The sequence below is a fragment of the Nocardiopsis synnemataformans genome, assembly GCF_965343085.1.
In the GTDB taxonomy this organism is placed as follows: domain Bacteria; phylum Actinomycetota; class Actinomycetes; order Streptosporangiales; family Streptosporangiaceae; genus Nocardiopsis; species Nocardiopsis alborubida.
The window spans coordinates 1-56,641 of the sequence record NZ_CBDRFA010000017.1 but is presented as its reverse complement, the minus strand read 5'-3'; the positions used below and the strand labels follow the sequence as shown (position 1 = coordinate 56,641).

General features: G+C 71.2%; 51 protein-coding genes (1 of these 51 cut by a window edge). 21 read left to right on the top strand and 30 right to left on the bottom strand.

The features are described from left to right. The 5 genes from ACSIH6_RS12330 to ACSIH6_RS12310 all read left to right on the top strand — a co-directional run. Positions 1-3,023, top strand: the 3' portion of a protein-coding gene (locus ACSIH6_RS12330; protein ID WP_435108390.1) for a serine/threonine-protein kinase. The gene continues 1,624 nt to the left of window position 1, outside the view; 3,023 of the gene's 4,647 nt are visible here — the last part of the coding sequence; its start codon lies beyond the left edge, outside the window; it ends in the stop codon at positions 3,021-3,023. Between the two features lie 132 nt (positions 3,024-3,155). Next, positions 3,156-3,947, top strand: a complete 792-nt coding sequence (locus ACSIH6_RS12325) for an SDR family NAD(P)-dependent oxidoreductase (RefSeq protein ID WP_435108389.1) — start codon at positions 3,156-3,158, stop codon at positions 3,945-3,947. A 306-nt stretch (positions 3,948-4,253) separates the two neighbouring features. After that, entirely contained in the window at positions 4,254-5,222 is a 969-nt protein-coding gene (locus tag ACSIH6_RS12320; RefSeq protein WP_435108388.1) for an NAD(P)-dependent alcohol dehydrogenase, read from the top strand. Between the two features lie 338 nt (positions 5,223-5,560). Next, a complete protein-coding gene (locus ACSIH6_RS12315) occupies positions 5,561-6,763 on the top strand; it encodes an AI-2E family transporter (protein ID WP_435108443.1) in 1,203 nt (400 codons plus the stop codon). Between the two features lie 173 nt (positions 6,764-6,936). Then, positions 6,937-7,383 carry a DUF6653 family protein gene (locus ACSIH6_RS12310; protein ID WP_435108387.1) on the top strand — a complete coding sequence of 149 codons (447 nt, stop codon included), beginning with the start codon at positions 6,937-6,939 and terminating at the stop codon, positions 7,381-7,383. Between the two features lie 20 nt (positions 7,384-7,403). On the opposite strand, the gene ACSIH6_RS12305 is transcribed toward ACSIH6_RS12310, so the two are convergent. The 4 genes from ACSIH6_RS12305 to ACSIH6_RS12290 all read right to left on the bottom strand — a co-directional run bounded on the left by ACSIH6_RS12305 (position 7,404) and on the right by ACSIH6_RS12290 (position 10,482). After that, complete coding sequence (locus tag ACSIH6_RS12305) at positions 7,404-8,336, bottom strand: hypothetical protein (RefSeq protein ID WP_435108386.1); 933 nt, start codon at positions 8,334-8,336, stop codon at positions 7,404-7,406. A gap of 20 nt (positions 8,337-8,356) precedes the next feature. Further along, positions 8,357-9,049: a hypothetical protein gene (locus tag ACSIH6_RS12300; RefSeq protein WP_435108385.1), complete on the bottom strand. Its 693-nt coding sequence runs from the start codon at positions 9,047-9,049 to the stop codon at positions 8,357-8,359. Then, the gene (locus ACSIH6_RS12295; RefSeq protein WP_435108384.1) at positions 9,042-9,620 is read right to left on the bottom strand and encodes an IS607 family transposase; all 579 of its coding nucleotides are present in this window, start codon (positions 9,618-9,620) and stop codon (positions 9,042-9,044) included. Before ACSIH6_RS12295 ends, ACSIH6_RS12300 begins: the two co-directional genes overlap by 8 nt. 169 nt (positions 9,621-9,789) lie before the next feature. Next, complete coding sequence (locus ACSIH6_RS12290) at positions 9,790-10,482, bottom strand: FG-GAP repeat domain-containing protein (protein WP_435108383.1); 693 nt, start codon at positions 10,480-10,482, stop codon at positions 9,790-9,792. 147 nt (positions 10,483-10,629) lie between these two features. On the opposite strand from ACSIH6_RS12290, the gene ACSIH6_RS12285 reads away from it, so the two are divergent. From ACSIH6_RS12285 to ACSIH6_RS12270, 4 genes are all read left to right on the top strand, one after another. Then, positions 10,630-11,517 (top strand): isocitrate lyase/PEP mutase family protein, encoded by an 888-nt coding sequence (locus tag ACSIH6_RS12285; RefSeq protein ID WP_435108382.1) that lies wholly within the window; start codon positions 10,630-10,632, stop codon positions 11,515-11,517. Between the two features lie 317 nt (positions 11,518-11,834). Beyond that, positions 11,835-13,487, top strand: coding sequence for an alpha/beta fold hydrolase (locus tag ACSIH6_RS12280; RefSeq protein WP_435108381.1), 1,653 nt, complete (start codon positions 11,835-11,837; stop codon positions 13,485-13,487). Between the two features lie 555 nt (positions 13,488-14,042). Further along, complete coding sequence (locus tag ACSIH6_RS12275; RefSeq protein ID WP_435108380.1) at positions 14,043-14,474, top strand: Rrf2 family transcriptional regulator; 432 nt, start codon at positions 14,043-14,045, stop codon at positions 14,472-14,474. Positions 14,475-14,579: 105 nt separating this feature from the next. Further along, complete coding sequence (locus ACSIH6_RS12270; protein WP_435108379.1) at positions 14,580-14,996, top strand: nuclear transport factor 2 family protein; 417 nt, start codon at positions 14,580-14,582, stop codon at positions 14,994-14,996. A 55-nt stretch (positions 14,997-15,051) separates the two neighbouring features. On the opposite strand, the gene ACSIH6_RS12265 is transcribed toward ACSIH6_RS12270, so the two are convergent. From ACSIH6_RS12265 to ACSIH6_RS12230, 8 genes are all read right to left on the bottom strand, one after another. After that, positions 15,052-15,795 (bottom strand): GIDE domain-containing protein, encoded by a 744-nt coding sequence (locus ACSIH6_RS12265; protein ID WP_435108378.1) that lies wholly within the window; start codon positions 15,793-15,795, stop codon positions 15,052-15,054. A gap of 57 nt (positions 15,796-15,852) precedes the next feature. After that, positions 15,853-16,218 (bottom strand): monovalent cation/H(+) antiporter subunit G, encoded by a 366-nt coding sequence (mnhG, locus tag ACSIH6_RS12260; RefSeq protein ID WP_435108377.1) that lies wholly within the window; start codon positions 16,216-16,218, stop codon positions 15,853-15,855. After that, entirely contained in the window at positions 16,215-16,472 is a 258-nt protein-coding gene (locus tag ACSIH6_RS12255) for an MrpF/PhaF family protein (protein WP_435108376.1), read from the bottom strand. Before ACSIH6_RS12255 ends, mnhG begins: the two co-directional genes overlap by 4 nt. Continuing rightward, positions 16,472-16,846, bottom strand: coding sequence for a Na+/H+ antiporter subunit E (locus tag ACSIH6_RS12250; protein ID WP_435108375.1), 375 nt, complete (start codon positions 16,844-16,846; stop codon positions 16,472-16,474). The genes ACSIH6_RS12255 and ACSIH6_RS12250 overlap by 1 nt, the downstream gene beginning before the upstream one ends. Further along, positions 16,843-18,360: a monovalent cation/H+ antiporter subunit D family protein gene (locus ACSIH6_RS12245; protein ID WP_435108374.1), complete on the bottom strand. Its 1,518-nt coding sequence runs from the start codon at positions 18,358-18,360 to the stop codon at positions 16,843-16,845. The genes ACSIH6_RS12250 and ACSIH6_RS12245 overlap by 4 nt, the downstream gene beginning before the upstream one ends. Continuing rightward, a complete protein-coding gene (locus tag ACSIH6_RS12240) occupies positions 18,357-18,665 on the bottom strand; it encodes a sodium:proton antiporter (RefSeq protein WP_435108373.1) in 309 nt (102 codons plus the stop codon). The genes ACSIH6_RS12245 and ACSIH6_RS12240 overlap by 4 nt, the downstream gene beginning before the upstream one ends. Next, a complete protein-coding gene (locus ACSIH6_RS12235; RefSeq protein ID WP_435108442.1) occupies positions 18,662-21,481 on the bottom strand; it encodes a DUF4040 family protein in 2,820 nt (939 codons plus the stop codon). Before ACSIH6_RS12235 ends, ACSIH6_RS12240 begins: the two co-directional genes overlap by 4 nt. A 295-nt stretch (positions 21,482-21,776) precedes the next feature. Beyond that, complete coding sequence (locus ACSIH6_RS12230; RefSeq protein ID WP_435108372.1) at positions 21,777-22,010, bottom strand: hypothetical protein; 234 nt, start codon at positions 22,008-22,010, stop codon at positions 21,777-21,779. A 354-nt stretch (positions 22,011-22,364) separates the two neighbouring features. Here ACSIH6_RS12230 and ACSIH6_RS12225 point away from each other — a divergent pair, with 354 nt between their 5' ends. Then, positions 22,365-24,185 carry an outer membrane protein assembly factor BamB family protein gene (locus ACSIH6_RS12225; protein WP_435108371.1) on the top strand — a complete coding sequence of 607 codons (1,821 nt, stop codon included), beginning with the start codon at positions 22,365-22,367 and terminating at the stop codon, positions 24,183-24,185. 114 nt (positions 24,186-24,299) lie between these two features. On the opposite strand, the gene ACSIH6_RS12220 is transcribed toward ACSIH6_RS12225, so the two are convergent. After that, positions 24,300-26,423 carry an SMI1/KNR4 family protein gene (locus ACSIH6_RS12220; protein WP_435108370.1) on the bottom strand — a complete coding sequence of 708 codons (2,124 nt, stop codon included), beginning with the start codon at positions 26,421-26,423 and terminating at the stop codon, positions 24,300-24,302. A gap of 300 nt (positions 26,424-26,723) precedes the next feature. On the opposite strand from ACSIH6_RS12220, the gene ACSIH6_RS12215 reads away from it, so the two are divergent. Further along, positions 26,724-27,203 carry an NUDIX domain-containing protein gene (locus tag ACSIH6_RS12215; protein WP_435108369.1) on the top strand — a complete coding sequence of 160 codons (480 nt, stop codon included), beginning with the start codon at positions 26,724-26,726 and terminating at the stop codon, positions 27,201-27,203. A 299-nt stretch (positions 27,204-27,502) separates the two neighbouring features. Here ACSIH6_RS12215 and ACSIH6_RS12210 read toward each other — a convergent pair whose 3' ends face one another. The 5 genes from ACSIH6_RS12210 to ACSIH6_RS12190 form a co-directional block, all read right to left on the bottom strand. Further along, on the bottom strand, positions 27,503-28,330 hold the full coding sequence (locus ACSIH6_RS12210) for an ABC transporter ATP-binding protein (protein WP_435108368.1): 828 nt from the start codon (positions 28,328-28,330) through the stop codon (positions 27,503-27,505). Beyond that, complete coding sequence (locus ACSIH6_RS12205) at positions 28,327-29,475, bottom strand: FecCD family ABC transporter permease (RefSeq protein WP_435108367.1); 1,149 nt, start codon at positions 29,473-29,475, stop codon at positions 28,327-28,329. Before ACSIH6_RS12205 ends, ACSIH6_RS12210 begins: the two co-directional genes overlap by 4 nt. Further along, entirely contained in the window at positions 29,472-30,263 is a 792-nt protein-coding gene (locus tag ACSIH6_RS12200) for a class I SAM-dependent methyltransferase (protein ID WP_435108366.1), read from the bottom strand. Before ACSIH6_RS12200 ends, ACSIH6_RS12205 begins: the two co-directional genes overlap by 4 nt. Next, entirely contained in the window at positions 30,263-31,267 is a 1,005-nt protein-coding gene (locus ACSIH6_RS12195; RefSeq protein ID WP_435108365.1) for an ABC transporter substrate-binding protein, read from the bottom strand. The genes ACSIH6_RS12200 and ACSIH6_RS12195 overlap by 1 nt, the downstream gene beginning before the upstream one ends. A 196-nt stretch (positions 31,268-31,463) precedes the next feature. After that, positions 31,464-32,114: a class I SAM-dependent methyltransferase gene (locus ACSIH6_RS12190; RefSeq protein ID WP_435108364.1), complete on the bottom strand. Its 651-nt coding sequence runs from the start codon at positions 32,112-32,114 to the stop codon at positions 31,464-31,466. Positions 32,115-32,255: 141 nt separating this feature from the next. On the opposite strand from ACSIH6_RS12190, the gene ACSIH6_RS12185 reads away from it, so the two are divergent. Then, entirely contained in the window at positions 32,256-33,173 is a 918-nt protein-coding gene (locus ACSIH6_RS12185) for a methyltransferase domain-containing protein (RefSeq protein WP_435108363.1), read from the top strand. Between the two features lie 192 nt (positions 33,174-33,365). On the opposite strand, the gene ACSIH6_RS12180 is transcribed toward ACSIH6_RS12185, so the two are convergent. From ACSIH6_RS12180 to ACSIH6_RS12155, 6 genes are read right to left on the bottom strand one after another with little or no spacing between them, the layout of a single operon-like run. After that, the gene (locus ACSIH6_RS12180; protein ID WP_435108362.1) at positions 33,366-34,289 is read right to left on the bottom strand and encodes an anchored repeat-type ABC transporter permease subunit; all 924 of its coding nucleotides are present in this window, start codon (positions 34,287-34,289) and stop codon (positions 33,366-33,368) included. Then, a complete protein-coding gene (locus tag ACSIH6_RS12175; RefSeq protein ID WP_435108361.1) occupies positions 34,286-35,038 on the bottom strand; it encodes an anchored repeat-type ABC transporter ATP-binding subunit in 753 nt (250 codons plus the stop codon). The genes ACSIH6_RS12180 and ACSIH6_RS12175 overlap by 4 nt, the downstream gene beginning before the upstream one ends. Beyond that, complete coding sequence (locus tag ACSIH6_RS12170; protein WP_435108360.1) at positions 35,035-35,928, bottom strand: TIGR03773 family transporter-associated surface protein; 894 nt, start codon at positions 35,926-35,928, stop codon at positions 35,035-35,037. Before ACSIH6_RS12170 ends, ACSIH6_RS12175 begins: the two co-directional genes overlap by 4 nt. Positions 35,929-35,954: 26 nt before the next feature. Further along, positions 35,955-37,499, bottom strand: a complete 1,545-nt coding sequence (locus ACSIH6_RS12165) for an anchored repeat ABC transporter, substrate-binding protein (protein WP_435108359.1) — start codon at positions 37,497-37,499, stop codon at positions 35,955-35,957. 17 nt (positions 37,500-37,516) lie between these two features. Then, positions 37,517-39,250 carry a choice-of-anchor M domain-containing protein gene (locus ACSIH6_RS12160; protein WP_435108358.1) on the bottom strand — a complete coding sequence of 578 codons (1,734 nt, stop codon included), beginning with the start codon at positions 39,248-39,250 and terminating at the stop codon, positions 37,517-37,519. 3 nt (positions 39,251-39,253) lie between these two features. Continuing rightward, positions 39,254-40,930 (bottom strand): choice-of-anchor M domain-containing protein, encoded by a 1,677-nt coding sequence (locus ACSIH6_RS12155; RefSeq protein WP_435108357.1) that lies wholly within the window; start codon positions 40,928-40,930, stop codon positions 39,254-39,256. Between the two features lie 279 nt (positions 40,931-41,209). Between ACSIH6_RS12155 and ACSIH6_RS12150 the strand changes: the two genes are divergently transcribed. The 6 genes from ACSIH6_RS12150 (at position 41,210) to ACSIH6_RS12125 (ending at position 50,645) form a co-directional block, all read left to right on the top strand. Beyond that, the gene (locus tag ACSIH6_RS12150; RefSeq protein WP_435108356.1) at positions 41,210-42,265 is read left to right on the top strand and encodes a GTP-binding protein; all 1,056 of its coding nucleotides are present in this window, start codon (positions 41,210-41,212) and stop codon (positions 42,263-42,265) included. Between the two features lie 65 nt (positions 42,266-42,330). Beyond that, the gene (locus ACSIH6_RS12145) at positions 42,331-43,071 is read left to right on the top strand and encodes a class I SAM-dependent methyltransferase (RefSeq protein ID WP_435108355.1); all 741 of its coding nucleotides are present in this window, start codon (positions 42,331-42,333) and stop codon (positions 43,069-43,071) included. 4 nt (positions 43,072-43,075) lie between these two features. Beyond that, positions 43,076-44,287, top strand: coding sequence for a GTP-binding protein (locus ACSIH6_RS12140; RefSeq protein ID WP_435108354.1), 1,212 nt, complete (start codon positions 43,076-43,078; stop codon positions 44,285-44,287). 93 nt (positions 44,288-44,380) lie between these two features. Further along, the gene (locus ACSIH6_RS12135; RefSeq protein WP_435108353.1) at positions 44,381-45,679 is read left to right on the top strand and encodes an MFS transporter; all 1,299 of its coding nucleotides are present in this window, start codon (positions 44,381-44,383) and stop codon (positions 45,677-45,679) included. A 437-nt stretch (positions 45,680-46,116) separates the two neighbouring features. Further along, entirely contained in the window at positions 46,117-46,764 is a 648-nt protein-coding gene (locus ACSIH6_RS12130; protein ID WP_435108352.1) for a TIGR03769 domain-containing protein, read from the top strand. 119 nt (positions 46,765-46,883) lie between these two features. Next, positions 46,884-50,645, top strand: coding sequence for a choice-of-anchor M domain-containing protein (locus tag ACSIH6_RS12125; protein WP_435108351.1), 3,762 nt, complete (start codon positions 46,884-46,886; stop codon positions 50,643-50,645). A 480-nt stretch (positions 50,646-51,125) separates the two neighbouring features. Here the strand turns inward: ACSIH6_RS12125 and ACSIH6_RS12120 are convergent, their stop codons facing one another. From ACSIH6_RS12120 to ACSIH6_RS12105, 4 genes are all read right to left on the bottom strand, one after another. Further along, positions 51,126-52,934: a zinc ribbon domain-containing protein gene (locus ACSIH6_RS12120; protein ID WP_435108350.1), complete on the bottom strand. Its 1,809-nt coding sequence runs from the start codon at positions 52,932-52,934 to the stop codon at positions 51,126-51,128. Between the two features lie 21 nt (positions 52,935-52,955). Then, positions 52,956-53,090, bottom strand: coding sequence for a hypothetical protein (locus ACSIH6_RS12115; RefSeq protein WP_435108349.1), 135 nt, complete (start codon positions 53,088-53,090; stop codon positions 52,956-52,958). Next, complete coding sequence (locus ACSIH6_RS12110; RefSeq protein ID WP_435108441.1) at positions 53,087-53,698, bottom strand: IS607 family transposase; 612 nt, start codon at positions 53,696-53,698, stop codon at positions 53,087-53,089. Before ACSIH6_RS12110 ends, ACSIH6_RS12115 begins: the two co-directional genes overlap by 4 nt. Before the next feature lie 62 nt (positions 53,699-53,760). Further along, positions 53,761-54,678, bottom strand: coding sequence for an ADP-ribosylglycohydrolase family protein (locus tag ACSIH6_RS12105; protein WP_435108348.1), 918 nt, complete (start codon positions 54,676-54,678; stop codon positions 53,761-53,763). 210 nt (positions 54,679-54,888) lie between these two features. Here ACSIH6_RS12105 and ACSIH6_RS12100 point away from each other — a divergent pair, with 210 nt between their 5' ends. After that, positions 54,889-55,092, top strand: coding sequence for a DUF2795 domain-containing protein (locus ACSIH6_RS12100; RefSeq protein WP_435108347.1), 204 nt, complete (start codon positions 54,889-54,891; stop codon positions 55,090-55,092). A 94-nt stretch (positions 55,093-55,186) separates the two neighbouring features. Here the strand turns inward: ACSIH6_RS12100 and ACSIH6_RS12095 are convergent, their stop codons facing one another. After that, positions 55,187-55,429, bottom strand: a complete 243-nt coding sequence (locus ACSIH6_RS12095; protein WP_435108346.1) for a hypothetical protein — start codon at positions 55,427-55,429, stop codon at positions 55,187-55,189. A gap of 145 nt (positions 55,430-55,574) precedes the next feature. Then, entirely contained in the window at positions 55,575-55,943 is a 369-nt protein-coding gene (locus ACSIH6_RS12090) for a hypothetical protein (RefSeq protein WP_435108345.1), read from the bottom strand. Positions 55,944-56,048: 105 nt separating this feature from the next. Here ACSIH6_RS12090 and ACSIH6_RS12085 point away from each other — a divergent pair, with 105 nt between their 5' ends. Both ACSIH6_RS12085 and ACSIH6_RS12080 read left to right on the top strand, forming a co-directional pair. Continuing rightward, the gene (locus tag ACSIH6_RS12085; RefSeq protein WP_435108440.1) at positions 56,049-56,456 is read left to right on the top strand and encodes a MerR family transcriptional regulator; all 408 of its coding nucleotides are present in this window, start codon (positions 56,049-56,051) and stop codon (positions 56,454-56,456) included. 23 nt (positions 56,457-56,479) lie between these two features. Next, on the top strand, positions 56,480-56,641 hold a 162-nt coding region (locus ACSIH6_RS12080), incomplete at its 3' end, for a GTP-binding protein (RefSeq protein ID WP_435108439.1).

Sequence of the window (56,641 nt, the reverse complement as noted above, 5' to 3'; positions counted from 1 at the left end):
ACTGCTACGATCTCGGCCTCGTCCTGGCCTCTCCGGACGGGGGCCGCTACGACCAGGGCGGCGTCCTGCGCCCCGGAGACCGCAGAGGCGTCACACAGGTCGACGACCACCTGACCGACGGCACACGCGTCTGGTCGAACACCCACAAGGGCGACAGGGGTTTTCCCGAGGTGGACCCGGCCACCGGCGTCAGGGGAAGTCTCACGTGCCCTGACTTCCTCACCCCGGATCCCCGGCTCGGTTACGCCGACTATCTGGACGCACGCCTGCACCTGGTCGGCCTGCCGGAGGGGGTGAACGGCTCCCCGCTGGGTTCGGCGGACGGGCTCGCGGGCTTCCGCGTCGTCTGGACCGGCCCCGGCGCGGAGGGGGACCTGCAAGCCCAGCGGGCGCTGGAGGGCACGGACGGACGGCGCGCGCCGTTCCCCCCGCCCCTCGACCTCACGTACTGGGGTGTGCTGCGCATGCCCGGCGGCACCACCGAAGGGCTGCTGGCCTACCGCTGGAAGGCGGGCCACACGGTGATCCAGTGCCGAGACGCCAACGACCACTCCCTGCTCTGGGAGACCTGGGCCTACCCGAAGGCCCGGCTGGGGAACCACGAGCACAACGGCCTGCTCCCCCTGGTGCCGCCGCCCGCCTTCTGGCACTTCCTGTCCCCGCGCGACCCGGCCGCCTCCCGTGCCCTGCGCGGGGTGGACGACGCCACCGCACGGCAGCTCATCGAGGCGGCCCTGCACGCACCCGGCGCCGAGGCCCCCTCGTCCCCCGAGGCCCTGCTCGCCTCCTCGGTCCGGAACTCGCCCGCCCGTGCGGCCGCCGTGCGCGAGGCCCTGTCCCGCCTGCTGCCCGAGATCACCGACGAGGCACTGGTCGACGGCACGGGCGGTGTGGTGTGGGCCGTGCTGTGGGCCGCCGAACTCCGCCTGCGCCGCGAGGAGATGTCCCGGCGCACCGCGCTCGTGCGCGCCGACACGCTGCTGGGTCCCGTCGCCGAGGCCACCGACGCGGACCTGGAGAAGGCGCTGGCGGGACTGTTCGACTCCCCGGAGACGGCGTTCCACTCCTCCTCCCGTGACCTCGCGGCCACGGTCACCGCCCTGACCGCCGACGGCGCGCGGCTGCGCGGCCGCACCGACGAACACACCCGGAGACTGAGCCCGCCCGGGGCACCCGCGCGCTGGGACTCCCTGCTCGGCCGCACCGACGCGGTCCTGTGGCGCCTGGCCACCGGCGGCGCGAACCCCCGCGAGCACGGGGCCCTGGTGGCGCTGCTGCGCGTCTGGGCCGAGCAGCCCTTCGCCGAACGGGGGACGGCGTGGGTGCGTGGCCTGGCCACCGGTGCCTCGCTCGCGCCCCTACTGGCCGCCGGACGGGCCGTCATCGTCGAACCGCCCTCCCCCCTGCTGCGCAGGCACGGCAGGAACGCGCGGCACTGGTCGGGCCGCTACCTGCCGGACCGGCGCTATGTCTACGTGCGCGCGGAGTCGGCCCCAGTGCCGGAGGGAGCCGAGGAGCAGGCCCCGGTGCGGACCGAACGCGACGAGGCCGCGCGGCTGCGCCGCTTCCTGGAACTCCTCGACCAGCGGGGCCCCGTGGTGTTCGGCCCCGAGGCGGTCGCGGCCTTCCGCGCGACCACACGGGTCGCGAAGGCCACCGCCGGGTTCGTCCTGTCCGGGGAGTTCGGCCGACCCAGAGCCGCACCGGAGAAGGGCGCCCGCGCGGAGTACCAGAGGACGGGCGCGAGGCTGAGCACCGCGGAACGCCGCGGGATGTTCCTGGCGGCCGTGCCCGACGACCCGGCCGACCTGTGGGAGCCCGGCGGCACCGTCGCCGCGGCCGAGCGCATGGCCCGGGTGTGGGTCGAGATCCTCGGGGCCCAGCCGACCAGGGCCGAACTGGCCGCCGCGAAGGCCGAGGCCGAGGTGCCGGACCTGTTCGCGGCGGACCTGGCCATGGCCCCCTTCTGGACCGGCCTGCTCGCCGCCCCCTCCGGGGACGGCCACGCCGCCGTCGACCAGCCCCGCCACCTGGTCCAGAACGCCTGGGGAAGCCTGGAGGTCCGCTTCGGGGACACCGGGGAGAGGGTCAACGGTGTCGGCGCCCACGCCCTGCCCTTCCGCGACCCGGCCACCGTGCTCTCCTGGGCCGCGCTCCAGCTGCCGGTGGGCCATCCCGCCGCCGCGGGAGCGACGCAGCTGCACGCACGCCTCTCGGCGGGGCTGCACCACCCCGGGTCGTACGTTCCGTTGTCCTCCGTCGTGCCCGCCCCGGCGGTCCGTGCGTGGGCGGAGCGGCCCGAGGCCGTCCCCGTCCGGGTCGGGTCGGAGGGCACCCTCGAACCCGGCTCCGGTGCGTGGCCGGTGCACAGCGACGGCGTTGTCGCCCTCCACGAGCCCAAGAAGGACTACCCGGTCGCACCCGTGCTGCTGACCGCGAAGCTGTCCGACCCCGATGCCGTCGGGCGAACGGTGGAGGCACTGGCCGGACTGGGCCTGGACGGCACCGCCCTGGAGGTCCGCAGGGCGGCGGCGCTGTACGGCGGACTGGCCCGCATGGCCGCGCGGACGTGCGACACCCCGGTCCCGGCGGGCGGTTTCGAGGCCGACCCGCGCCTGAGCGTCCCGGACCTGGTGGAGGAGGTCGCGGGCAAGCTGGACGTGGACGCCGACGCGGCGGCGCTGTACCTGCAACTGCTCACCCTGTCCCGGCCCACCGACCGCAACGTGCGCCGGTGGAACGGTTGGGCGCCCGCGCACCACAAGAGGACCACCGCCCGCCTCCTGGAAACCGGCGCGGTCGAGCAGGGCAGGCGTTCACGGGCCGGGCGGACGCTCTTCGTTCCCGGCGACTGGACCGAGCTCAGGGCCCCGCACCTGCCCCTGGAGACGGCCAAGCTCGCCTCCCACCTGGTACGGGCCAGGATCGACAAGCGGATCGAGGGGCCCCTCACCGGGGTGTGGCCCGTGGCGCCCCCGCACGAGATGTTCGCCCAGGCCTGGAGGGAGCGCGGCCTGGCGTGAGGGCGGATCCGCGCGCGTTCGCCGAGAGGAGACGGGGGACGCGCGCGGACCGTGGCGCCCGGGGCCACGAGCCGTCGGCCTCACGGCGCCGGAACCCTCGGCACGGCCGGGCGACGGATTAGAGTGCCCTGCATGCCATCAGATGACCTCTCCCAGCCAGGCCGCCGCGACCCGCGGGAGGGCGGGGCGAGCCGCGCCGTCCTGGTCACCGGTGCCGCCCGGGGCATCGGCCGGGCCGTGGCCACCGCGTTCGCGGAACTGGGCGACCGGGTCGCCGTGCACTACGCGACCCGCCGCGCCGAGGCCGAGGCCACCCTGGCCGGGCTCCCCGGTGAGGGGCACGTCCTCCTCCGGGCCGACATCGCCGATCCCGACGCGGCCGCCGACCTGGTCGGGCGGGCGACCACCCATCTGGGCGGACTCGACGTCCTGGTCAACAACGCCGCGGTCAACACCGCCCACCCCCTCGCCACGACCTCCTACGAGCAGTGGCAGCGGGCATGGCGGGCCACCATGGACGTGAACGTGTTCGGCGCAGCCAACACCAGCTACCTGGCCGCCCGGCACATGATCGACCACGGGGTGCGCGGCCGCATCGTCAACGTCGGATCGCGGGGCGCCTACCGGGGCGAGCCCGACCACCCGGCCTACGGCGCGAGCAAGGCCGCCCTGCACTCCCTGGGTCAGTCGCTGGCCGTCGCCCTGGCCCCGCACGGCATCGCCGTCGCCTCCGTGGCGCCCGGGTTCGTGGACACCGAGCGCGTGGCCGAACGCCTCACCGACCGGGTGCGCGCCGACAGCCCCTTCGGCCGCGTGGCCGCACCCGAGGAGGTCGCCGCCGCCGTGCGCTACCTCGCCTCGCCCGAGGCCGTGTGGTCCTCCGGCGCCGTCCTGGACGTCAACGGCGCCTCGTACCTGCGCTGACCGGCGCGGTTCGGGGCGCGCCGCGCCTCGCGGGATCCGCTGACACGGGCGCCCGTCCGAACGGCCCGCGGTCGGCGGTCGGCGGTCGGCGGTCGGCGGTCGGCCAACGGATTTCGCGAAACCCCTGGCCGGGAAGCAGAACTTGTGCCAGTTCGGAGGGTCGATCCGAGAGGAACCAGCGGCACTGTCTCTCACATCGGCCATAAGTGGAGGGTGGCGTCCGTTTACGGCGTAGCGTGCACGAGGAGGAGCCCGCACGGACCCGACGTGCGGCGGCTGACGAAGGGGACCACGACAGTGAGTCAGATGCGCGCGGCGCTGTACGACCGGTACGGCGGCCCGGAGGTGCTCTACGAGGGCACGGTCGCCAAGCCCGGCACCGGCCCGGGGGAGGTGCTGGTGCGCGTGCACGCCGCCAGCGTCAACGGCGGCGAGCTGCTGGGCCGTGCGGGCGGGGTGCGCCTGGTGACGGGGCTGGTCGAGAGGGGCTTTCCGAAGCGGACCGGGCTCGACTTCGCGGGCGAGGTGGTCGAGACGGGGGCCGACGTCTCGGCGTTCGCGCCGGGGGACCGGGTGTGGGGCGGGCTGCCCCGGACGTTCGGCAGCGCGGCCGAGTTCGTGGCCGTCGCGCCCCGGCAGCTGTCCCTCGCACCGGCCGGTACCGACCTGGTCGAGGCCGCGGCCCTGCCCGGAGTCGGCACGACGGCCGTCACCGCGCTGCGGGACAAGGCCCGCCTCGCCCCGGGCGAGCGGTTGCTGGTGCGGGGCGCGAGCGGCGGGGTGGGCAGCGTCGCCGTCCAGCTCGGCCGGGCCTACGGCGCCCACGTCACCGCGCTGGCCGGGGCCAGGCACCTCGACTTCGTGCGGGAGCTGGGCGCCGACGAGGCCTTCGACTACGCCAGCACCGGTGCCGCCGACCTGCCGCCGTTCGACGTCGTCCTGGACACGGTGGGAACCGGGATGCCCGCCTACCGCGGGCGGCTGACCGGGAACGGGCGCATGGTCACCATCACCTTCGACACGGAGCGCATGCTCGCGTCGCTCTCCCACATCGTCGCCTCGGCCGTCTTCGGTCCGCGCCGCATCCGCGCGTTCAGCGGCAACCCCGGGCACGAGCTCTTCGCCGAGCTGACCCGCCTGACCGAGTCCGGAGCCATCCGCCCCGTCGTGGACAGGATCCTGCCCCTGGCCGAGATCGCCGAGGCCCATCGGGCGCTGGAGGCCGGCGGGATCCGGGGCAAGGTGGTGGTGCGCGTGGTCGAACCGGAGGCCTGAGGCGAACGGCCGCGACCGGTTCCGGCGTCCGGAGCGTGCCTCCCGCGAAGGCGGGCGGCACGCTCCCCCCTGTCAGCGCCGGACCACAGCGGCGCCGGACGTCACCGGGGACGGTGTGGCGGTGGCGGTGGCGGTGGCGGTGGCGGTGGCGGTGGCGATGGCGGTGGCGGTGGCGGTGGGACGGTCGGGCGGCCGAGAGGCGCTATCGTCCGGTGGGGCTGGAATCGTCCCGGCACGCCGCGGGAGTCCCGTCCCGCGGCCGCACACAGTGAGGAAGAACCGGCTTGCACACGAGCACCAGACCACCCGGGTCCGCGCGTCCCGACCGCGGCGGCGGCATGCCGCGCTGGCTCCCCCGGGCCATGCTGCTGGCCCTGTGGATGGTCACCGCGTTCGGTCTCGCCCTGTGGCTGTTCGTCCGGTTGCAGAGCCTCCTCATGCTGCTGCTGATCTCGCTGTTCCTCGCGCTGGCGCTGGAGCCCGCGGTCAACTGGCTTCACCGGCACCGCTGGCCGCGCGGGCCCGCCACCGGACTGGTGATGCTCCTGGTACTGGCGCTGACCGTGGTGTTCTTCAGCCTGCTCGGGTCGATGCTGGTCGGCCAGGTCCTGGCCTTCGTCTCCGAGGTGCCCGCGATGGTCCGCGCCGCGCTGGACTGGGTCAACACCACGTTCGACACCTCCTACTCCCCCACCACCCTGCTCAACGAGATCTCCAGCGTCAGCGGGCTGGTCGAGCAGTACGCCTCCGGCATCGCCAACAACGTCTGGGGCGCCGGGACGACCGTCCTGGCGCTGCTGTTCAACGCGCTGACGATCGGGCTCTTCACCTTCTACCTGTGCGCCGACGGCCCGCGCTTCCGCCGCGTGATCTGCTCGGTCCTGCCGCCGCGCACCCAGCGTGAGGTGCTGCGGGCCTGGGAGATCGCGATCACCAAGACGGGCGGTTTCCTCTACTCGCGGGCGCTGCTGGCCCTGGTCTGCGCGGGCGCGCACTACGTGGTGCTGGTGGCGCTGGACATCCCCTTCGCGTTCGCCCTGGCGCTGTGGGTGGGTGTGCTCTCGCAGTTCATCCCCACGGTGGGCACCTACATCGGCGGGGTCGTCCCCGTGCTCGTGGCGCTGGTGGAGGGCCTCTGGCCCGCCGTGTGGGTGCTGGTGTTCATCGTCGTCTACCAGCAGTTCGAGAACTACCTGCTCCAGCCGCGCATCACCGCCAAGACCCTGGACATGCACCCCGCGGTGGCCTTCGGCTCGGTCCTTGCGGGCGTGGCCATCCTGGGGGCGCCCGGCGCGCTGCTCGCGCTGCCGATGGGCGCGAGCATGCAGGCGTTCCTGGGGACCTACATCCGGCGCTACGAGGTCGCCGAGCACCCCCTGCTCTCCGACGCCGAGGAGGACGGGAAGGAAGAGAAACCGGACCCGGCGCCGGCGGCCTCGGCCCCGTCCCCGGCGTCCGACGGGGACGGGGACGGCAGAGCCGGGGCCGAGCGGAAGACCGGGCCCGGCCCGCAAAAGCACGACGAACAGCAGGAGCCGTGAGGGGCGGCCCCGCCACGCACTGCGCCGTCCCCCGCCCGCGCAGGAGGTCCCGGGCGGACGAAGGCGGCGGACTCATTATCCGCCCGCACGGGCAGACGTAGGCTCGGGCCGACAAGCCGATGAGTCCGGTCGGCGTCCGTGACGTCATGACCCCCGTGGATCGGAGACCGCCCGTGGCAGCCACCTCCCCCAGCACCTTCGCGCGGACACGCCGCGCCGGATTCGCCCGCCACTCCAACCCGTGGAGCGCGTGGACCCGGTGGGCCACCACACCCTTGGTCTTCCTGCCCGTATGGACGCGCGACTGGCGACATGCCGTCGCGGTCGGCGCGTGGATGGCGCTCAACCCCGTGATCTTCCCCAAGCCCGCCGACGACGACAACTGGGCCACTCGGGCCATCCTGGGCGAGGAGCGGTGGATCACCGAACGCCCGCGCGACGCCGCGATGGCGGTGCAGGTCGTGGTCTCCCTGGCCGGGTGCGTGGCCGTCGTGTCCGCCCACCGGCGGAAGGCCGTGCCGACGGCCGCCGCCACGGCGACCATGATGGCGCTGACCATGGTCTACTGGGAGCAGATGGCCCGCTACCACGACCGCCACCAACAGGCGGACCGAAGGTAGAGGGTCGGTTCCAACCGTTCCTAAGCAGTGTCCAGGAGTGACATCTGATGCCACGTCCCGGACCTGCGCGCATCCCGAACGGTGTTGGATGCGCTGGGATCCCGCGTTCTCTGTTCCCCGACCCGGGCACGCGCATCTTGTGCACGCTCCGTGACCAGTGGGCGGTTTCCCTCACGCCCCCGCACACCACGACGGGCCTGGATGGTCCGATGCCCACGACGATCACTCCGGTCGTCGTGGGGCGGTGCCGTCCGTCGCCGGATCGAGTGCCCAAGGGCGCGCCTGCCAATCGCGACCGAGGCCGCGTCATGGCGAGTCATCTTGCGTCTGTTGCTGGTGAGGGGTTCACGCCAGTGCTGGTCGCCCCACATCGACGTGTACGCCGCGTCAACGGCCACGATGACCAGACCCCGCTCGGCGGCCATCGACACCAGACGGGCCTTGAGCTTGCCGGTCGGGATGCCCGAGATGAGCTGCCGGAACCGCTTCCTGCGGCCGTGCTTCTCACGAGTCTTCTCCGCGGCGAAATCGAGGTCCTCGATACCGACCGCTTTGACACCGCGGCTCTTGGTCCAGTGCAACAACTGGCTGATGGCGTGCCGGATCTGGGCATCGCGGTGGTTGGCCGATCCGGACAGGTCGTAGAAGAAGCGCTGCGGGTCGCCGACCGGGTTGCCGTCGATGTCGAGCTGGTAGGCGGCGAAGTGATCGGCGTTGGTGTCCACACCGACCACGCCCTGAGAGCGGGCAGCCTCCAACGGAAGAGTCTTGACGACGGGCCTGGTCCAAGACGCCGTCACGTACCAGCGCCCCCGCTCCACGTCCAGGTGAACACGGTAAGCAACAGCCCGGTTCTGCTCGACGCGGTCGCGCCACTCAGAGCCCCGGTGAGCGAACGCGACGCGGGATGCGAGCACGTACCGGCCGTTGCGGGTGTTGGCCAGGTACGCCATCGGGGCCGGGAGTTTGATGCTCACCTCGCCGTCCGGGGTGAGGCGGATCGTCTCGTTCCGAAGCGTTTGCCCGACTCGCCGTCAGCGCAGAGGAACCAGCGCTGGGCCTCCCACCGCTGGCGCCACGCTGCTTGGGTGAGCTGAGCCGCTTCGAGGTTGTGACGACTCTTGAGCAGGCGTCGGCCACCGCGCACCACGCGTACCCGGCCGCTCTCCCAGTCGTGGCGGGCGACGTCGAGCCGGTGCTCCAGCGCGGCCAGGCGGCGGGACTTGTGGAACCACTCGCTCGTGGATCGGTATCCGCCGGGGGCGCGCTTGGTGCCCTTCTCCCCAAGCGGCTGCGAGAGCCGGTGTCGCAGGGTGCGCACACCTGTTTCGAGGTTCTTTATATGCGCCATGAGAGAGCGCCGCGCCAGCCCGTACTGGTCGTGGGTGGCCTTGGTCATCGTTCCGGCGATCCGGGAGGAGGACTGCTCGGTCAGCTCCCGTTTACGGGCCGCCCAGGCGTCGTTGTCGTGATCCTTTCCGGCCTCGCAGCGGGCTTTGAGGTCGCGGGATGCGAGGCGGCCTTGGTGTTCGCCGATCAGGCGCAACATCCTCTCGTCATCGGGCGTGAGGTGCTTGAGACGGTCGCGTATGGCCACCCCGGATGGTCCGAGCGCGACGAACGGCTCTTCGATGACGCGGAGCTGCTTCTTCTTGGGCTCACTCATCGGCGGCAGCCGCCTCAAGCGCCTTGTGCGCACGGTTCTTCGCCGAGCGGCGGCCGTACAGGCGGGCGCAGAACGAGGTCAAAACCTCCACCATGTCGCGCACCAGGTCGTCTTCGGCTTCGCCCTCATCAAGGACAACGAGCCGACGACCGGTCCCAGCCAGAGCGGCCTCAACGAGTTCGACGTTCATGCGGCCGAGGCGGTCCTTGTGCTCCACCACCACGGTCCGCACCCTCGGATCGGCCAGTAGCCGACGCGCCTTCGTGCGGGAGCCGTTCATGCCCGAGCCGATCTCCGACTCCACACGCACCACCTTGTGCCCGGCCTTGGCCGCCCACGCCGACAGGCGGGCGGTCTGGCGCTCCAGGTCGGCCCTTTGGTCGCGGGAGGAAACACGGGCGTACAAGCCCACGTCTGCGGTCGCCGGGGGTGAGGTGTTCGCGTCGATGTTCACCAGGATCGTGCGCGGCCCCACCCGTTCCGCGGGGACCGGCAACGTGCCCTCACGGAACCAGCGGTACGCCGTACGCGGGGCGATTCCCTGTGCGCGTGCCCACTGCGTCAGGTTCATACACCAGATCATACAGAACTCATGATACCTAAAGGACACTCATGGACACTTGCTTGAAAGCAGTTCCTTACCCCCTTCTCACGGTGCCGAAGAGCCCCGGCGAGCGGCTGCGCGCCTGCACCTGCGGGGCGCTCCCCTGCCGCTTACCCGGTCTCCGGCGCGGAGGGGATCACACGCCGCACGTCGGGTAGAAGCCCTCCAGGCCGAGTGGCGGTGGGAGGTTGCCCTCCGGCTCTGAGTCCGCTACGTCCACGTAATAGTGCTCGACCTGGGGGGACAGCCCCTCTCCCCGCCCGCCCTGGTGCCCCTGCACCACGTAGCTCCCGTCCCCGTCGTACTGGTAGAACGCCAGGTCGGGACGGTCGTTGCCGTCGTAGTCCACCACGCGCAGAGCCGTCACCTGCTCCTCGGGGAATCCGTGTGTCTCCTGGCCCCTGCCCCGTTCGGAGATGGGGCCCGTCCGCAGTTCGTTCACCGCTGAGGGGACCGGGTCGTCGCCTCCGATCCTTTCGGACGCTGTGATCACCAGGTCGAGCCACCCGTCACCGTCGAAGTCGGCCACCGCCGCGCGGACGTGGTCCTCGTCCCGGTCCATGAAGCCGACCAGGTCGCGGGGGGTACGCGGTTCCCCGAACCCGGATTCCTCCCCGAAGGCGATGCGCAGCTCGTCGCCGGTGCCCCCGGTGCCGGTGACGGCGTCGGGGTACTCGTCGTCGTTCACGTGGGCGACGAGACGGCCCGGCGGGTCGAAGCAGGGTTCGGGCCCCGGCGCTCCGACCGGCGCTCCGGATGCGCATCCGCTGAGCACGAGGCCCAGGCCGACGGCCGCCCCTGCTCCCCGGTACCGTCCGACTGCTCCCATGCTCACCACGCTTTCTCTCCGGCAGGGGTGTCGCGCCGTGCCGGGGTCGGTCGGCCGGTCAGCGTAGCATCTCCGGGAAAGCGCATTCCCCGCGGCGGGTCCGACGCTTCGACGGTGACCGAAACGACGCGGACGTAGCGTCGCCGTATGGATCCCCAAGCAGTACGCGCCACCGGACACGCCACCCCCGACCACCTCCCTCCCCGCCCCGGCACCGCACCCTCCACGGGGCAGGAGAGCCCCGGCGGGCGACTGCGCGCCCTGCACCTGCGGGGCACTCCCCTGCTGCTGCCCAACGCCTGGGACCACGCGTCGGCCGCCGCCCTGGCCGCCGCGGGGTTCCGCGCCGTGGGGACCACCAGTCTGGGTGTCGCCGCGGCGGCCGGGCTGCCCGACGCCCGGGGGCTCGCGCGCGAGGAGACGCTACGGCTCGCCCGCGGGCTGTCCCGGCTGGAGGTGCCGGTCAGCGTGGACGTCGAGGGCGGCTTCGGCGCGTCACCGGCACGGGTCGCCGCGCTGGCCGCCGAACTGGAGCGGATGGGGATCGCCGGGATCAACCTGGAGGACGGCCTTCCGGACGGCGGGCTCGCCGACACCGGGCACCAGCGGGCGGTGATCCGCGCGGTCAAGGAGGCGGCGCCGACGCTGTTCCTCAACGCACGCACCGACACCCACTGGCTGCCCGGACACACGGAACAGACCGCCGACCGGACCGCCGCCTACGAGGAGGCCGGTGCCGACGGGGTGTTCGTGCCCGGCCTGCGCGACGAGGAGGAGATCGCCGCCCTGGCCGCCGCCCTGCACGTCCCGCTCAACATCCTCCACTCCCCCGGCGGCCCGTCACTGCGGGTCCTCACCGTGCTGGGTGTGCGGCGCGTGAGCTGCGGCTCCCTGCTCTTCCGCGCCGCCCTGCACGGGGCCCTCGCCGCGGCCGAGGCGGTGGCGTCGGGCCTTCCCCTCCCCGAGGGCGTACCGGACTACGGGGCGGCCCAGGCTCTCGCGCAGCGGTTCGCCCGGCGTTCCGCGGACGGCTGAGCCGGAGACGGCCGCTGAGCCAGAGCTTGCCGCCGCCGGCGGGACGCCCCGACCGCTGGCACGTTCTGCGACTGTGGAAGGCCGTGGCCACAGGCGGCGGGCTCAGTGGTCACCGGTGTCCGGCAACCGCTCGAAGCGGCCCGCGGGGTGCGGGCGCCGCGCAGGACCGGGCAGGTGGCCGTTTCCGGTCAGCACGGGTGATTCATGACCTTTGCCCGTGTCGTCGGCCACGGCGCGGCGCGTACGGTGGCCGGGCCGATGCACGCCCCGGCGTCGCCCCCGCGGCCCCGGCCGGAGAAGCAAAGGAACAACCCCCCGTGCGCACAGCACCCGTCCTCACCACCGCGGGCACCCTGGTGCTCGCCCTGGCGGCATCCCTGGCGGTGACCGCCCCGGCCGCCGCCGACGACCCCCTCCGGGCGTTCCACGAGCAGGAGGTCGTCTGGGCCCCCTGCGAGGAGCACCTCCTGCGCGACGTGGAGTGCGCCTGGATCGACGTCCCCCTGGACTACACCGCCCCCGGCGGCGAGCGCGCCTCCATCGCCATCAGCCGCAACCGCGCCTCGGACCCCGAGCGGCGCCGCGGCATCCTGCTCACCAACCCCGGCGGCCCCGGCGGCACGGGCCGCCAGATGGCCGTCGGCGACCGCCCCGACCACGGCTTCTCCTCCCTGGGAGCCCAACGCGTCGCCGAGGTCTACGACGTGATCGGGATGGACCCGCGCGGCAGCGGCGCCTCCACCCCCTACCTGGACTGCGGCACGGACTACCCGGTCGCGGTCCCCCGGCCCACCGACGAGGCGCTCTCCGCCCACACCCGTGCGGTGATCGCCGCCCAGCGGGCCTGCGAGAGCGCCCACGGCGACCTGATCCCGCACATGACCACCGCGAACACCGCCCGGGACATGGACGTGATCCGCGCCGCCCTGGGCGAGGACGAGATCTCCTACCTCGGCCGCTCCTACGGCACCTACCTCGGCGCCGTGTACGGCAGCCTGTTCCCCGAACGCCTGGACCGCAGCGTCCTGGACTCTGCCGTCACGCCCGAGGGCATGTGGCGCGAGGTCTTCACCCTGCAGAGCGAGGGGTACCGGGCCAACCTCGAGCGCTACACCGCCTGGGTGGCCGAGCACGACGACGTCTACGGCCTGGGGACCACCCCCGAGGAGGTGCTGGCCGTCTTCGAGCGGACCCGCGCACGGCTGGTGGAGCACCCCCGCTACGACCAGTGGCCGGGCGAGCCGGAACCGTGGATCTACACGGCGGACTACTTCGACGAGGACGTCGGCCATGCGGCGCGCTTCCAGAACCAGTGGAGCGACTGGACCACCAGTCTCTGGTACATCGTCAACGACCTGCCCTACCCCGATGTCGAGTTACCCGAGGAGCCCGAGTGGCCAGAGGAGCCCGAGGAGCCCGAGTGGCCTGACCCCGGGATCGAGTACGACAACGTCTCCCTGATGATGGCGGTGCTCTGCGAGGCCGAGTGGCCCACGCGCCTGTCGGACTACTACGCCGGTGTCCGGGAGGTCCGTGAGCGCAGCCCGTACGGCGTCGGGGCGATCTGGCACGTACCCCAGCCCTGCACCTTCGCCTCGCACACACCCGCTCCGCTGGTGGAACTGGAGCGCGACGGCTACCCGCGCGGCCTGGTCATCGGGGCCGAGTACGACGCCAACACCGTCTACGAGGGGGCCGAGCTCATGGCCGACAGGCTGGACAACGCCCTCGTCACCGTCGCTGACGAGGGGGACCACACCTTCTACGGGCGCGAGGGGATGGACTGCGTGACGGCGGCGGTGGACGCCTACCTGGTGGACGGCGCCCCGCCCCGGGACACCCTGTGCGCCGGGCGCCCCCGCTCCGAGGACCCTCTCGGTCCGGAGGAGATGGGGGGAGCAGCGGCCCGGGTCCCGGACGTCGGACCGTACCATGACCAGCTGTGGGCCGGTCCCCTCACCGGGGACTAGTGCGAACGGGGACACGGCCGCGGGGGCGGTGCGGGGACTTTTCGACGGGTGTCCGCGTCCGGCCCGGGGAGTTCGGAACCGCGCTGCGGACCCCGGCCCGCGAACGTGGTCCAACGGGAGTTCCCGCTTCGCCCCCGCGATTCCCGTGCTGCTCTGTTTGCCTGGGCCCATGCCTGGACTCTCCCGCGATCTGCTGTCGAAACTGGCCGGCCGGATGAGATGCCGGGACGAACCACACCAGATCGCCAGACCACTCCGAACGGCCGGTTTGGCATACCCCTGACCTGTAAGAACGCAGCGCGTCGTTGGATTTTCCACGCATGTTACCGGGATACCGCCTCGCCGCCGCTGCGGTCGGCGGCCGCAGCGGCGTGCTCGACGGCATGGGGCAGGAATGCGGCCGGGAGCCCCTCCCGCCGTGGGCGAAGAAGACCAGGTACACACGCCAAACAGGCTGACGGAGCCGGTCCGGCCAGCCCCGCGGGACTTGCCGCATGCAGATGTAACTACTACTGTTACGACTAGAACCGAGGGGCGAGGGAGGCGGAGTCCGACGTGAGCGCCAACAGCAGACTGACCATCGCGGCGCACGTCCTGACATGGATCGGGCTGTACCAGCGGCGCGGCCACGAGGTCGCCACCTCCGAGCAGATCGCGACGAGCGTCAACACCAACCCGGTGGTGATCCGCCGCCTGCTGGCCGAGCTGCGCAAGGCCGGTCTGGCCGATTCACGGCGGGGGGCGGGGGCGGGCTGGATGCTCGCGCGGGACCTGGCGGCGATCACCCTGCTCGACGTCTACCAGGCGATCGAACCGGGACCGGTCTTCGCCCTGCACCGCGCGCCACCGGACCCCGGGTGCGTCGTGGGCCACGGCATCGGACCGGCGATGACCGCCGTGTACGACGACGTGGAGACCGCCCTGCGCAGGGAGCTGGCCAGGACCACGCTGGAGGACGTGCTGCGGGACGTCTTGAAAACCGCCTGACCCCGGACCGTCGACTTCCCCCGATCGAGGGGGATCGCATCCCGTGCTCAACGATGTAACCAAAAAGGTTACATCACACGGACGAAAAGACTAAGGACAAGAACGATGGCAGCAGACACCCAGACCTCGCGGACCGTGGCCGAGAAGTTCGTGGAGCGCCTCGGCAGGCAGGACCCCGACGGCATCCAGGAACTGTTCGCCGAGGAGATCGACTGGTACGTCCCCGGCAGTGACGCGCTGTCCTGGACCGGGCGCCGTACCCGCCGGGAGGAGGTCGCGCCGTACTTCACCACGATGTGGCCGCACTTCGCGCACGGCAGGAGCAAGGTCGTGCTGGAGCGCGTCATCGTCGACGGTGGTGACGTCGTACTACTGGCGGTCTGGACGCACACCGTCGTGGCCACCGGGAAGGAGTTCACCACACCGGCGGCCATGCACCTGAGGGTCGAGGACGACCGGATCGTCCGCATGCACCTGCACGAGGACACGCTGACCGTCGAGAAGGCGTTCGACGCCGACTGAGTGGAGAGTGCTCAGGGGCTGACCATGGCCACCTCCGGGAATCTGGTGTGAGCCGTCAGAAGAGCCACAGGGTGACCGCGAGCGACCCGAGGAAGACGACACCGGCGAGGACCTGCTTCGTCCAGTGGGCGTCGTACAACTGTGGGGCGGTGCGTGTCGAGAGCAGCAGGTACCCGTCGGAGGAACTCGCGATGAGGGTGTCCTCGTTCCACTCGTACGCGGTCCCGTTGACCAGCAGACGGGTCCCGGGCGCGACGGCCCACTCCCGGTAGGAGCGTCCGGTGCTCGAATGCGCGTGCTCGGGTTCGAGTTCCCGTCTCGTCTCCGTCCTGCCGAAGGCGCCCTCCGCCAGGGGGTCGACCACGAAGGAGTCATGGGTGAGGGCGATCTTGTCCGTAACGGCTCCACGGGGGTAGCACCACGCGCTCCCCGTCCTGTCCTCGAGCAGGAAGGGCGCCTCGCTCTGCTCCGCGTGGACCAGGGTCGTGCGAAGGCGTTCGTGATGGGAGCCCTCACCCGGGCGGTAGTCCCACACCTCGGTCCGGTACCACACGCACCTGGTCCTGGAGTAGGGGGCGACCAGTGGTCCCGAGGACCCCGGTACGGCGTTCCCGTCGACCAGGACCGAGGTACCGGAGCGGGGCAGGTCCCGCAGCGGAGGTGTCCGGGCGCCGCGTATCCTCCGGAACCGTGCGCGCGTGCGCAGCACCCGGGAGAGCAGGAGGGCGCTGAGCACGGTGGCCAGCAGGGCCAGGAGCTGGAACGCGGTCCGCGATCCACCGACGAACATGTCATCCATAGTCGCCACCTCTCCGTGCCGGTGGCCGTGGTGACAGACCACCGGCACGAAGCATGATCAGCCTTCCTCCGAGCGGTCCGTGTCCGAGCGGTTCGTGTCTGCCTCGGCGAGGGCGTCGTGCCGGGTGGCGGGGGAAAGGGGTGTTCCCGCCAGGTACCCCGCCCGAGCCAGGGCGTTGCCGCCGACCGCCGCGGTGGCCAGTTGCACGAGCAGCGCCAGGCCGATCTTGAGCGCGTTCTCCACCGAGGGGAACCACAGCAGCAGACCGAGCAGGAGCAGGGCCGTCCCCAGCCCGGCCGAGACCGACACCCCGTGCAGGCGGGCGTAGAAGTCGCGCAGACGCACGAGGCCGAGGGCTCCCATCGCGAACACGGACGCTCCGGCGATCACGCAGGCCACAGCGAGCATCTCGAGCGGGGTCATCGTTTGCCTCCGGAGATCAGTCGGGCCAGGGACAGGGCGGAGAGGAAGCCCACGAGAGCGCACACGAGGACGATGTCGACCACCAGGGCGGAGTCGACGCGAAGGCCGAGGACGACCACGAGGCCGACGAAGCCGAAGAGGACCACGTCGGCCCCGGCCGCTCTGTCCCCCCGGGAGGGGCCCGCGAGGATGCGGTAGGTGGCCAGGGCCATGGACGCCCCGAGCAGCAGCAGTGCGATGTCGACGGGGTTCATCAGGTGTCCTCCCCGCGGGGCGTGGCCTTCGCCCGTCCCGTGCGTGTCAGGCTCAACAGGTAGTCCTCCATCTGGTGGATGTCGTCGAGGAAGGCCTGCTCGTCAGCGGTGTACATGCCGTGCACCCACAGGGCGGGCGGGTTGGTGCGGGTGGCCACGGTCACCGTTCCGGGGGTCAGGGAGACCATGTTGGCGACGGCCGTGATCTCCAGGTCGGTGCGACAGCGCAACGGGACCTCGATCAGGGCGGGCACGGACGCGCTGCCCGGGGTGAGGATGTCCCAGGCGACCCGAAGCGTGGAGGTCACCACCCGGGAGCCGTAGAAGAACGGGAACCACGCGATCCGCAGGGTCCTGCGCAGGAAAGGGGTCATCGGTTCGTCACCGCCTCGACGTAGGTGGAGGTGTCCAGCAGATGGGCCGCGGCCTGGGCGCTCAGGTCGAGCAGGACCTGGGCGCCCAGGCCGACGCACAGGGTGACGCCGGTCAACGCCACCGCGGGCAGCACCAGGCCCGCCCGGATCCTCGTGGCGGCCGGGGCCGCGGTGACCGTCACGCCCCCGTCCGTCGGCCGCCCGCCCTCGGGTTCACGGCCGGATCCCGGTTCGGGGCTCCAGAACACCGAGCCCCAGATCTTGAGCATCGACATCAGGGTGATGAGACTGACGGTGACGGCGATCGCGGCGACCACCCACTGGCCATCGTCGAAGGCGGCGGCGACCAGGGTGAGCTTGGCGACGAACCCGGAGAAGGGCGGCAGTCCGGCCAGGGACAGGGCCGCGCCCAGGAAGGCCAGCGCCAGCAGCGGTTCCCGGCGGGCCAGGCCTCCCAGCCGGTCGAGTCTGCCGGTGCCGTGGACGTGCTCGATCGCACCGGTGGACAGGAACAGGGACGCCTTCACCACCATGTGGTGGACGAGGTAGAAGATCCCCGCCATCAGTCCCAGTTCGGTGAACAGGGCCACGCCGAGGAGGATGTAACCGATCTGGCTGACCATGTGGAAGACCAGGATCGAGCGGGTGGTGTCCTCACCCACCGCGCCCAGGACCCCGATCAGCATGGTCGCGCCGAACAGCACCAGGCCCACCCACAGCAGCGAGGACTCACCACCGAAGACCACCGCGTAGAGGCGGTAGATCGCGTAGATGGCGACCTTGGTGTGCAGGCCGGAGAACAGGGCGGTCACCGCCGGGGAGGGCGCGGTGTAGGTGCGCGCTAGCCAGCCGTGCACCGGCACGACGGCGGCCTTGACCGACATCGCCAGCAGCACCACGCCCATGGCGACCGCGACCACGGGCGACTCCTGGGCGGCGCCCGCGAGTTCGCCGAGCTGCACGGTTCCGGCGGCGCCGTAGACCAGGGCGACACCGGCCAGGAACACGGTCGAGGTCAGCAGGTTGACCGCGACGTAGGTCCGTCCGCCCCGCAGGCCCCGCAGGGTCCCGGCGATGGCCATCAGCCCGTAGGAGGGCAGCAGCATCACCTCGACGAACACGAAGAGGTTGAACAGGTCGCCCGTGAGCAGCGCCCCGTACACCCCGGCGGACAACACCAGCACCAAGGACGGGAAGAAGCGCCGACCGGCCTCGCCGGTGGCCACGGCGAAGGCCGAGCAGACCAGCACCAACAGGGCGGTGGTGGTGAGCATCAGCGCGCTGAAGGTGTCGGCGACGAAGGGGATGGACACCCCGGCGGGCCACAGACCCACCTGGTGGGCGTACACCTGTCCCTCCCGGGTGCACCAGAGCAGCGCGACACCGGCGGCGAGCGCGAAGGCGCTGGTTCCCAGGAACAGGGTGCGGGCCACCGGACGCGCGAGCGGCAGGACCAGCAGCGCGGCGCCCAGGAGGGGAACCGCGACCAGCACGGGCAGGAGAACGGGGATCATGAGGCGTCCTCGGTGTCGTCGCTCTCACCGGTCGCGGCGAGGGCGAGCATGTAGATGGTGATGGAGAAGGCGATGACGATCGCCGTGAGCACGAACGCCTGGGGCAGGGGGTCGGCCATGGCGGCGCCGGTGTTCCGCCCCAGCAGGGGTTCGCCCCGGCGGAAGGCGCCGCCCGCCGACATCAGCAGGAGGTTGACCCCGTGGCTGAGCAGGACGAAGCCCAGGACGACGCGGACCATGCCGCGTTGCAGGATCAGGTAGACGGCTCCGGCGACCAGGACGCCGATCGTGATGGCCAGGGTCATCGGGTACCTCCGGTGGCCGGACCGTGCTGGACGGGGTCGGGTGTGTGGTGCGCGTCGGGCTCCGGGGGGCTCTTAGGGCCGGTCCGGGGCAGCCCCAGCTGGTTGAGCGCGGTCAGCAGTACGCCGACCACGGTCAGGTAGACGCCCACGTCGAAGACGAGCGCGCTGGTGAAGTGGTAGTAACCGCCCCAGGGCAGGGGGATCTCGGCGTGCAGGGGCCGCAGGAAGGACCCGTCGGCGTAGCCGAGCAGCCCGGTGACCGCGGCGATGAGGACGCCCGCGGCGATGAAGGCCGGGTAGGCCAGGCGGATGCGGGCCGCCGAGGCGCTGGGCGCGGTCAGGTAGGCCAGGGCGAAGGCCGAACCGCCGACCAGTCCGGCGATGAAACCTCCGCCCGGGGCGTTGTGGCCCCGCACCAGGAGGTAGAGCGACCACAGCACCAGCAGCGGGATCAGCCAGCGCGCCACGGTGCGCATGATCACGGTGTTGTCGTCGGCGTCCCAGAGCGGGTTGGTCCTGGCCACGTGGGAGGGGACTTCGCCGGTCGCGATGAGACCGGACGATCGCAGGACGGCGATGATGATCAGGCCGGCCACTCCCAGGACGGTGAGTTCGCCCAGTGTGTCCAGGGCCCGGTAGTCGACCAGGATCGTGTTGACCACGTTGGTGCCGCCGGTGTCCTCGGGCGCGTGGGAGAGCAGGTAGTCGCTGACCCCGGAGAGCTCCCTGCGGCCGGTGAGCAGGTAGGCGCCCAGACCCGCCACGGCTCCCGCGGCCAGGGCGATCACCGCGGTGAGGGCGGTGCGTGAACGGCGGACCCGGTGGAACTCGCGGGGGAGCCGGCGCAGCACCAGCACCGCCACGACCACCGTCAGGGTCTCCACCAGCAACTGGGTCAGCGCCACGTCGATGGCGCCGAGGAAGACGAACCACAGCGCGGTGGTGAACCCGGCGACCCCGACCAGGGCCAGGGCGGCCATCCGCGAGCGGGTCACCACCGCGGTGAGCACCGCGACCGCCACCAACGCCACCAGGAGCCAGTCCAACGCGCGTGAGGTGGGTGCGGGCGGCAGCCCGTAGTCCAGTCCGAGAGCGGAGACCACGGCGGCGAGCGCGATGAGCATGACGAACGGCACGGCCAGGTGGCGGGTGGGTGCGTCGGTGCGGGTCAGGTCGCCCACGCGTGTGCCCAGGGTGATGACTGCCGCGTGCACGCGTTCGAAGACGTCTGTGCCCTGGACGGGGAGGAACCGGTGCCCGGCGAGTCTCTCCCCGCAGCGGGAGGCCCATGTCAGGAGGGCGCCGAGGAACAGGGCTGCGGCCGACATCCCCAGGGCGGGGTTGAGTCCGTGCCACAACGCCAGATGGGAGTCCGCGGGAGCGAGGGCCGCGTCGCCGGCCGCCCAGGAGACGGCCGGGTTCAGCGCCGTGGCTCCCAGCCCCAGGGCCAGGCCCGCGGCCGCGGTGATCACGGGGGCGGACAACAGGAGCGCGCCCGCTTCCCGAGGCGGTTCCCGGTCGGGACGGCGCCTGCTGCTCCCGCCGAAGGCCATGTACACGAAGCGGAAGGCGTAGGCGAAGGTCAACGACGCCGCGGCGACCGCGACGGCCCCGGCGACCGGACCGCTCCAGGCGGGCCCCGGTGCCTGCGTCAACGCTTCGAAGAGGTTCTCCTTGCTGACGAATCCCAGCAGAGGGGGAACCCCGGCCATGGACAGCGCGGCGAGCGCGCTCACCGTCGCGGTGACGGGCATCGTCCGGCGCAGACCACCCAGTTCACGCAGGTCCCGCGTTCCCGTTTGGTGGTCGATCACGCCCACCGACATGAACAGCGCCGACTTGAACAGGGCGTGGGCCACGGTGTGCACGGCGGCGGCGATGAGCGCCTGCGGGGTTCCCACACCGATGACGGCGATGAGGAAGCCGAGCTGGCTGACCGTGGAGTAGGCGGTGAGTTCCTTCAGGTCGTGCCGTTGCAGGGCCAGCACGGCGCCGATCACGGCGGTGGTCAGACCGACGACGATCAGGGTGGTACCCCACAGCGGCGTGTCGGTGAAGGCCGGGGAGAAGCGCATCGCCAGGTAGACGCCGGCCTTGACCATCGCCGCCGCGTGCAGGTAGGCGCTCACCGGGGTGCTCGCGGCCATGGCGTCGGGCAGCCAGTAGTGGAAGGGGAACTGGGCCGACTTGGTGAACACCGCGATGACGACCAGCACCGCCACGGTGCTGGTGAAGGCGGTGTCCTGGGTCCAGGACAGGTCGCCCAGGATCACGCTGAGGCGGGTGGTCCCGGTGCGCACCCACAGCAGCACCACCGCGGTCAGCAGTGCCAGGCCGCCCATGGCGGTGAGCAGGAACGTGCGCACCGCTGGTCGTGAGGCGCCCGGTCCGGACAGGCCGATCAGGTAGAAGGAGCAGATCGTGGTCAGTTCCCAGAAGACGAAGAGCAGGACCACGTCGTCGGCCAGGACCAGACCGGTCATGGACAGGGCGAAGGCGCTCATCAGGACGTAGAAGCCGGTCCTGCGCCCGGGTGGGAAGTAGCGGGTGGAGTAGGCCATGACCAGCGCGCCCACGCCGAGCACGAGTACACAGAACAGCCAGGCCAGGCCGTCCATGCGCAGGTTCAACCCCACGCCGAGGGCGGGCATCCAGGGCAGGGACGCCTCCAGGGTCTGGTCGTGGTTCCACAAGGAGGGTCCCTGGACCCCGACCCACAGGGCCGCCAGGGCCAGCACCAGGGCGATGGGCCACCCCGTAGCGCGGCCCAGTGGGCGTTCCAGCAGTGGGACGAGCAGGGTGGTGACGGTGAGCATGGCAAGGAGGAGCAGCAGCACGCCGCTGTCCTTTCACGGTTGCGCGCCGGTTCCCGGGCATGCGGACGCACGCCGAGAACGGCCGTGGCGCACAGGAGCGCGGCACGGTCGGCGTTCAGCGAAAGAAGATGGAAAAGGGCACGTGGAAGGTGCCTCACGCAGGACGGAACCCGGGACGGCCCGCGGGCGCTGATGTCAGATACCGGTGCCTTGGGCAGGCCGGACTCCGACGGCGCGCGGACACGGGGCGACCGTCATGCGGAAAAGAGGAAACGCCTCGACCGAGGCGAGAGGGTCAGCTCCGTCCAGGCGGGCAGGAGCTCAGTTCACCGTGGGCGTTGGTACCCCACGAGGTGGAGTAGCCGTTGGTGCCCAGGGGACGGGGATTGCGCACGGGCAACTTGTGCCGCTCGGTGAAGCGCAAACGTCCTACGCGGCCGTAGGCGTGCAGGGCGCGGAAGAACGCGTCCTCTGCGAAGGCGGATGAGCGATGACGTGGTGAGGGGATCGTGGTCACCGTCCGGGACATCACGACACCTCCTCATACATCTCGGTACATCACAGCGGGTTTCACTGTACCAGCCGCCGGTTCACGCAGGCCAGAGGGGGGTCGTGTGTCGGGTGCGCTGGAGGCCTCGGCTCGCGTCGGAATCAGGGAGACACCATCCTCCGTGCCCGTCGTCGACCACCCCCGCGTGGAGTTGGACGCCGCCTTCCCCCCTTACACCACGGGCAGGTCCTGGCCGCCGTGCCCTGGGACGACTGGACCGCGACGTGCGGGCCCGTTCGCGCCAGCGGTCCACCCGCCGTGATCGCGGCGACGCCCCAGCCCTAGACTGCCCGAGCCAACCGTAGGGCCGGACAGGAACAGGGCGTGGAACCGGTGGGACGACGTGTCGGGGACGTGCTCGGCTGGAGCGGGGTCGCGGTGCTCGTGGGCGCTCTGGTCCTCGCCACCCCTCGGGTATCCGGTTTTTCCGAGCACACCGCGCCGGGCGGCCAGGACCTGGCGCTCCTGGTCGGCCCGACGCTGCTCCTGGCGGCCGCGGTGCTGGGATGGGTGTCCCTGACCGCCACCCGCGACCCCGACCGGCTCACCGCGCGTCCGACCACGGGCGGTGTGCTGGGGCGCGGAGCCGTCATCCTGGCGGCGCTGGTGGTGGTGTGGGCGGCCTTCCCCACCCGCCATCTGGTCCTGGCGGTGGACAACGACGGTTACCGCGTCTTTCCCGACGACGTCGTCGCCCTGTGGGCCGGAGTGTGCCTGGTGGCCCTGGGCACGGCGCTGGTCCTGGGAGCGGCCACCGCCCTGCCCTGGCACCGGTGGAAGCGGGTGCTGACCGGCCTGGCGGCGGGCGCCCTGGGCGTGGTGTTGGTCTGGACGCTGGTCCCCGCGGCCATGTCCCACCTGCTCATGGTGGAGCACACTGTGGCCGAGGAGGAGGGCGGGGCGGTTCCGGTCCCGGCCACGATCAGCCGGGTGGGCTGGACCTGGCACCCCGAGCACATGGTGCTGGGCGTGGAGCGGGGACCGCGCGGGCCCCTGGTGCGCCACTCCGACGGGTTCGTGGCCCTGGACGGGGCCACCGGCGAGGAGCTGTGGACCTACCGCAGGCCCTTCGCCCGCCGTGTGGAGGCCGGGGTGTTCGCGGGCCAGGACCGCTACGCCTACCTGTCGCACGTCACCGAGGCCCAGCCCGAGCCCGTGACCCGGACGATGGTGGTGCTGGACGCCGCCACCGGGGAGGTCGTGCGCGAGGCGCCCGTGCCCGCATTGGTGTGGGAGGGACAGGAGGAGCCTCCGAAGGTCCGCTATCTCACCCCCGACGTGCGCGTCTTTCGCGTCCACGAGGATGAACGGCCCTTGGTCGTGGCCTACGCCACCGACTCCACCGAGCGCCTGTGGGAGGTCGAACTCCAGGAAGGGCCCGGCGAGCGCTGGTGCCTGTGGGCCGAGGACGGCGGGATCCGCGGCCACGGCGACCGGGTGCTGGTGGCGAGCCTGTGCCTGGACCAGGAGCACATCCCCGACCAGGACGTGGACTCGGCCCTGTACGGCATGGACGTGCCCGCGGACGCGGTGGAGAGCGTGACCGCGCTGGACGCGGCCACCGGCGAGCAGGTGTGGCGCCATGAGTGGACGCCCGACGACCTGAACCGTGTGGACATGCCCGGTGTCGGCACCGTCCGTGAGGGGCACGGGGGCGACGCGGTGGCCCTGACGGCGGGCGGGGTGTTCGCCCTCGCCGACGGCGCGCCCGCGCCGGTCCGCCCCCGGGTGCCGGACGAGGCACGAGACCACACCCTGGCCATCGACACCGCTGGCGCGGTGGTGCTCCGCGACCAGGGCAGTGAGGAACCCGCTCTGCTCCTGGTCACCGACGCCGCGGGGGAGGTCGTCCAGCGCACCGAGGTCGAGGTGGACGCGAATCTGTGGGTGGCGGTGGAGCGGGCGCACGTCCTGGGTTCGGTGCTGGCCGTGCCCTACCTGGCCCGCGACGGTGACGACCGCCGGGTCCGCGCGGTCGCGGTCCTGCCCTGGGAGGGCGAGGAGGCACAACGGGGATGGACACGGGTCCTCCTGGACGAAGCCGGGACCGTGGAGGACACGGATGACCTGATGGGCAGCGGCGGGTACAGCACCCTCCCGGTCCCCGGCGCGGTGGTCTCCCGCGCAGGGGACCTGTACGGCCTGGTTCCCTGACACTCGACTGTCGCGGCCAGCGTCCGATGTCTCAGAGGCAGGAGGAAGCAGCCAGAACGACCGGGCAGGAGCTGGGAGCCACGTCAGGCCCGTCTCTGGCGGGACGCACCCGCCTCAAGCGGAAGTGCGGACGCCCCGTGTGGTGAAAGCCGCCTCCCTGGCACGGGCCCGGGTGACCACATCTCTCAGAGCGGGGTCGGTGAGCAGCACCACGGGCGCGATACGGTTCGGCGCGGTGGGGTACCACCCGGGCAGAGCCTCCTCGATCACGGCCCAGGCCTCGTCCCGGGCGCCCCGCGCCGCCAGCACTCGGGCGGTCTCCAGGGCCTCCTCGAACTCCGGGGGCTCGGGCGCCCGGTGCTCGTCCAGCCACGCGTTCCAGACGGATCCCTCCGCCTCTCCGGGCAGCCCCGGCACCACCTCACGCAGAGCCCCCAGCAAGGGGCCCACGTTACCGGTGGAGTCGAGGGAGAGACCGTACAGCGCGAGTGGGACCGCCTCGTCCCGGATCTGCTCCACCCCGATCTCGTCCACCACCCGGGACGACAGGGCGTTGCGCAGCTCGTGGTGGACCCACCGCGGCTCCAGGAAGGCGGACAGGACCACCTTGAGGTAGGCGGCCGCGGCCGACCCCTGGGTCTGGGCCCGGTCGAAGGCCGTGAGTGCGAGGTCCACGTTTCCGGCCAGCGCCTCACGGCGCCCCAGCTCCAGCAGTTCCTCGGCGTCATCGGACCGCACCGGGTGTCCCTCGCCACCACTGAGTTCCTCGAAGGAGACGCGCTCGGCGTGGACGAGCGAGGCGAAGGAGCGGTGCCGATCGCCCAGGCCGGGGTACCAGCTCGCCCAGATGTGGGCCGCCCACTCCCCGTCCGGGGAGACGTCGCCCGCGTCCAGGAACCAGTACTGGGCATCGGTGTCGGAGGACACCAGCAGCAGCGGCCCGACCAGCCCCTCGTCCTCCAGGTCCTCCTCATCCAGACCGAGCATGTCCGCCAGACCGAGCCACTCCAGGTCGGCGGCTGAGCTCAGCTCGTAGACGAACGCCCCCATCCTCCCCCAGCCGTCGGACGCGGCGAGGAAGGAGCGGTAGCTCGGCGGCAGCCGACGGCCCAGGCGCTCCTCCACAGCCGCGATCCGCTCCTCCGGGGCGCCCTCGTTGCCGAGCCAGGACGAGGTCCGCTCCTCCTCGTCGACCTCCTCCCCCTCCGCCTCGGCGACACGCAGCATGTCGGCGCTGTACTCGGTGAGGTAGGCCCGCCACTCCTCGGCGGTCGCCGGGAGCGCGGGCGCACCCTCGTCATCTGGGGCGACCGCCAGGCCCAGGAACGGTTCCGGACCGCTCCGCGCCGTGTGGCGCAACCCGTGGAAGGCCTCGTAGACGCGGTCCTCGGCGAAGAACCGCACCCGGTTGAGCTGGGTCTGCCCCGCACCCGCGTTGCGGGTGACCTCCAGCCGCAGGTACCGCCAGGACGTGTCCGCACCGGGGCCGCTGACGGTGAAGTCGCGCGCCAGGTGGCGGGCGGGGAAGAACTCGCCGGACCGGGCGTCGAGGGGGGTCCACTCCTGTCCGTCCGAAGACCCCAGCAGGAACCAGTCCGCGGGGTCGCGGTCGGGGAAGTCGTTGGCGGAGTCCAGCACGTAGCGCCGGACGGTGACGGGCGCGGACATCGTGAAGTCCAGCCGGTCGGCGCGGCGCCGTGACAGCCACTTCCCGGCGGTGGCGTCGAGCAGGTTGAGGGCCGCCTCGCCCGCCTCGGCGTACTCGTCACCCGCGCGCACCGAGCGCACCATGCGGGTGAGGCCCTCCGCGCTGGGGCCGGCGACCGGCTCCAGTTCGACGGCGCGCAGCAGAACCGTCCCCCCTCCGCCCTCGCGGTCGGCCCAGTCGACCCGCGTGAGCGGAGGCCCTCCGTCCTCGACGAGCAGACGCAGCTCCCCGTCCCCGCCCTGGAGCCGGAACCGGTGGCCGGGACGTTCGGGGGGTTCGTCCAGGCGGGTCCCCCGCCACTCGTACTGGATCCCGTCGGAGGTGACGCGTGTGCCGGTGAACCCGTCCATACCGGGGCCGAACACGGCTGCGGCCTCGCCGCCCTCGCAGTCGCGCCAGCCGATTCGGGCCGGTGCGACCGGCTCCCCCGGTTCGAGGAGGACGTTGAGCCGGGGGGCGCCCGTCCACTCCTGCGCGCCGACGCGTCGGCGCTCGGTGGAGAAGGCGAGGGGGGTCGTGTGCTCTGTCATGGGGGTCCCAGCGGTGAGGGGGTGGGGATCGGCCGGAGGGGAGGCGGGCGTCGCCGCTCACGCATCCGCAAGGAGGGTACGCGTGCGCACCGACGTTCCGGTCCCCGGCCGGAACCCGGCCGCCGTGACGACGCCCGGGTCCGGGGAGGCTCACAGAGCCTTGGTGCCAAGGAATCACCCCCGGCGCGGTGAGGACTCCTCGACCGCGGAGTTCGGGGTGGCCCTGGACCGGTCCGCCTCTGGAACAGAGTTCTCTCGTCCTCTGAGACAACCGACCCCGACCACGGCAAGAATGCGGACATGCCCAAGATCATCAAGCAGAAGGCCCGCGCGATCCTGTTCGACCGGCAGCAGCGGCTGGTGCTTATCAAGCGGACCCGTCCCGGCCGCGCCCCCTACTGGGTCACGGCCGGAGGAGGTGTCGAGCCGGAGGACGCCAGCGTGGAGGCGGCCCTGCACCGCGAGGTCTTCGAGGAACTCGGCGGGCACATCGACCGGGTGCGCAAGGTTGTGGTCATCACCGATGAACTCCCCGAAGGAACCCTCATCCAGCACGTGTTCGTCGCGCGGTTGACGGCGATGGACCCCTCCAGCCGTACCGGACCGGAGTTCTCCGATCCCACGCGGGGAACCTACGAGACCGTCGTCCTCCCCGGTACCGACGAAACCCTCAAGGGCATCAGTCTGCTCCCGGACTCGCTGGCACGGTTCCTGGAGGACAACCTGGGCGACCTGGGCGACCTGGTGGCCGGCCCCCGCACGGAGACGCCCCGTGCGTGAATCCGCCAGCCCGAACCGACCGGACAACAGCGACCGGACAACAGCGAAGAGCCGACCCGGGGAACACCGCTGGCGGATCGAGGACACCACGCGCCACAGAACGCGAACGAGGAAGGTCCCATCGTCCCCGCGTGCGCGGAGCCTGGGACCTTCCCGTTCTCCTCCGGTGTGAGCGGGTCAGGTCACGGAGCAGGATCCTGTTCGAGGCCGCCCGCACCGTTCCGTCGACGATCGCGGTCCGCTTGGCGGGCGAGGAGTAGGACTTTCATGCACGGCCGCGAGAGGCCGCGCGGAACGGCTCACTCCGTCTGGTGCTGACGGGGTGACCCGAGAGCAGGCGTCGACGAAGAGCGTCCGGATACACCATCCAGGTAGGTCACGACCGGCGCACCCGTGTGCGGAGAGGTGTCGACGACGGCTTCGACCGCGTAGACGGAACGGATGAGCTCGGGTGTCAGCACAGCGGCGGGCGGTCCCGATGCCGCGACCTGACCGGCGTGCAGGACCGCGACCCGGTCGCAGTAGCGTGCGGCCAGGTTGAGGTCGTGAAGGGCGGTCACCACCGTCATGTCGAGGGAGAGCAGCAGGGTGAGGACCTCGAGCTGGTAGCGGATGTCGAGGTGGTTGGTGGGCTCGTCCAGCACGATCACCTCCGGCCGCTGCGCGAGCGCGCGGGCGAGCTGGGCGCGCTGTTGTTCACCGCCGGAGAGTGTCCGCCACGACCGCGACCGGTACGCGCGCATCCCGGTGAGGGCGAGCGCCTGTTCGATCGCGGCACGGTCCTCGCCGTCCAGTCCGGCGAAGGTGCTGCGGTACGGCGTTCTGCCGAGCGCCACGGCCTCGTCGACGGTGATGTCGGTGTGCACCTCGGGCGACTGTTCCACGATCGCCACCCGCCGGGCGACCGCGCGCCGGGGCAACGAGCGAACCGGTTCCCCGCCCAGGAGCACCGTCCCGGCATCCGGCCGCCGAAGCCCCGCCAGGATGCGCAGCAGTGAGGTCTTGCCGGCCCCGTTCGGCCCGAGCACGGCGAGCACCTCGTTGGAGCGCGCCTCGATCGAGACCCCGTCGAGGATGCGTGTTCTGTCGACCGACCACGTGATGTCGTTCGCCGCCAGTGCCGTCATTGTCGGGCCGCCTTGCCCAGAACGATCGCGAACACCGGCGCACCGAGCAGCGCCGTGATCACTCCCACCGGAATCTCATGTGGCGAGAACGCCGAGCGGGCGAAGGTGTCGACCCACACCAGGAAGATCGCGCCCCCGAGCCCCGTGAGGGGAAGCAGCAGGCGGTGCGTGGGCCCAGCCAGCAGACGCACGATGTGCGGCACGAGCAGCCCGATGAACCCGATCGCTCCGGATGCCGCGACGGCCGCCGCCGTGACGAGCGCGGTGAGAACCATGAGCGTCACCCGTGCCAGGGTCACGTTGATCCCGAGCGAGGAGGCGGTGTCCCAGCCGAAGGTGAACGCGTCCAGAGCCGACGCGAAGAACAGGCAGCCGACGGCTCCGAGCACGATGACGGCGGATGCCACGATCAGCGGCTCCCAGCGTGCGCCCCCGAGTGAGCCGAGCAGCCAGTAGGTGAAGCCTCGGGTGGCGTCCGCGTCGCCGTCGAGCATCAGCACGAGCGAGGTGATCGCTGAGAAGAACTGTGACACGAGCACACCGGTGAGCACCACGCGAGCGGGGTTGGAGACCCGTCCGCCCCCGATGAGGAACAGCACGATCGCGAAGGCGACCAGCGCGCCGGCGAAGGCGCCCATGGAGAGGGTCACCGCGCCCGAGCCGAGCCCGAGGATCATGATCGAGACCGCCCCGGTGGACGCCCCGGAGGAGACACCGAGCAGGTACGGTTCGGCGAGCGGGTTACGGGTGATCGACTGTAGTACCGCGCCCGAGATCGAGAGTCCGAGCCCGACCACGGCGGCGAGGAGCACACGTGGCAGACGCGACTCCCAGACGAGGGCGTCGATGAGCGGCGGTGCCGACGGAACGGGGGCGAGTGCGCCCAGCCCGATATTGCGCAGGATGATCCCGAGCACGTCGAGCGCCCCGATGTTCGCTGTGCCGACGAAGGTCGCGACGATGATCGACACGCACAGCGCGACGATGAACGTGCCGACGATGAGGGACGAGCGCAGCCTGCCCGGTCTGCGTACTGGAGAGAACGCGGCATCACCTGCCGTTGCCTGCGCCGCCAGGGGGGCGGCGCCGGAGAGCGCACCCGTGTCACGCGGGCTGGCCTGCGAGGAATCGGTGAGTCTTGTCATCTTCGCGCGAACACCACGACATCGTCGTAGTACCGCCAGATGACGCCGGTTTCGGCGAATCCGGCGGTGCTGAGCGCTTGCAGGTGCAACTCGAGCGGTGCGTGCGGTGTGGGCGGGCGGTCGGCGAAGCGGTGCTCGCGCTCGGCGTGGTGCTGTCCGAACGCGTCATGCGCGACGGCGTCCGCCCACCACTCGTCCCAGGTCTGCACACCCCGCGCGTGCGCGTCATGCTGGGTGCGTTCGTCGTCAGCGGCCGCCGCCTCGGTGAGAAACGGCTGCGAGCGCGGGTCGTAGCGCAGGTGGTCGGCGTTCATGAAGACACCGTCGGCGGGGAGCAGGGCGCCCAGGGTGTCGTAGACGGCGACGAGCCGTGCCGGCTCCAGCCAGTGCAGCGCGGTCGAGGAGACGGCGACGTGCACCGGCCCGTCGGGCAGCTGAGCCCTCCAACCGGGCGTTGCCAGGTCGACATCGACAGCCGTGAAGCGTGAACCGTGGCGTTGGCCGAGCCAGGAGCCCGCGATCGCGAGCAGCACCGGGTCGTAGTCGACTCCGATCACCCGAGCACCCGGGAACCGGTCGAGGACGCGCTGCGAGAGGCTGCCGGGGCCGCACGCCAGGTCGAGAACGGTCATGCCGGTTCCGTCGGCCTCGAACTCGTCCGAGGAGGCGCACATCCGCGTGATGACGTCGAGCATGATCTCGAACCTCTGCTCGCGGTGGGTGATGTACGCCGCCTGCTGATCGTCCCAGTCACGGATGAGCCGTTCGAGGGCGTTCGTGGCCGTCATTACTTCGCCTCCATGTCGATGAGGCCCTGCGCGACGGTCGGGATGGCCTGCACACTGTGGACCGACGGGTCCATGTGCTGTCCGGGCACGACGATGAAGCGGTCGTTGACGACGGCGTCCATGGTCGAGGTCAGCGGGTCGTTCTTGAGGAACTCGATCTTCTCCTCGGCCGTGTCGCCGGGGTATCCGCGGCTCAGGTCGGCGAGCACGAGCACATCGGGGTTGCGCGCGGCGACCTCGTCCCAGCTGACCTCCGGCCATTTGGTCGAGGCGTCGCTGAAGGCGTTCTCGGCGCCGAGCATCTCGGTCACGGTCTGCGGGAGCCCACCGGGTCCCGCGACCGACGGGGTGGAGGAGGATGACGCGGTCGAGTAGAACCAGACCAGACTCGGCGTGCCCTCGATCTGTTCGGCGATCTCGAGTCCCTCGTCGACCACGGCCTGTTGCTCGGCGACGAGCTCCCGGCCGGCGTCGGGCACGTCGAAGACCTCGGCGATCGTCTCGATCTCGTCGAAGAGCATCTCGAAGGTCGCGCCGCCCTCGACGGCCTCGTGGTAGGTGCAGTCGAACTCGCTCAGATAGGTCGGGACGCCGAGCTCGTGCAGTTCGGCGCGCTCACCGGCGTTCTCGGCGGTGAGGAACGAGGCGAACGACGAGTAGACGAAGTCGGGCTGTGACTCGAGCAGTGTCTCGTGCTTGAGCAGGCCGTCCGTGAGCAGAGGGATGCTCTCGTAGGCGTCGGCGATGTCGCTCGGGACGGGATCGGTTTCGTAGGAGGTGCCTGCCATGCGATCAGCGAGGCCGAGTTCGATCATGATCTCGGTGGCCGACTGGTTCAACGAGACCGCGCGCTCGGGAGCCTGCTCGACGGTCACCTCGGCGTCGCAGTTCTCGACGCTGAGGGGGTAGGAGGTCGCGCCCTCGTCCGCTGCCGCCGCGGAGTCGGTTTCGGGGACGGACGCCGTCGCACACCCGGCCAGAGCGAGAGTCGACGCGACACCCACGGTTTTGATAATGATTTTCAATGTCACGCCCGTAGACTACAGTGCCTCTGCCACCAGGCCGTACTCCACTGGGTGACGGCCGAGGAGGCGCCCGCGGACGCCTCCTCCTTGAGGTCACGTGGCCCCGGAGTTCAGGAACACGACTCCGGGAAACGCGGGACACACCGATCTCGCCGCCGGAGCGGTGGCGGGATCGTCAGGTGTGACGGCGGCGGACCACGATCACGTTGTCCGTGACGCGGGCCGTCGTACCGTCGGGTCCGTTGGCCACTCGCTCAGCGCTTTCGCAGCGTTCGGTGATCCAGCCGTCTGCGAGCATCAGCGTGCCCAGGGTCTCCTCCGGTGTGGGGAACGCGGGCTCCTCGTCTTCGAAGCGCCAGGACCAGGGCGCGGTGGACGCGTGGTCGATGATGACCAGGCGACCGCCGACCGCCACGTGCTGAGCAGCGCGGCGTAGGACCTCTTCTCGGCCGAACGCCACCGGACTGTGGAAGTAACAGGCGTAGACCAGGCCGAACGGTCCGGTGGGCAGCGTACGGGACAGGTCGTGCCGCTCGGCTCGCAGGCGGTCGAGGCCCTGCGCGGCGGCCATGTCGGCGATGCGCGCGACCGCCGTGGCCGAGACCTCGGTCGCGGTGACGTGCCAGCCCAGGGAAGCCAGCCACCGGGCGTCTCCGCCGCGGCCGGAGCCGAGATCACAGGCGTGACCCGGCGCCAGCTCGAGGTCACGTACCAGCTCGGTGAGCCGGGCATTGGGCGGGGGCGCCGTTACGGGCTCGGCTGACTGGTGCAGCGGTTCCCAGAACTCGGTGCTGGGTGAGGTGAGGTCCTGACCGTCATGTGTCATACGGCGATGCTCGCCGACACCCGTGATTCCGGGCAATCTCTTTTGCCGGAACAGCAAGTACGCAGGTCCTGCCCGGGTTTGCCAGAGCCACTCCCCCATATGATAATGATAACTGTTATCAGTTTACTTGACGGAGGCATCGTGAACACCGACGAGGGCATCCCGTCACTTCCGAACGCCGCCGGTGTCGCATCGGTCACTGATCCCTACGTCCGCTACCTGGTCAGGAACCGGGACTTCACCGCCCCCGCCGTCGCGGCCGCGATCGCGACGCTCGATCAGACGAGGTCAGGTCGTCACACACGTGTACTCGACGCGGGCACGGGGGGCGGCGGCGCGTTGCGCGGCCTGGCCCGCCTGGTCCGCGCCGCTGGCGGCGACGGAACGGTGACGGCCGTCGACGCGGACGCGCGCGCGATCGCGGCGGCAAGGCTCCTGGTCGACGATCTACGGCTGGAACGCCTGGTCGGTCTACGCGTCGCCGACATACGTGACGTCGCGGCCGAGGCCTCGGCCGCCGGTGGCGCCTTCGACCTGGTGTGGTCCTCAGACGTCCTGTGGCCCACGACCTTCGCCGACCCGACAGAGGTCGTTCGAACCCTCACCGACGCGCTCGTGCCGGGTGGCACACTGGCCCTGTTCACGACGAACTACTACCAGTCGATGTTCCTGCCAGGACATTCACGGCTCGAACGGCTCGTCAGGACCGCCTCCGAGCTCACCTGGGCGCTGCCAGCGGACGGGCCGACCCACCACGAACGGCTGGGTGCCTGGATGCGTGACGCAGGACTGACCGACATCACCCTGCGCGTCTTCCCATTGGTCGCTTCTCCGGCCACCGCCGACCCCACGGCCTGGGCTTACCTGGAGCAGATTGTCTGGCCCGAGATGCGCCGCGCCGCGGCCTCCAACGGGCGGGCCGCGGGCATGACGGACTCCGATCTCGTACGTGCGGAGGAACTGCTCGATCCGACCAGTCCCGCATGGATAGGCGCCGATCCGACCACCTACGTGGTCCAGCCCACCCTGCTGTGGACCGGCCGCGCCCCAGCCGCCTGACCGCGCGGCGCTCGCACAGCACGGCACATGGATCCGCCGCTGGTCAGCGCTCGTGCCGCGTCGTCTCCACGACCGCCGGACGACCGCGCCGGACAACCCGCCCGCACCCGGTCCGGCTACCGGGCTCGCGCTCCCGGAACCGGCCGGGCGCCCCCTCTTCCCACGTCGTTCACTTCTCCCACTCTCCGCTCTTCACATCTGTGACGGCGCCCTGGCCTCTCCCCCGGGCTCGGCGGGATCGACGTCCGTTCCGGGAGTGAGCACGTCGGCCTGTCGTCGGCGCCGCACCAGTCGGCCCACCAGGCCGTGCCTGGGCGCTGCGAACCAGGTCAGCAGGAACATCCCGGTCAGGACCAGGACGATCATGCCGCCCGCGGCCAGGTTGAGGGCGTAGGACGCGTACAGGCCGGCGAGGGAACCGAGGCCGCCCAGGACCGGTGCCAGCAGCATCATCATCCCCAACCGTTCGGTGAGCAGCCGCGCCGTCGCCGCGGGGGTGATCAGCAGCGCCAGCACCAGGATGTTGCCCACCGCCTGGAGGGACACGACGATCGCCAGGGTCACCATCACGTAGAGGAGCAGGTCGAGGGCGAAGACGGGCAGGCCCATGGCCCTGGCGCTCTCCCGGTCCAATCCGACCGTCACCAGCTCCTTGTGGACCAGCAGCGCGACCAGTAGCAGCCCGGCTCCGATGACCGCGATGTTGCGCACGTCGGCGTCGCCGATCCCGAGGATGGACCCGAACAGGAAGGACTCCAGCGACCCCCCGTAGCCGGGGGCGGTGCTCAGGATGACGATGCCGAGGCCGAAGGCACCGGCGAAGAACACCCCGATGACGCTGTCCTCCTTCAGCCTCCTGTTCTGGGAGAACACCGCCACCAGGACCGCGGTCACGACACCCGCGACGGCGCCTCCCAGGACCAGGTTCGCGCCCAGGACGAAGGACACGGCGACACCGGGGAAGACCGCGTGGGCCACGGCGTCGCCGATGAAGGACATACCGCGCAGCACCACATGGGAGCCGATCACCCCGCAGACGGCACCGGACATCAGGGCCACCAGGAAGGCCCGCTGCCAGAAGGAGTACTCCCAGGGGGACGTGAGGAACTCGATCACTTCTCCACCCCCAGCACGTGCAGGAGCCGGTCGGAGCCGGTGACGCCGAAGGCCCTGAGCCAGACAGCCGGATCGCGCAGTTCCTCGGCGCTTCCCTGGGCCACCACGGACCTGTTCAGCAGCACCAGCCGCCCGCAGGAACGGGCGGCCGCGGACAGGTCGTGCGTGGTCATGAGCAGTGCGGTCCCTTCCGCGGCCAACCGGGTAAACAGTCCGTCGAGGAGTTCCTGGGTGGGCACGTCCAACCCCGTGTACGGCTCGTCCAGGAGCAGCAGCCGTGGACGCAGGGCCAGCGCGCGGGCGACCAGGACGCGCTGGCGCTGCCCGCCGGAGAGCTCCCCCACCGGACGGTCGCGCAGGTCCGTCATGTCCACCCGTTCCAGGGCCTCGGCCACGGCCGCGCGGTCGTCGCGCCGGGGAGGGCGCAGCCACCCGATGCGGTGCGTCCGCCCGGTCATGACCGCCCCCGCCACCGAGACCGGGAAGTCCCAGGCGAACTCGTGGCGCTGGGGGACGTAGCCGATGGTTCCCCTGCTACCGGCCGCCGGGGCCCCGGAGATCCGTACCCGTCCTCCCGCCGGGGGCACCAGTCCCAGGACGACCCGGAGCAGAGTCGTCTTGCCCGCGCCGTTGGGACCGATCAGGCCGACGGTCTCCCCGGCGGCGACGCTCATGGTCACCCCGGTCAGCACCCTCCGACCGGCCAGGTCGACGGCCACGTCCTCCACGTCGAGCACACCGGCGGTCATGACTCCCTCCCGTTCCGGGCACGACGGCCCAGGAGCAGTCCCAGCAGGACGGCCGACACGAGGAGCACGACCGCTCCCGCGCCGCCCGCGGCCCACACCCACCCGGGCAGGTCACCGGTGCCGCCCTCGGCGGCGGCGTCCGGGGTCTGGGCCGGCGACCGCTGCGCCAGCAGGTCGAACGCGGCCTCGGGGTTCTCCTCGCCCGCGTGGACGGCCAGGAACCCGCGGTCTTCCACCTGTTCCCCGTCGAGCGTGGCGGCGCTCATCCCGATGTCCAACAGGTAGGTGCCCGGGGCGGTGAAGGCCCAGTTCCCGTGAGCGTGGGTACCCAGGTCCACACCGGTCTCCTGCGGCAGTTCCCCGCCGCCGTCGAAGACGATCCGCGGATCCCCGAAGTCGGTGTTGAGGAACAGGGTGAAGTCCCCCGGCCCCTCCGCACCGTGCAGGGTCCAGGTGACCTCACGGTCGACCGAGGAGGCGACCTCCGGGTCCTGGGTGTTCCATCCGGGCCACAGCACTCCGTCCTGTTGGACCTGGGGCAGCATCCACACCTGGTCCCCCGGGGCGCCCAGGAAGGCGAAGCGTTCGTCGTCGGGGACCTCGACGGTGGCGGTGTCGGCGGCTTGCAGGACCACGTCGGGCAGGTCTCGCCACACCGCCGGGGAGACGGTGTCGTCGCGGACCTGGAGCGCCCATTCCCCGTCCACGAAGCGCGGGCCGAGATCGACGTGGCCGTCAGCGATGACCGCCCGCCCCTGTGCCTGCGACTCGCCGGAGTGGACCGTGCTGCCCCCGTCCGTGTCCTGGGCGGCGGCCGCGACCGGGGGCGACATCAGCAGCGCCACGCCGACGAAGGCCGTGGCGGATCGAGCCCATGGGCCTGTGCGCATCTTTCCTCTTCCGTCTCTCACCGGGTTCATCCCAGGCACCTGAGCAGTTCGTCGGCGTTGTGGCGCATCATGCCGGTGTAGCTCCGCGTCTCCTCGTCGAAGGCGTCCCCGTAGAGCTTGCACACCCGCACCCCCTCGTCCTCGGCCACCTGGGTGAGCACCGAGGCCCGGCGGGCGAGGTTGGGTTCCATGAACACCGCGGGGACGTCGAGGTTGCCGATCGTCCGGGTGAGCGCGGCCACCTGTTGGGGGCTGGGCTCCTGCGCGGGGTTGGGGACGACGAAACCGGCGACCGTCATCCCGTAGGCCTCGGCCAGGTAGCCGAACGCGTCATGCGTGGTGATGAGCTGGCGCCGGTCCTCGGGGATCTCCTCGATGGTCCGCGTGACGTGGGCGTCGAGTTCGGCCAGCTCCGCCAGGTAGGCGTCGGCGTTGGCGTGGTAGGTCTCCCCGTTGCCGGGGTCGGCCTCCACGAGGGTGTCGCGGATCAGCTGGACGTAGGCGGCGGCGTTGGAGACGTCCTGCCACAGGTGGGGGTCGATCTCCCCGTGGACGTGCCTGCCGAGCACCGCCTGGGGCAGCTGGTAGACCTCTTCCCCGGGCGTCCCCAGGAAGGAGAAGGCCGGGTCGTCGGGGACGGTCTCCACCGCCTTGTTCGGCACGTCGATGACGATCTCGTCCGCGGGGACGATCTCCTGGTCGGCGCCCACCTCCTCGTCGACGTAGGCGTACATCTCCCCGGTGTCCAGGTCCACGGTGAGGTCCGTGTGCCCCCTGTCCAGGACACGGAGGCCGTCGCCCCCCTCGACGTCGCGCGGTTCCATCCCCACCGCGAGCCGGAAGGATCCCTCCGCGACCGGTGTGGGGGCCTGCCCGTCCTCGACCTCCAAGAAGGCCTCCAGGTCCAGCGTGTACTCGCCCGGTTCGTCGAACGCCCAGTTGAGGTGGGTGTGGGCCGCGGGGGGCAGGGGCGCCGAATCGGTCTCGTCGAACCCGTCGGCGGAGTCGAAGTACACCACCGGGGTGCCCAGGGCCTCGGTGAGGTAGAGCCGCAGGTCTCCGGGCCCGTCCAGGCCGGTGGCCCTCAGGTGCACGGTCGAGGTCCGGGTCGCGCCCAGACCCTCCCCGTCCCCGCGGACACGCAGCCCCAACCAGATGACGTCCAGCCCCAGGTCCTCCACCAGGGGGATCACGTTGGCGCCGTAGGTCTCGGACACCTCGGCCAGGGAGACGTTGAGGGCGTCTTCGGGGATGTTGTTGTCGATGGCCTTGATCAGGGCCTGCTCCTCCAGGAGCAGGTGGTTGGTGAAGGCCACGTCCGCCTCGGTGACGCGTACCGCGTCGGCCGGAGTCGGCTCGTAGGAGTGGGGGTCCCCGCCGGGCGGGACCAGGGACGAGGCGTCGACCAGGTCCCCGCCGACCTGGGAGGCCAGGTCGGCGAGGATCTCCGTGGTGGTGACCACGGTCAGCCCTCCGTCAGCGCCGGAGGCCGCACCCGAACAGCCGGCCAGTGCCGTGGTCAGTGCCAGGGCTGCCGCGGCCGCCCGGATGGCGCGCATGTGCTCTCTCATCGTCGTCGGGCTCCCTGTCACGCCGTCGGGGCGTCGGGACGCCGCCGTGTCCGAGCCGCCAGGACCGCGGTCCCGCCGAGCAGGGTGAGGAGCGCGGCCACGAGGACGAACGGAACCAGGTCGTCGCCGGTCCTGGGGAGTCGCCCCTCGGGGCCACCGGAACCGCTGCCGCCTCCGGCGCCGGATCCACCGCCGTCGCCGGAGCCTCCGCCGCTACCGCCGCCGTCTCCGTTACCGCCGTTACCGCCGCCGTCGCCGTTACCACCGCCTCCACCGGAACCGCCACCGCCGGAGACGACCGTCACCCTCAGGGTTCCGGTGTCGCTGACGCGTTCGCCCCCGGTCAGGGTCGCGCTCATCTCGAAGTCGAGCTCATAGCTTCCGGTCGCGGCGAAGGCCCAGTTCCCGTGCGCGTGCGTCCCCAGGGGGACCTCGAAGGAGTTGGCCCCCTCCGATCCGTCGAACAGGACTTCGGGGCTGCCGAACGAGGAGGTGGAGAACAGGGCGAACCCGCCCGGCCCGCGGACTCCGTGCAGGGTCCAGGTGACCTGGCCGTCGACCTGCCCGGACGTGATCTCCTCGGTGTTCCACCCGGCCCAGACCACCCCCTGCCTCTGCACCTGGGGGATCATCCACACGTCGGCTCCGGCCTCGGTCAGGAAGTCGTAGGAGGAGCCGGAGGGCCATTCCTGCCGGGCGTCCGCGGCCACCTCCAAGACCGCGCTGTCGAGCGTTCGCCACGTGGTCGTGCCCGACCGGGTGCCGTCCTTGACCGACAGTTCCAGGTCCCCGTCGATGACCCTGCCCGCCACGTCGACGTGGCCGTCGTTCAGGGTGACGGTCTCTCCCCCGACCGCCGGTTCGTCGTCCGCGGCCATGGGGCGCACCAGCGCGTCCGACGCCTCGTCGGACGGGGAGGCCTCGTCGGCCTCCTGTGCGGGCTCGGGAGGATCGGGGGCCTCAGGCCGCTCCGGGAGCCGCGGGAGCGGGGCCCGGGGCGGCGCGGCTTCGGGGACGGGCGCCATCGCACTCGCGACCAGGCGGTGGGTCCGCTCGGTGGTGACCTCGTGACCGTCGGACAGGGTCGCCGCGGCCTCGAAGGTGACGGTGTACTCCCCGGGCTCACCGAAGCCCCATGCGGCGTCCGTCACCCGTCCTTCGGGCAGGGCCGCCGATACCGGTTCGGTACCGTCACCGAGCAGGAGCGGCGCCAATCCCTCGGTGTACAGCCCCACCTCACCGGGGCCTTCGACCTCGGTGAGTGTGACGCGAACGGAGTCGTCGAGCGAACCCCGGACCCCGGTGGTGTCCACACCGGAGGCGGCGGAGACCGCGTGCTCTGGATCGGTCTCGTGGGGGGACAGGCCTGAGAGCCACACGGTGTCGGTGCCCAGGGTCGCCGGACTCACCGCGACGAGCGCCGTTTCGGGTTCGCGCTCGGGTCCGTGCCGTTGGTCGGCCGCGGTTCCCCCCACCTGGGGGACCGCCTCCGTGGCGGGACCGGTCTCCTCCCACGGCGTGGAGGGCGGGTCGGGAGCAGCGGCCGTCGCGGGCTCGGGCCCGTGACCGGCCAGTTCCAGCACCAGTTCGTCCTGGTCCAGGGTCAGGAGGAGGCCGGGGGGTTCTGGCACGCCGGGGGACGCGGACGCCTCAGGGGATGCCGTGTCCGCCGCGACGGTGCCGGGGAAGGCCGCGACGAGAGTCAGGGTCAGCGCCGTGGCTCCCGCGCGCAGAAGAGCGAGGGGATGCATCGATCAGTTCTCCTCGATGGGAGTCGCGGTACGTCGGCGCACCATGAGCAGGCTGCTGCCGACGAGGGTGGCCAGCACGCCCCCGATGACGAGGGGCACCAGGAACGAACCGGTCTTGGCCAGGAGGTCGGGCTTGGTGGACCCGCCGCCCGCCGGAGGAAGGCCACCGCTCCCGTCCGTGGGCCGGGGCTCGGGTCCGGAGGGGTCGGTGGGATCCGCGGTCGGGTCCGGGGTGCCGGTGCCGTCACGATCGGGGACCTCACTCGGGTCGACGTCGCCGACGGCGATGACCAGGGTCGTCTCCCCCTCGAGCTCACGGCCCTCCGACGTGGTGGCGGAGAAGGAGAGATCGAGCCAGTAGTGGCCCTCGGCGGTGAACGCCCAGTTCCCGTGGGCGTGGACACCCGCGGGGATCCCGGTCAGCGTGTCGGGGACTCCGTCACCGGTGTGGAAGATCACCTGGGGGCTGCCGAAAGCGTCGTTCTGGAAGAGGGAGAAGGCGCCCGGTCCGTCATAACCGGTGAGGGTCCAGTCCACCCCGGCGGTGTCGTCCAGCTGGTCGGCCCCGATGTCCTCGGTGCTCCATCCCGGCCACAGCAGGTCGGCCTGCTGGACCTGGGGAAGCATCCACAGGTCCTCGCCCGACTCTCCGAGGAAGGAGAAGGCGTCGCCCTCGGGGACGCTTCCCCTCGACTCCGGTTTGGCGTGGAAGACGACCTCGTCGGCGTCGTAGTAGACCTTCTCTCCGGCGGAGGGGTCGTCGTATCCGGCGTAGACCGTCAGATCGTCCTCGATGACCGGGCGGAGGTCGACGTGCCCTTCGGACAGCACCACGGGGTCGGCCGGAGGCTCGGTCGGTTCGGGCTTCCCGGTGGGACCGGGTGTGGGCTCCGGATCCCCGGTGGGTCCGGGAGTCGGCTCGGGGTCCCCGGTCGGGTCGGGTGTGGGCTCGGGATCCCCGGTCGGGTCCGGGCTCGGGGTCGGTTCGGGGCCCTCGCCGGGGATCGTGGTCGGGTCGGAGTCCACGGCGACGACGAGCGTCTCCCCGGCCTCGACCGGACCGTCCGTGCTCTCCAGCGCGTAGCGCACGTCGAGGAAGTAGTAGCCGGGGTCGGTGAACACCCAGCTCCCGTGGGCGTGGGCGTACTGCGGCCGGACCTCCAGGGAGCCCGCTCCCGTGACCGTGCTCAGCAACGGCTGGGGGCTCCCGAAGGCGCCGGTCTGGAACAGCGAGAAGTCGGAGCCCTCCGGTCCCGCCACGCCCGTCAGCTCGAAGGTCATGTACTCGTCGGGCGCGAGGTAACCGGCGGGAAGGTGCTCGGTACTCCACCCGGGCCACAACAGGTTCGCGGCCTGCTGCTGCGGCAGGACGTAGGCGCGTTCGCCCGGGGCCCCGGTGAAGTCGTAGGCGGGGGTGTCGGGAATGTCGACGGCGGCTTCGGAGGTGACGTGGAACACCACGTCATCGAGTTCTCGGAACTCGGACGGGGAGACGGTGTCGTCCTTGACCCGGATGGAGAAGGTCCCGTCGGTGACGGTCGCGGCCACGTCGACGTGACCGTGATCCAGGACGAGCCGTTCCCCGCCGTCAGCGACGGCCGGGACCACGCCCAGGCCGGCGAGGGCGAGGGCTGCGGCGATCGCCCCCGGGGCGAGCCAGGGTCTGAGGCGGGTTCTCAACTTGTACTCCTCGGAGTGCGGCCCTTCCACGAGAAGCGCTGCGCGGTCCTTTCGGTGGAGCGCACAGAAAGTGGGGGGACGAGGGGCCTCGATCGGGGGTTGGGGGTCAGGAGTGCACGAGGTAGACACGGATGACTCCGTAAGAGATTATGATAACCGTTTTCATTTTTGCAAGGCGGGGTACCCAAGAACCGGCGCGCACCGGCTCCCAGGTTCGCCCCCGGAGAGCCCTCGGGTCGCCGTCCTCGCCTTGCCGTGCACTGGAGAGCGAGGACAGTCGTGACCGATGGTCGGTCCACCCGCACGGTGATCGTGTCCGGCATCCACGACGAGGCCCGGCGCCGCGTCGTCCGCATCCTGTCGGAAGCCGCCCCCGGCGCCACGGCGTCACAGTTCGACCCCGCGCGGGCCACACACCGCGGAGAGGGCCCGCTCCGGATCGTGGAGCTGCCGGGGGGCACCGACCCGGCGATCGTCGCCGAAGCGCTCATGTCCTCGGACCGCGGCGGGACCGGCACAACCCTGGCCGGGGTGGTCACCGCCGTGGACGCCCAGCAGTGCGTGACGGATCTGGCGAGCGGCGAGATCGCGCACTCGCGTGGCCTGAGCTCCGACAGGAACGATCCGCGCACGACGGCCGAGACCCTTCTACGCCAGGTCGACTACGCCGACCACCTCGCCCTGGTCGGAGCTGGGCGCGCCGACCTCCGGGGACGGCTGTGCCTGTCCCTCCTGGCGCACCTGAACCCCTCGGCCCGGCTGCTGGCCGAGCCCTCCCCACATGAGCTGGCGCCGCTCTTCGGCAGGTGTTTCGACGGCGTTGACGCCGCTGCCCGCCTGTCGCCCGCGTTCCCTCCCCTTCCTCCGCACACCGAGGAGGACCTGGCGGAAACCGTGGTGTGGAGGCGGTTCCGTCCGCTGCACCCCGAACGGTTCTTCGAGGCGCTGGACGAGACGGCCAGCGCCGGGCTGCGCAGCAGGGGACGCCTGTGGTTGGCGGGCATGCCCGACGCGATGTTGTCCTGGGAGGCGGTCGGCCTCTCGCTCTCCTTCGAGCGCAGCGGCCCCTGGCTGGCCGCCCTGCCGGCGGGGACACGCCGTCTGGCCGCCGAGCTGCGCAGACCGACCGACACCTTCGACTGGCACCCGCGCACGGGCGACCGCCGCCAGCACATCGCCTTCACCGGGCTGGGCGTGGACACACCGCGCCTGCTCCCCCTGCTGGACTCCTGCCTGCTCACCGATGACGAAGTCCTCGCCTGGGAACGGGACGGCCCGCTGTGCGAGAACCCCTTCGCCCCGCTCTTGGAGAGCGATGGCGGCAGTGACTGCTAAGGTTTGAAAACGATTTTCGTTTCCATGCAGATCCTCGACACGTCGAACCCCAGGGAGGACGACCCTTGACCGAGTACGACGACCCCTACACCCGTTCCGGGCAGTACCTGGACATGATGATCGCCGGGTGGTGGGAACACCACCGGTCGACCCTCTCCGAAGCACTGGGCTCCCTGCCCGGGGACTCCGGTCCCGTCGTGGACGCAGGCGCGGGCGGCGGCCACGGAACCCGCCTCATCGCCGCGACCCTGCCCAACGCCCGGGTGCTGGCCGTCGAGCCCTCCCTCCTGCTCAGGACGGTGCTGCTCTCCCGGATCGCCGACGACCCCGACCTGCGCGACCGCGTGACCGTGGACGGCGACGACCTGCTCTCAGCGCACCTGCCCGACCGGATCGGCGGCATGGTGATGGCCAACCTCATCGGCCACTTCAGCCCCCACGAGCGCGACCGCCTGTGGGAGGACCTGGCCCCGCGACTGGCACCCGGAGCGTTCGTCCTGCTCAACCTCGCCGCCCCGCTGAAACCCGAGCGAGTGGAGCGGGCACGGATGAGCGAGGTCCGCGTCGGCGGCCGCTCCTACGTCGGCTGGGCCACCGCCGAACCCAGCGGCCCCGAACAGGTGGAGTGGCACATGACCTACGAGGTGCACGAGGGGGACCGGGTCCTCACCCGCGACGAGGTCCGCTACGCCTGGTGGACCCTCACCGAGGAGACACTGCGCGCCGAGACCGCGCCCCACCGCCTGCGCGTCCTGCCCCACGGCCCCGCCGAGGCCGGACTGTACAAGCTCCTCCCGAAGGGCTGAGGCCGTGAGCGCACTCACCGAACTGCCCGTGACCGTGCTGTCCGGCTTCCTCGGCGCGGGCAAGACCACCCTGCTCAACCACCTCCTGGGCAACCTGGACGGCCTGCGCGTCGCGGTCATCGTCAACGACATGAGCGAGATCAACATCGACGCCGACCTGGTCCGGGGCGAGGGGCACCTGTCCCGGACCGACGAGCGCCTGGTGGAGATGACCAACGGCTGCATCTGCTGCACCCTGCGCGACGACCTGCTGGGGGAGGTCGCCCGGCTCGCCGAGCAGGACCGGTTCGACCACCTGCTGATCGAGTCCAGCGGCATCTCCGAGCCGATGCCGGTGGCCGCCACCTTCTCCGTCCCCGGCCCCGACGGGCGCCCCCTCCTGGAGGGGGCGCGCCTGGACACCATGGTGTCGATGGTCGACGCCGCGAACTTCCTCGCCGAACTCCACCGGGGCGACGACCTCGCCGAGCGCGGACTGGACGCCTACGAGGACGACGAGCGCACCATCAGCGACCTGCTCGTGGACCAGGTGGAGTTCGCCGACCTCCTGCTCGTCACCAAGACCGACCTGGTCACCGGGGAGGAGGCCGAACGGGTGGAGGCCGCGATCCGGCGCCTCAACCCGCTCGCCCGGGTCCTGCGCGTCGCGCACGGCCGGGTGGACCCGCGCGAACTCATCGGGGCCAACCGCTTCGACCCCGAACGCGCCTCCCGCGCCCCGGGCTGGGTGGCGGAGATCAACGGCGACCACGTGCCCGAGACCGAGGAGTACGGGATCTCCAGCCTGGTCTTCCGGGCCGACCGCCCCTTCCACCCCGGCCGTCTGTGGGACCTGCTCTCCTGCGGGTTCGGAGGGGACCGCCACGGCACCGTCCTCCGCGCCAAGGGCTTCTTCTGGCTGGCGACCCGTGCCCGCACGACGGGCCTGTGGTCCCAGGCCGGGCCGGTGGCCCGGTTCGAACCCGCGGGCGTGTGGGACCCCGCCGACGGGGCCGCCCTGGGCTACTCCCCCGAGGACCTGGCGGACAGCGAACCGGTGGAGCCGCGGCAGGAACTGGTGTTCATCGGCACCTCCCTGCGGCACGGCCCCCTGGAGGCGGCCCTGCGCTCCTGCCTGCTCACCGACGAGGAGCTCGCCTCCCCCTGGGATTCGTTCGACGACCCCTTCCCCGAGTGGGACGTGCACGGCCAGCACAGGCACCATGAACACGCCTGACCGGTCGGCAACAACCTCACCCGCTCGTCAGCCGTTCGGCCACGAGCTCGAACAGGTCCCGGGCACGCTCGCCGCACACCAGGAGACCCGCGCATGACAGACTCCAGTGGGAGCCGCCCGACGGCGACTCCCGGCCCCGCGACTGGCCCGCAGGTCCGGCTCCTGCTGACCGCGGTGTTCCTGGCCTACCTTGCGCAGATGACCCTGAACCCGATCATCGCGCCGCTCTCGCGGGAGGTGGGCCTGGCCGAGTGGCAGGTCGGGGTCACCATCAGCGCCGCGGCGATCATGGTCGTACTCACCAGCCAGGCCTGGGGCAGGCGTTCCCAGTCCTGGGGCCGCAAGCCCGTGCTGGTGGCCGCGCTCGCCCTCGGAGTGGTCACGACGTCGCTGTTCGCGCTCGCCTCCCATCTCGGTATGAGCGGCGCCCTGACCGGGGTGACGCTGTTCGCGCTGTTCGTGCTGCTGCGCGGCATCGGGTTCGGCACCGCGCTGGCGGCCGTCCCACCCACCGCGCAGGCCTACATCGCCGACGTCACCACCGACGAGGCGACACGGGTCAAGGGCATGTCCGGTGTCGGTGCCGTACAAGGCATCGCGATGATCGCCGGGTCCGTCGTCGGCGGGCTGCTGGCCGCCTTCGGCCTGCTCACCCCGCTCATCGCCGTTCCCGTCCTGCTCGGTCTTGGTCTGCTCCTCGTCGCGGTCCGGCTGCACCGTGAGCCGAGGACCACTCTGATCGACGAGCCCGTACGCGTCCGGCCCACCGACACACGCGTCTGGCCCTTCCTGCTCGCCGGGTTCGGTATGTTCACCGCGCTGGGGTTCATCCAGGTCATCACCGGGTTCATCGTTCAGGACCGCCTGGCCCTCGACGCCGAGGCCGCCGGGGTGCTCACCGGCGCCGCGATGCTCGCCGCCGGCCTCGGCCTGGTCCTCGCCCAGGGCGTCATCGTCCCGCGCAGCGGCTGGAGCCCTGCCACCCTCCTGCGCGTCGGCGGTACCGTCGCCCTGATCGGCTTCGCCGTTCTCATCCCCGACGTCGGCGCGCTCCCGTTGTTCGGCTCCATCGCGCTCATCGGCCTGGGCATCGGGACCGCCATGCCCGGTTACACCGCGGGCCCCACCTTGTTGGTCGGCCGCGAGGAACAAGGCGGCCTCGCCGGGCTCATCGGAGCCACCACGGGCCTGACCTTCGTCGTCGCCCCCACCGCCGGCACCGCCCTCTACAGTGTCTGGCCGCCCCTGCCCGTCATCACCGGCACCGTCATCATGGCCGTCATCACCGCCTTCGTCTTCGCCCATCCACGGTTCCGCGGTGCTCCCGCCACGTCCGCACACGAAGGCACGGGATCGAGCGCCGCTCCGGACGGGACCTCCCAGCACAACTGATCGCGGTCGCGCGCGGGCCCCGGTTCCGGACAGGCACCCCCGCCTCCCGAAGGCTGCACCCGTTCCACCCCGACGCCCGCGAGCCAGGGGGCGGCGACGAGCGCGCGGCCAACCGCCGCCACCGCGAACGCCCCCCCGTTCCGCCGCCTCCGCACCGGCCGCCCCCTCGGCGCGCGCATCCCCACATCCCCGACAACTCTTCACACAGTGACCCAGGTCACGCGAGCCTCTCTAGAAAACGATTATCATTTTCAAATAGCATCACAGGCGACCGTGCGAATCCACGACACAACGGACAGATCACACCCTGCTGTCTTGGAGCACGGTCACCACACCCCCAACCGAACAGGTGGGCGCCCGGCCCAGCCCCCACTGGCCTCTCGCCCGGTCCCGGGAGCGGGTCGGCGCCCACCTGTTCACCCCAGAAGGGACACCCCATGTCCACCGCAACGCGTACACGCGTCTTCGCCCCCGCCTCCCCACGACCTCGGGCATCGGTGCCGCACCGGGCACGGGCGCTCCTGCTCGCGCTGGCCGGCGCGATCGGCCTGACCATCGCCGTGGCCTCCCCGGCAGCCGCCGCCGTGTACGAGATCGACGAGGGGCACGTCGACGTCGTCCACGCGCGCCTCTCCGGAGGATCCATCGTCCTGGAGGTCAAGAACGACGCCGTGCCCTGGGGAGACCCCGAGATCCCCTCCGGGCTCCTCTCCCCCGCCCTGACCGCCATCAAGGTCCCCAACACCCCCGCCCTGGGCGGCTACGTCCTGCCCGAGTCCTACAGCGACGCCACCACGTACGGGCTGCCCTTCGCCGGATTCGCCAGTGACTCCACGCTGTCGGGCTCGGTGACCTACACCCTGGTGTCAGCCTCCTACAGCGGCAGCGGCGCCGGAGGATTCAGCGCCTCCCAGGCAGGTACCGCCCTCTTCACCCCCTCGGCTCCCTCCGCCACCTACGGCGGACCGGTGCACGAACACGTGAAGTGGCAGTTCACCGCCCCCGGCACCTACACCCTCTCGTTCCGGGTCACCTCCGGCGGGGTCTCCTCCGCCACCGTTCCCTTCACCTTCATCGTCGGCTGATCCACCTGCGGGGCCGGGGTCGGGGTTTCGGCCCCGGCCCCGCAGGGCTTCCCCCAGAACAATCCCCCCGACCGCCGGACACGTTCCCAGGACCGGGCGGTCCCTCAGAGAGGTTCCCCATGTCCCCCAGACCGCAGTGGCGCTCGCGCGCCCTAGGGGCAGTGGTGGTGTCGGCTTGTTGCGTTCTCGGGTCGTTCTCCACCTCCCACGCCGAACCGGGTGGCGGCCCGACCTTCGTGGACCGCGGGCACCACGACATCCGCGTGGCCCTACAGGACGGAGAGCTCGTCCTCGGGATGGACGCCGACCTGACCCCACTGGACTCGGTCGTCCTCGCCGACACTCTGCAAGGTACGGTCCCCGCCTCCCGGGACACGGGGAACACCGTGTCCGACACCGACTACGGCCTGCTGGGGGAGGAGGGAGACACCTACTGGTACTTCCCCGCGGCGGGGCGCCCGCACCCCGACGGCGGACAGGCGCTGTGGCCGGGTTTCAGCCTGGAGTCGTTGGACACCGCCCAGATCAGCACACCGGTGTCGATGACCCTGGACGGGGTGAGCGGTCCGGGCGAGGTCTACGTCGGATGGCCTGGAGCCACCCAGTCCGCCAACCTCGTGTGGAGTACCCGCCAGGGGCTGCCGGACTCGGCGATCCCCACCCACGGGCACTCGCACTACGAGTGGGCCTTCAGCGAGCAGGGGGTCTACTGCCTGAACGTCACCGCCCGCACCCGGCTCACATCGGGATCATGGGTCAGTGCCAACGAGCAGATCACCGTACTCGTGGGGAACGAGACACCCCGGGACCGGGTGGTCCCCTGCGGGACCGGCGGTGAGCGGCCTCCGATCTCCCTGCCGGAGCCCGCCCCCGCCGTGGAGTCCCCGGGAGAGGCGCTGACGCTCTCCTCCCAGCTCGGAGCGCTGGAGGTCTTCCTCGACGGCGACGAGCTGAGGACCGCTGTGGCCGTCTCCCCCTCGGCTGCCTCCCTCGACGTGGCCCACAAGGACCCCGAAGACACCGTCTACTCGTCGAACATGTCCTGGCGGGGCTCCTGGTCCGTGGACGGTTACAGGAACCTCATCCCCGCTTCGGACCTGGACTCCTCCGGGTTCGTGTGGTCGACCGAACGCCTCGCTCCCGGTGCCCTGGCCGAGGACTCGCACCTCACCGTCACGATGGGCCGGGCCGAGGGGCCGGGCACACTCACGATGACGAACGCCCTGGTCACTCCTCCCGGAGAGGGGTTCGACTCGGGCGAGGATCCCAAGGACACCTACACGCTCGGCCCCGGCTTCTCCGACGCCTTCTCCCGGTGGACCTTCAGCGAGGCGGGTGTCTACTGTGTGCCGCTGACCTTCTCCGCCACCCTGGCGGACGGCACGCCCGTCTCCACGGACACGACCCTCACCTTCGCGGCGGGCGACGGCTTCGACCGCTCCGCCGTGGTGCCCTGCTCCCACGAGGGAGGCGGCGGAGGTGGCGGAGGCGGTGAGGAGCCCGGCCCCGACGAGGAGGTGTACGTCCCCAACGGCTCCACCAACCAGGCGGGAGCCGTCGTCCTCAACGACGGGCACGTGGACGTGACCAGCGTTCTGTCCGACACCGGGGACCTGCTCACCCGGGTCAAGGACGACACGACACCGGGCGCGCCGATCCACCGTCTGCCGGAGGAGACGGTCCTCCAACTCCTGCCCGAGAGCCGGACCGTGGTGCCCTCGGACGAACGCTTCTCCTTCCTCGGCGATCCCGACACGCCTCTGTGGTCCGTCAACCAGCAACAACAACAGGGGCTCCTGTGGCCGGGATGGTCCACGGAGGAACTGCCTCCAGGGGCTCTCGAAGGAGACGTCGACTGGCGTATCGAGGGGTTCCACGGCCCCGGAGAGCTCTTCCTGTACCAGACAGGGGCCTTCGGGGACCCGGAGGTCCTCTTCGACACCTCCTCCGACGGGCGGGACTCCTTCGCGATCCCGCCGGACACCCACGCCCACGGCACCTGGGCCTTCACCGAGGAAGGCGTCTACTGCCTGGACACGGTCCGCAGCGCGGCCCTCGCGGGCTCGGGAGAGGTGTCGCACCGCAGCACGCTCACGATCGCGGTGGGTACGACACCGGTGACCGGCGTCGACCCCGCCGACTGCCCGCCCGACGAAGAACCCGGCCGGGTTCCGGCCCCACCGCCACAGCCCACCGCGCTGTCCCCCGAGAGCGGCGTGGTCGACGTCGAATGGCAAGCCCCGGCCACCGACGGAGGCTCTCCCGTCACGGGATACACCGTGACGCTCCAACCGGTGTGGGGCATCCCCTTGACGGCCGAGGTGGACGCCTCCTCACACAGCCACAGGTTCGAGGACGTGCCCGTCGGTTCCTACCGTGCCCAGGTGAGGGCGGTGAACGCGCACGGGGAGTCCGATCCCTCGGAGGCGTCGGACTACGTCCAGATCGAACCCGCGGCGACCGAGCCCGTGCAGCCGATCGACGTGCGGGCCTCCGCGGCCGGCCCGGACTCGCTCAACGTCTCGTGGACGCTGTACTCCGACGGAGGCTCCCCCGTGACCTCCTACACCGTCATCGTCAGCCGGGACGACGAGGTCGTGGTGACCCAGGACGTGCCCGCCGACCAGCTGTCCGCCACGGTCACGGGTCTTGACCCCTCCACCGCCTACAGTGTGGTGGTCACCGCGACGAACGCCGTCGGCACGTCCCCTCCCTCGGTGGCGGCCGAGGCCACGACCGGGGACGCCGGGGAAGGACCGGTCACCGTCGGACGGCCCACGGCCACGGCCGCGTCGGGCACCTCGGTGAACGTGGCCTGGGACGCGGTGTCCCCCTCCGGGCTGTCCGGATACCTGGTGAGCGTGTACCGGGAAGAGGACGTCACCGCGACGGCCGACGTGCCCCCCGAGAAGACCACGGTGACCGTGGAGGGGCTGGAGACCGGCACGGAGTACACCGTCACGGTGACCCCCGTCGTGGACGGGGCTCCGGGGAGGGAGTCAGAGCGTTCGGACCCGGTGCGCACCTTCTCCGTTCCCGGGGCTCCGCACTCGGTGTCCGCCCATGTCAGCGGCGAGGACACGATCGACGTCTCCTGGAAACCCGCCGGTGACGGAGGCACGCCCGTCACCGGATACGACGTCACCCTGCTGGCGGACCAGGTGGAGGAGGCCACCGTACGGGTTGGGGGAGACGGTTTGAGCGCCTCCTTCTCCGGGCTCTCTCCCGGCCCCGCCTACAGCGCCGTCGTGTCGGCGACGAACAGCGTCGGAACCTCTCCCCGCTCCGAGGCCTCCGCATCGGTGACCCTGCCCGAACCCGAGCCGGAACCCGAACCCGAACCCGAGCCGGAGCCGGAACCCGAGCCGCCGGGCCCCCCGGCCGAGGACGACCTGACCGATCCCGCCCGCGGTGGTGTGACGGTCCCCCACACGGCGGTCGTCGGCACGACGATCACCGTCGGTCTGGAAGGGGAGTACATCGGCCAGGAGGTGGAGAACTGGCTGTTCTCCACGCCCTCCAGCCTGGGAACGGCCACGGTGGGTCCCGAAGCCGAGTACCGGCTCGCGATCCCGGCCGACGTCCCTGTCGGCCGTCACCGCCTGGCGGTGACGGCGACGGACGGAAGGCTGATCGGATGGGACGACATCGTTCTCACCCTCTCCAGCGGCCCGGAGCCTTCCGATCCCCGACCCCCGGGCCATGAGAGTCCTCCCCCCGCGAACACCGATCCGGACGGGGAGCCCCTGCCCCGGGACGAGGCGAAGCTCCCCTTCACCGGAAGCAGGCTTCTCGGACTCCTCTCCGCCGGAGTCCTGCTGGCGGTGGCCGGCGCGGCCACGCTCATGCTCTCCCGTAAGAGGCAAGGGGGTGAGGCCTGAAACAAGAGGCGAGGGCCCGCAGGAACTCCCGGACCAGGGTTCCTCCGACCGCGTCGGGACCGGGGTGAGGAGCGAGCACCTCACCGCCTGTCCCGGTACGTGCCGTTCGCGCGCGGTGGGCACCCCCTCCATGCGAGGAAGTTCGGGTGACGTTCGCCCGCCGCATCTGCTCGCCGGAGAAGTCCGGCGGACTCTGAGCGGGACGGCTCCCGGCGGGCGCGGACGGCAGTTCCCGACGGCGGGGCGGCGGCGTGATCGCGGCCTGTTGCCGTCGGGGGGTGGGGGACGAACACGTGGGCCAAGGCCATGGCCAGCACAGCGGCGGTCAGCGCCCGCACGCCGCACCCTCGTCTGCGCGCGGACCATCCCGCTGTGCACCTGCGGCAGTCCACCGACATGCGTCGACATGCAGGGCACGCATATCCCAGCCCTGGCCTGTCCTTCACCGGAGCGGCACCGAACGCCTCTCAGCGTCTCTGATCAGCTAAGCGAGCCCATACGAGACATAGTGTCTGGTGTGGGTTCTGCCCACCATGGCGGGGAGGCATGAGCATGCAGGTGGAAGCCCGCGCCCAGTACTGCTCCTCGCGGCCTGTGGCCGGTGGTGGGTCTGCTGATCGTGTGCACGCCCTGGTACCGGTGGGCCGCGCGGGGCAGCCGGGTTCGGCCCATTGGTGCGTGTCCCTCCGGACGCTTGCCAGCACGACCCTGCGGTTGTGCTGGGGAGGGAACCTCGCGTCGCCTGGGCGCGAGGCGGTTGGAACGTGGCCGGGTAGGGCCGGTCTTCGACCGGTCCGTCCGGCTGGTCTTCGGCCCGACCGTGATGACGGCCTCGGCTTCGAACTTGTCAACTACCCTGCGGATCACCATGGTGCTGCTGGTCTTGTCCATGACGGTCTTGGCCTGGTGGGTCAGGCCACGTGCTGCGATCCGGCGCCATGCCCCGTGGTCGCGGTCGCCCTGCCAGCCACACTCCGCATCGGGGCAGACAGCCCACTTCCAGCCGTTCACCGCGGGCTTGTCGGGGGCTTTGCGGTGTCGCAGCGGGGACAGGCAGCAGGGGCAGTGCTTGGAGGTGTTGCGGGGCGGCACCGTGACCACGGCGATCCCGACCTCGGCGGCCAAGTGCCGCATGCGGTCGGCGATCCGGCCGCGCACCGTCTGGGATAGGCGGGTGTTGTGGGTGCGGGCCATACCGCCCGCTTCCATCGACCGCAGGTCTTCGAGGTAGATCACGGTGGCTTTGGCGGCGATGGCCTGGTCCACGGCCCAGCGGGCTGCACTCCAGGCAAGAGCATCGTTGAGGTTCGAGCGGCGCTCGCAGACGCGTCGGATCTCCTCAGTCAGCACCTGTGCCTTGTGGTCCAGGGTGGCGTCGGTGAGTCGGGCGTAGTGATCGGCCTTGGCGTGCAGGCACTCGGAGTGTCGGCGGAGCCGATACTGCTTGGCGAGCACCCCGGCGGCGCGGAACTGCGCACCCGATCCGAGAGTAGTGATACGGCCGTCGTCGTGGAGCTGGGCGGCTCCGGCGCACAGCAGGGTGTTGAGCCCCCAGTCAACACCGAGCGCGATCGTGTGGCCGGTGCGCTGGGTCTTGGGCACGGGGTGGGTGTAGGCGAGATCAGCCCGCACCTTCGCGCCCACGATCCGAAGAGTGGGCAGGTGGATCACGGCGTTCTCCGGAACGGTCGGCGGCAGCGTGATCTGACAGGCCACCCACGTCCAATCCTGGTACGCCTGCGGGTCGGGCCGGGTCGGGAGTTGCAGTCGCAGCAGCACCCGCTGCGGCTCGGCCGTGGAGCGCTCGACGGTGGCCTGTTGCCCGTCGCACGCGGCGAGCAGCAGCATGCGGGCGGCGCGGGGTGTCGGCTCCAGCTCGAACACATCGGCCGGGCGACGGCCGTACTCACGGTCGAAGGAGAGGACCTGGCGGGTGCGGGAGCGGATCACGCTGGAGGGCAGGTACTCGCCACCGGGTATCGCCTCTCGCACCTGATCCCACTCTTGTGGGGTGCGCTTGCGCGGGTCGGTGGGCCAAGTGGCCAGCACACCGGCCGCCAGGTCGGCCCGCCACTTCACCGACCGCAGTGCGCGTCCGGCCTGCTCCTGGGCCATACGCACGATCCGGTCATTGACCTTCACACCCTCGGGCGGGGCGACGGTCCAGCCCAATCGGCGCAGCGCCATCCAGGCGTTCGAGGGCAGCTTCCCACCGCCCGCGTCCACACCAGCAGCAAGCACGTCGACGTCGGTGGTGTTCCAGCGCTCGGCCAGCAGCGCACCTGCCATGCCAGACACCAGGTCGGCGCATCAGCCCGCGCGCTCCACCACAGCGGCGGCGGTGAGGAATTCGCCAGTCCTCTCGTCCACGCTCGCGCGGATCAGGGCGCGGACGCAGGCGGTGCGGGAGGTCTCGCCTTCGGCGAGCTGCGGTTTGCGACTCACGTGGCCTCGCTCTGGTCGCTGCACTGGCCGGACTCGGCCAGTAGCCGCTTGCGGTTCTGCGCACTGCGCATCCCGTACAGACGCCCGGCGAACGTGGTCACCAGCGACACGAAGTCCTCCAGGAGTTCGTCCCGGCCGCCGAGTTTCTTCGGGTGCAGCACCTCCACCGTGACTCCGTACACGGCGAACAACCGCTTAAGCCATCCGACACCGAACCGGGCCAGCCGGTCCTCATGCGTGACGCGGACCGCGGTCACGGTACCGTCCGACACCATCGCCAGCACCCGGTTCAAGCCGGGACGGTTCTCCCGTAGACCAGAGCCACGGTCGCGCACCACCTTGACGATGACGCCCGTGGATGTGGCCCGTAGCTCCTTCTCCTGGGCCTCCAGCGAGGACTCCTGCCCAGACGATCCGGAGACCCGCACATACAGAACCTCCCGGCGTGGGCGGGAGGTCGCGGAGTCGCTGCCGCGCTTCATGTTCTCGACATCGACGGAGGAGAAGCGGCGCTCACGGCCGACCCACGTGAACGGGATCTTGCCGTCGAGAGCCCACTGGCGAAGTGTCATCGGGTGTATCCCGAGACGCTTCGCGGCCTTCGACATGCGCAGCAACTCCATGCGCGCAACTATACATGCACAAAACTAGGGATGACTAAGGAAATTGGTTAGCCTTCCGGGACGTCCTCCAGGCAGCGCAACCAGGAACGGGGGATGGCACCGACCCCGTTGCGTGCTCCGGCGAGGGCCCCGGCCATGGCCGCCACGCGTCCTCCGCCACCGTCGACAGCCGCGGCGAAACGCACCACCTCCGGCAGGTCGTCGGGGGAACGGAGGAAGGCGGCGAGCGCGAGGGGAACGGCCTCGACCGCGGTGACGCCCTCCCCCAGCGCACGCGCCACGTCCCGGTGGGTGCAGCGGCCCCGGGCAAGGGCGCCCAACCGCGCCAGTTGGGACCGGAACTCCGGAGCGGAGGAGTAGCGGGCCACCGTCGACAACAGGTGGGAGGCGGCCAGCGACTGTCCCCTGTCCGCGCGACGGGCGTAGGCCACCGCGCAGGCCTGGATCGCGACGCCCTCGAGCGCGAGCGCGTGGGCGTGGGTGACGTACGCGCTGTCCCTGGCCAGTTGGACCAGCCGGTTCAACGGAACGGGCAGGAGGCCCACGGGGGCCACCCTCGCGGCGGCACCGGCCCCGTACGACCCCGTTCCTCCGAAGGCCGAGACGGACGCGCTCTCCCAGGAGACGCCGTTGACGACGGAGAGGAAGATCCTGATCTCCCCGCCGCCGAAGCCCCGGCCGGGGTCGCGTTGCCACGCGTCGGTGAACTCCCGAACCAGACGGTCCTGGTCGACGGCGGCCTCCTGGGCATCCGTCCGCTGACACAGGTGCTCGGCCAGAACGGCCATCAGAGCAGTGATGCCGGTGGGCCTCAGGAGTTGCGGGACCTCCGGCCTGTGCGACGACGTGCTACCGAAGGCGTCCCCACAGGCGGCGGCGACCAGGCAGCCCTGGTCGCGATCGCTGAAGGGGTCGTCGAGGGACTCCCGGGCAGCGGGAGGCTGATCGGGCAGTGAGGAGAACATCGGGTTGTCTCCGTCCGTGGTGGTGGTCTCGGAGACAACTCTACTCTCACGGAAGGGTAGAGTGTGGAGCGATGGGTGGCGGCATCCTCGATTCCGCGCCCACCATCCGGCCCGCGGCGGTACGGCCGACGGCACGGTCCGTCTTCCCTGGCGGTACCGCCGCGGCCCCGGCCCGAAGGTTCACCGCTTCGCCCTGTGGAGGCACAACCGATGGTCACCCGAACCGACATCGCCGCTTCCCTCGAGGGAGCCTTCAGCTCCGGACCCCTGACACGGGGCCAGGTCATCAGCGCCGCGGACCTGCACGACGCGAACGATGAGGTCCTCACCGCCCTGGCGAGGCTTCCCGAGGGGTCCTACTCCCATCTGCGTGACCTGTGGAGGCATCTGGACGACGTACCGCGGAGTGCGTGATCACCGCGTGGCCCCACCCGCCCGGACCAGCTGTCCGCGACGACTCTCACCAGCACGTCCGGAACCGGGGCGCCCTCCAGCGAAAGAGGTCGGGTCAGTTCCAGCCGCGCACCCCGACGGGCGCGGGCAGCGGCTCCGTCAACCAGGTCCACGTGCCGTCGTTCTCGGTGAAACGGCGCTGAAGGGACTCAACGCGCCCCAGGGGCCAGGAACGCGCCTCGCGCCAGACACCGGCGACGTTCTCCTCCAGATAGAGGCGGGACGCGTCGGTGCGCACGCGCTGAGCCCGAAGGCTCGTGGAGGACCCGTCGTTCGTCCGGATTCGGTAGTAGGCCATGACAAGCTCCAACATCTCGGCGGCAAGCCGGAGGCGCGCCCCTCCCCCCTCCCAGGAGCACACGCGGGAGGAAGTCGAGCGGCGCGCCGAACTCCCGGCACCCAGAACTCTACCCTCACGTTAGAGTAGAAATACCGGAAGGTCATCACCGGGGCAGGATGAGCGTGCTCTCACCCTCCCCCGCGTCGCCGCGACGGACGGCCGCGGCCGGCTGGTACTGGCCGGGGACGGGTTTTTGCTGGTTGGCGCGAGCGAGCATGTCCGCGTCGCAGACGCCGCACAACGGGATGTAGTGCAAGGAGACGATCGAGAGCTGGGTACCCCGGGAGTACTGGGTCAGCGCCTGCGGCCTCATGTGGACGTCCGCACCACCACAGGTGGCACAGGTGTAAGGGGTGTCCCTGTCCCACCCGGCACCACATGCTCCACAACGGATGCGGATGCCCTCCCGGCTGCGCTCACCGACCAGATCCTCCTCCTCACCGCAGGCTGGACAGGTCATCTGACGTGGCATGACGCCCTCCTCGTCCACAGACGCGCTACCGTGACGCGCTACGACAACCGACACCGAATAAACGAATCTAACGTTAGAGTAGATTCAATGAGAAGAGGTGCCGCGATGCCCGAAGCGGGCCACATGCAGATCGGCGAAGTCGCCGAGCGGACCGACCTGTCCCTGCGCACGATCCGCTACTACGGCGAGGTCGGCCTGGTCGAACCGTCCGCGCGCTCACGTGGGGGCTTTCGCCTCTACACCGAGGAGGACGTCGACCGGCTCCAGCTGATCAAGCGGATGAAGCCGCTGGACTTCAGCCTGGAGGAGACCCGCGAACTGCTGGCCTCCCTGGACCGGCTGAACGCCGCCGAGACCGGACGGGACGAACGCGAGGCGCTGAGCGAGAGGCTCGACGCCTTCGAGGCGGCCATCGTGGCCCGCTGCCAGACCCTGCGCGACCAACTGGCGATGGCCGAGGAGTTCGCCGGACGGCTGCGCGAACAGCGCACCAGGAACAACGCGACCACGTGAGAACAGAACCGTAAGGAGCGACAGTGACCACAACAGCGCCGACCGCGGACAAGGTGACGGCCGAGGTCACACGCGAGGCCTCCCGGCGGCGCACGTTCGCGGTGATCTCCCACCCCGACGCCGGCAAGTCCACCCTGACCGAGGCCCTGGCCCTGCACGCGGCCGCGATCTCCTCCGCCGGCGCG

Coding starts and splice junctions, on each gene's coding strand:
- ACSIH6_RS12325 (WP_435108389.1), top strand. CDS start 3,156: ATGCCATCAGATGACCTCTCCCAGCCAGGCCGCCGCGACCCGCGGGAG.
- ACSIH6_RS12320 (WP_435108388.1), top strand. CDS start 4,254: ATGCGCGCGGCGCTGTACGACCGGTACGGCGGCCCGGAGGTGCTCTAC.
- ACSIH6_RS12315 (WP_435108443.1), top strand. CDS start 5,561: ATGCCGCGCTGGCTCCCCCGGGCCATGCTGCTGGCCCTGTGGATGGTC.
- ACSIH6_RS12305 (WP_435108386.1), bottom strand. CDS start 8,336: ATGGCGTACCTGGCCAACACCCGCAACGGCCGGTACGTGCTCGCATCC.
- ACSIH6_RS12300 (WP_435108385.1), bottom strand. CDS start 9,049: ATGAGTGAGCCCAAGAAGAAGCAGCTCCGCGTCATCGAAGAGCCGTTC.
- ACSIH6_RS12295 (WP_435108384.1), bottom strand. CDS start 9,620: ATGAACCTGACGCAGTGGGCACGCGCACAGGGAATCGCCCCGCGTACG.
- ACSIH6_RS12290 (WP_435108383.1), bottom strand. CDS start 10,482: ATGGGAGCAGTCGGACGGTACCGGGGAGCAGGGGCGGCCGTCGGCCTG.
- ACSIH6_RS12285 (WP_435108382.1), top strand. CDS start 10,630: ATGGATCCCCAAGCAGTACGCGCCACCGGACACGCCACCCCCGACCAC.
- ACSIH6_RS12270 (WP_435108379.1), top strand. CDS start 14,580: ATGGCAGCAGACACCCAGACCTCGCGGACCGTGGCCGAGAAGTTCGTG.
- ACSIH6_RS12265 (WP_435108378.1), bottom strand. CDS start 15,795: ATGGATGACATGTTCGTCGGTGGATCGCGGACCGCGTTCCAGCTCCTG.
- mnhG (WP_435108377.1), bottom strand. CDS start 16,218: ATGACCCCGCTCGAGATGCTCGCTGTGGCCTGCGTGATCGCCGGAGCG.
- ACSIH6_RS12255 (WP_435108376.1), bottom strand. CDS start 16,472: ATGAACCCCGTCGACATCGCACTGCTGCTGCTCGGGGCGTCCATGGCC.
- ACSIH6_RS12250 (WP_435108375.1), bottom strand. CDS start 16,846: ATGACCCCTTTCCTGCGCAGGACCCTGCGGATCGCGTGGTTCCCGTTC.
- ACSIH6_RS12245 (WP_435108374.1), bottom strand. CDS start 18,360: ATGATCCCCGTTCTCCTGCCCGTGCTGGTCGCGGTTCCCCTCCTGGGC.
- ACSIH6_RS12240 (WP_435108373.1), bottom strand. CDS start 18,665: ATGACCCTGGCCATCACGATCGGCGTCCTGGTCGCCGGAGCCGTCTAC.
- ACSIH6_RS12235 (WP_435108442.1), bottom strand. CDS start 21,481: ATGCTCACCGTCACCACCCTGCTCGTCCCACTGCTGGAACGCCCACTG.
- ACSIH6_RS12230 (WP_435108372.1), bottom strand. CDS start 22,010: ATGTCCCGGACGGTGACCACGATCCCCTCACCACGTCATCGCTCATCC.
- ACSIH6_RS12220 (WP_435108370.1), bottom strand. CDS start 26,423: ATGACAGAGCACACGACCCCCCTCGCCTTCTCCACCGAGCGCCGACGC.
- ACSIH6_RS12215 (WP_435108369.1), top strand. CDS start 26,724: ATGCCCAAGATCATCAAGCAGAAGGCCCGCGCGATCCTGTTCGACCGG.
- ACSIH6_RS12210 (WP_435108368.1), bottom strand. CDS start 28,330: ATGACGGCACTGGCGGCGAACGACATCACGTGGTCGGTCGACAGAACA.
- ACSIH6_RS12205 (WP_435108367.1), bottom strand. CDS start 29,475: ATGACAAGACTCACCGATTCCTCGCAGGCCAGCCCGCGTGACACGGGT.
- ACSIH6_RS12200 (WP_435108366.1), bottom strand. CDS start 30,263: ATGACGGCCACGAACGCCCTCGAACGGCTCATCCGTGACTGGGACGAT.
- ACSIH6_RS12190 (WP_435108364.1), bottom strand. CDS start 32,114: ATGACACATGACGGTCAGGACCTCACCTCACCCAGCACCGAGTTCTGG.
- ACSIH6_RS12175 (WP_435108361.1), bottom strand. CDS start 35,038: ATGACCGCCGGTGTGCTCGACGTGGAGGACGTGGCCGTCGACCTGGCC.
- ACSIH6_RS12170 (WP_435108360.1), bottom strand. CDS start 35,928: ATGCGCACAGGCCCATGGGCTCGATCCGCCACGGCCTTCGTCGGCGTG.
- ACSIH6_RS12165 (WP_435108359.1), bottom strand. CDS start 37,499: ATGAGAGAGCACATGCGCGCCATCCGGGCGGCCGCGGCAGCCCTGGCA.
- ACSIH6_RS12160 (WP_435108358.1), bottom strand. CDS start 39,250: ATGCATCCCCTCGCTCTTCTGCGCGCGGGAGCCACGGCGCTGACCCTG.
- ACSIH6_RS12135 (WP_435108353.1), top strand. CDS start 44,381: ATGACAGACTCCAGTGGGAGCCGCCCGACGGCGACTCCCGGCCCCGCG.
- ACSIH6_RS12130 (WP_435108352.1), top strand. CDS start 46,117: ATGTCCACCGCAACGCGTACACGCGTCTTCGCCCCCGCCTCCCCACGA.
- ACSIH6_RS12125 (WP_435108351.1), top strand. CDS start 46,884: ATGTCCCCCAGACCGCAGTGGCGCTCGCGCGCCCTAGGGGCAGTGGTG.
- ACSIH6_RS12120 (WP_435108350.1), bottom strand. CDS start 52,934: ATGGCAGGTGCGCTGCTGGCCGAGCGCTGGAACACCACCGACGTCGAC.
- ACSIH6_RS12110 (WP_435108441.1), bottom strand. CDS start 53,698: ATGTCGAAGGCCGCGAAGCGTCTCGGGATACACCCGATGACACTTCGC.
- ACSIH6_RS12105 (WP_435108348.1), bottom strand. CDS start 54,678: ATGTTCTCCTCACTGCCCGATCAGCCTCCCGCTGCCCGGGAGTCCCTC.
- ACSIH6_RS12100 (WP_435108347.1), top strand. CDS start 54,889: ATGGTCACCCGAACCGACATCGCCGCTTCCCTCGAGGGAGCCTTCAGC.
- ACSIH6_RS12095 (WP_435108346.1), bottom strand. CDS start 55,429: ATGGCCTACTACCGAATCCGGACGAACGACGGGTCCTCCACGAGCCTT.
- ACSIH6_RS12090 (WP_435108345.1), bottom strand. CDS start 55,943: ATGCCACGTCAGATGACCTGTCCAGCCTGCGGTGAGGAGGAGGATCTG.
- ACSIH6_RS12085 (WP_435108440.1), top strand. CDS start 56,049: ATGCCCGAAGCGGGCCACATGCAGATCGGCGAAGTCGCCGAGCGGACC.